Origin of the sequence: Evansella clarkii, from assembly GCF_002019695.1 — a bacterium.
GTDB lineage: Bacteria > Bacillota > Bacilli > Bacillales > Salisediminibacteriaceae > Evansella > Evansella clarkii.
In genome coordinates, this window is sequence record NZ_KV917376.1 from 4,656,072 (window position 1) to 4,711,430 (window position 55,359).

Annotated in this window: 69 protein-coding genes, 1 tRNA gene, 2 pseudogenes and 2 riboswitches (1 of these 74 cut by a window edge); of the genes and pseudogenes, 6 read left to right on the forward strand and 66 right to left on the reverse strand. The window is 41.2% G+C overall.

The window, feature by feature from the left end:
- Positions 1 to 695: 695 nt before the first annotated feature.
- From efp to BK582_RS21970, 3 genes are all read right to left on the reverse strand, one after another.
- Complete coding sequence (gene efp, locus BK582_RS21960; RefSeq protein WP_078597083.1) at positions 696 to 1,253, reverse strand: elongation factor P; 558 nt, start codon at positions 1,251 to 1,253, stop codon at positions 696 to 698.
- A gap of 33 nt (positions 1,254 to 1,286) precedes the next feature.
- Positions 1,287 to 2,357: a M24 family metallopeptidase gene (locus tag BK582_RS21965; protein ID WP_078597084.1), complete on the reverse strand. Its 1,071-nt coding sequence runs from the start codon at positions 2,355 to 2,357 to the stop codon at positions 1,287 to 1,289.
- Positions 2,358 to 2,454: 97 nt separating this feature from the next.
- Complete coding sequence (locus tag BK582_RS21970) at positions 2,455 to 2,958, reverse strand: YqhR family membrane protein (RefSeq protein WP_078597085.1); 504 nt, start codon at positions 2,956 to 2,958, stop codon at positions 2,455 to 2,457.
- Between the two features lie 434 nt (positions 2,959 to 3,392).
- Between BK582_RS21970 and BK582_RS21975 the strand changes: the two genes are divergently transcribed.
- A complete protein-coding gene (locus BK582_RS21975) occupies positions 3,393 to 3,770 on the forward strand; it encodes an SA1362 family protein (RefSeq protein ID WP_078597086.1) in 378 nt (125 codons plus the stop codon).
- A 68-nt stretch (positions 3,771 to 3,838) separates the two neighbouring features.
- Complete coding sequence (locus BK582_RS21980; protein ID WP_078597087.1) at positions 3,839 to 4,633, forward strand: hypothetical protein; 795 nt, start codon at positions 3,839 to 3,841, stop codon at positions 4,631 to 4,633.
- A 37-nt stretch (positions 4,634 to 4,670) separates the two neighbouring features.
- On the opposite strand, the gene BK582_RS21985 is transcribed toward BK582_RS21980, so the two are convergent.
- From BK582_RS21985 to BK582_RS22000, 4 genes are all read right to left on the reverse strand, one after another.
- Positions 4,671 to 5,564, reverse strand: a complete 894-nt coding sequence (locus BK582_RS21985) for a patatin-like phospholipase family protein (RefSeq protein ID WP_078597088.1) — start codon at positions 5,562 to 5,564, stop codon at positions 4,671 to 4,673.
- Between the two features lie 177 nt (positions 5,565 to 5,741).
- Positions 5,742 to 6,158 carry a transcriptional regulator MntR gene (gene mntR, locus BK582_RS21990; RefSeq protein WP_078597089.1) on the reverse strand — a complete coding sequence of 139 codons (417 nt, stop codon included), beginning with the start codon at positions 6,156 to 6,158 and terminating at the stop codon, positions 5,742 to 5,744.
- Positions 6,159 to 6,480: 322 nt separating this feature from the next.
- A complete protein-coding gene (locus tag BK582_RS21995) occupies positions 6,481 to 9,036 on the reverse strand; it encodes a vitamin B12-dependent ribonucleotide reductase (protein ID WP_078598225.1) in 2,556 nt (851 codons plus the stop codon).
- Between the two features lie 787 nt (positions 9,037 to 9,823).
- Positions 9,824 to 10,654: a lipoate--protein ligase family protein gene (locus tag BK582_RS22000; RefSeq protein ID WP_078597090.1), complete on the reverse strand. Its 831-nt coding sequence runs from the start codon at positions 10,652 to 10,654 to the stop codon at positions 9,824 to 9,826.
- A 181-nt stretch (positions 10,655 to 10,835) separates the two neighbouring features.
- On the opposite strand from BK582_RS22000, the gene BK582_RS22005 reads away from it, so the two are divergent.
- Entirely contained in the window at positions 10,836 to 11,210 is a 375-nt protein-coding gene (locus tag BK582_RS22005; RefSeq protein ID WP_078597091.1) for a rhodanese-like domain-containing protein, read from the forward strand.
- Positions 11,211 to 11,509: 299 nt separating this feature from the next.
- Here BK582_RS22005 and gcvPB read toward each other — a convergent pair whose 3' ends face one another.
- Genes gcvPB through gcvT form a run of 3 tightly spaced genes read right to left on the reverse strand, consistent with a single transcriptional unit; the run spans position 11,510 to position 15,429 of the window.
- A complete protein-coding gene (gene gcvPB, locus BK582_RS22010) occupies positions 11,510 to 12,973 on the reverse strand; it encodes an aminomethyl-transferring glycine dehydrogenase subunit GcvPB (RefSeq protein ID WP_078597092.1) in 1,464 nt (487 codons plus the stop codon).
- Positions 12,970 to 14,313: an aminomethyl-transferring glycine dehydrogenase subunit GcvPA gene (gcvPA, locus tag BK582_RS22015; RefSeq protein WP_088035728.1), complete on the reverse strand. Its 1,344-nt coding sequence runs from the start codon at positions 14,311 to 14,313 to the stop codon at positions 12,970 to 12,972. Before gcvPA ends, gcvPB begins: the two co-directional genes overlap by 4 nt.
- A 24-nt stretch (positions 14,314 to 14,337) precedes the next feature.
- Positions 14,338 to 15,429 (reverse strand): glycine cleavage system aminomethyltransferase GcvT, encoded by a 1,092-nt coding sequence (gene gcvT / locus BK582_RS22020; protein WP_078597094.1) that lies wholly within the window; start codon positions 15,427 to 15,429, stop codon positions 14,338 to 14,340.
- Between the two features lie 143 nt (positions 15,430 to 15,572).
- A riboswitch (glycine riboswitch) is annotated at positions 15,573 to 15,692 on the reverse strand.
- A 3-nt stretch (positions 15,693 to 15,695) separates the two neighbouring features.
- Positions 15,696 to 15,815, reverse strand: a riboswitch (glycine riboswitch).
- A gap of 246 nt (positions 15,816 to 16,061) precedes the next feature.
- Between gcvT and BK582_RS22025 the strand changes: the two genes are divergently transcribed.
- Positions 16,062 to 17,720 (forward strand): DEAD/DEAH box helicase, encoded by a 1,659-nt coding sequence (locus BK582_RS22025; protein WP_139368282.1) that lies wholly within the window; start codon positions 16,062 to 16,064, stop codon positions 17,718 to 17,720.
- Complete coding sequence (locus BK582_RS22030) at positions 17,717 to 18,532, forward strand: YqhG family protein (RefSeq protein WP_078597095.1); 816 nt, start codon at positions 17,717 to 17,719, stop codon at positions 18,530 to 18,532. The genes BK582_RS22025 and BK582_RS22030 overlap by 4 nt, the downstream gene beginning before the upstream one ends.
- A 107-nt stretch (positions 18,533 to 18,639) precedes the next feature.
- Here BK582_RS22030 and BK582_RS22035 read toward each other — a convergent pair whose 3' ends face one another.
- The 8 genes from BK582_RS22035 to BK582_RS22070 form a co-directional block, all read right to left on the reverse strand.
- Positions 18,640 to 18,843 carry a YqzE family protein gene (locus BK582_RS22035; RefSeq protein WP_078597096.1) on the reverse strand — a complete coding sequence of 68 codons (204 nt, stop codon included), beginning with the start codon at positions 18,841 to 18,843 and terminating at the stop codon, positions 18,640 to 18,642.
- A 418-nt stretch (positions 18,844 to 19,261) separates the two neighbouring features.
- A complete protein-coding gene (comGG, locus tag BK582_RS22040) occupies positions 19,262 to 19,654 on the reverse strand; it encodes a competence type IV pilus minor pilin ComGG (protein ID WP_078597097.1) in 393 nt (130 codons plus the stop codon).
- Positions 19,644 to 20,075, reverse strand: a complete 432-nt coding sequence (locus tag BK582_RS22045; protein WP_169911199.1) for a ComGF family competence protein — start codon at positions 20,073 to 20,075, stop codon at positions 19,644 to 19,646. The genes comGG and BK582_RS22045 overlap by 11 nt, the downstream gene beginning before the upstream one ends.
- Positions 19,981 to 20,433 (reverse strand): prepilin-type N-terminal cleavage/methylation domain-containing protein, encoded by a 453-nt coding sequence (locus tag BK582_RS22050; protein WP_169911201.1) that lies wholly within the window; start codon positions 20,431 to 20,433, stop codon positions 19,981 to 19,983. The genes BK582_RS22045 and BK582_RS22050 overlap by 95 nt, the downstream gene beginning before the upstream one ends.
- A complete protein-coding gene (comGD, locus tag BK582_RS22055) occupies positions 20,420 to 20,875 on the reverse strand; it encodes a competence type IV pilus minor pilin ComGD (protein ID WP_078597100.1) in 456 nt (151 codons plus the stop codon). The genes BK582_RS22050 and comGD overlap by 14 nt, the downstream gene beginning before the upstream one ends.
- Positions 20,872 to 21,147, reverse strand: a complete 276-nt coding sequence (comGC, locus tag BK582_RS22060) for a competence type IV pilus major pilin ComGC (protein WP_078597101.1) — start codon at positions 21,145 to 21,147, stop codon at positions 20,872 to 20,874. Before comGC ends, comGD begins: the two co-directional genes overlap by 4 nt.
- A 70-nt stretch (positions 21,148 to 21,217) precedes the next feature.
- Complete coding sequence (locus BK582_RS22065; RefSeq protein WP_218190751.1) at positions 21,218 to 21,778, reverse strand: hypothetical protein; 561 nt, start codon at positions 21,776 to 21,778, stop codon at positions 21,218 to 21,220.
- Positions 21,775 to 22,365, reverse strand: coding sequence for a Panacea domain-containing protein (locus tag BK582_RS22070; RefSeq protein ID WP_078597103.1), 591 nt, complete (start codon positions 22,363 to 22,365; stop codon positions 21,775 to 21,777). Before BK582_RS22070 ends, BK582_RS22065 begins: the two co-directional genes overlap by 4 nt.
- Positions 22,366 to 22,473: 108 nt before the next feature.
- Between BK582_RS22070 and BK582_RS22075 the strand changes: the two genes are divergently transcribed.
- Entirely contained in the window at positions 22,474 to 22,815 is a 342-nt protein-coding gene (locus BK582_RS22075; RefSeq protein WP_078597104.1) for a YolD-like family protein, read from the forward strand.
- Positions 22,816 to 22,987: 172 nt separating this feature from the next.
- Here BK582_RS22075 and BK582_RS27930 read toward each other — a convergent pair whose 3' ends face one another.
- The 48 genes and pseudogenes from BK582_RS27930 to BK582_RS22300 all read right to left on the reverse strand — a co-directional run.
- The gene (locus BK582_RS27930; RefSeq protein WP_139368283.1) at positions 22,988 to 23,995 is read right to left on the reverse strand and encodes a peptidoglycan-binding domain-containing protein; all 1,008 of its coding nucleotides are present in this window, start codon (positions 23,993 to 23,995) and stop codon (positions 22,988 to 22,990) included.
- Positions 23,992 to 24,222 (reverse strand): hypothetical protein, encoded by a 231-nt coding sequence (locus BK582_RS22085; RefSeq protein WP_078597105.1) that lies wholly within the window; start codon positions 24,220 to 24,222, stop codon positions 23,992 to 23,994. The genes BK582_RS27930 and BK582_RS22085 overlap by 4 nt, the downstream gene beginning before the upstream one ends.
- A 14-nt stretch (positions 24,223 to 24,236) precedes the next feature.
- Positions 24,237 to 24,590, reverse strand: a complete 354-nt coding sequence (locus tag BK582_RS22090; RefSeq protein WP_078597106.1) for a hypothetical protein — start codon at positions 24,588 to 24,590, stop codon at positions 24,237 to 24,239.
- Between the two features lie 36 nt (positions 24,591 to 24,626).
- A complete protein-coding gene (locus BK582_RS22095) occupies positions 24,627 to 24,863 on the reverse strand; it encodes a hypothetical protein (protein ID WP_078597107.1) in 237 nt (78 codons plus the stop codon).
- Positions 24,860 to 25,054, reverse strand: a complete 195-nt coding sequence (locus BK582_RS22100) for a hypothetical protein (protein ID WP_078597108.1) — start codon at positions 25,052 to 25,054, stop codon at positions 24,860 to 24,862. The genes BK582_RS22095 and BK582_RS22100 overlap by 4 nt, the downstream gene beginning before the upstream one ends.
- Positions 25,051 to 29,148, reverse strand: a complete 4,098-nt coding sequence (locus BK582_RS22105; protein WP_078597109.1) for a Gp37-like protein — start codon at positions 29,146 to 29,148, stop codon at positions 25,051 to 25,053. Before BK582_RS22105 ends, BK582_RS22100 begins: the two co-directional genes overlap by 4 nt.
- A complete protein-coding gene (locus BK582_RS22110; protein WP_078597110.1) occupies positions 29,148 to 30,296 on the reverse strand; it encodes a hypothetical protein in 1,149 nt (382 codons plus the stop codon). Before BK582_RS22110 ends, BK582_RS22105 begins: the two co-directional genes overlap by 1 nt.
- Before the next feature lie 15 nt (positions 30,297 to 30,311).
- The gene (locus BK582_RS22115; RefSeq protein ID WP_078597111.1) at positions 30,312 to 31,163 is read right to left on the reverse strand and encodes a phage distal tail protein; all 852 of its coding nucleotides are present in this window, start codon (positions 31,161 to 31,163) and stop codon (positions 30,312 to 30,314) included.
- 15 nt (positions 31,164 to 31,178) lie between these two features.
- Positions 31,179 to 35,144 carry a peptidoglycan DD-metalloendopeptidase family protein gene (locus BK582_RS22120; RefSeq protein ID WP_078597112.1) on the reverse strand — a complete coding sequence of 1,322 codons (3,966 nt, stop codon included), beginning with the start codon at positions 35,142 to 35,144 and terminating at the stop codon, positions 31,179 to 31,181.
- 37 nt (positions 35,145 to 35,181) lie between these two features.
- On the reverse strand, positions 35,182 to 35,325 hold the full coding sequence (gpGT, locus tag BK582_RS27330; protein WP_169910676.1) for a phage tail assembly chaperone GT: 144 nt from the start codon (positions 35,323 to 35,325) through the stop codon (positions 35,182 to 35,184).
- Between the two features lie 47 nt (positions 35,326 to 35,372).
- Positions 35,373 to 35,735: a phage tail assembly chaperone G gene (gpG, locus tag BK582_RS22125; RefSeq protein ID WP_078597113.1), complete on the reverse strand. Its 363-nt coding sequence runs from the start codon at positions 35,733 to 35,735 to the stop codon at positions 35,373 to 35,375.
- Positions 35,736 to 35,782: 47 nt separating this feature from the next.
- Complete coding sequence (locus BK582_RS22130; RefSeq protein WP_078597114.1) at positions 35,783 to 35,980, reverse strand: hypothetical protein; 198 nt, start codon at positions 35,978 to 35,980, stop codon at positions 35,783 to 35,785.
- Positions 35,981 to 35,983: 3 nt separating this feature from the next.
- Positions 35,984 to 36,595 carry a major tail protein gene (locus tag BK582_RS22135; RefSeq protein WP_078597115.1) on the reverse strand — a complete coding sequence of 204 codons (612 nt, stop codon included), beginning with the start codon at positions 36,593 to 36,595 and terminating at the stop codon, positions 35,984 to 35,986.
- Between the two features lie 16 nt (positions 36,596 to 36,611).
- Complete coding sequence (locus tag BK582_RS22140) at positions 36,612 to 36,986, reverse strand: hypothetical protein (protein ID WP_078597116.1); 375 nt, start codon at positions 36,984 to 36,986, stop codon at positions 36,612 to 36,614.
- Between the two features lie 6 nt (positions 36,987 to 36,992).
- Entirely contained in the window at positions 36,993 to 37,382 is a 390-nt protein-coding gene (locus BK582_RS22145; protein WP_244895456.1) for a hypothetical protein, read from the reverse strand.
- Positions 37,379 to 37,744, reverse strand: coding sequence for a head-tail adaptor protein (locus tag BK582_RS22150; RefSeq protein WP_078597117.1), 366 nt, complete (start codon positions 37,742 to 37,744; stop codon positions 37,379 to 37,381). The genes BK582_RS22145 and BK582_RS22150 overlap by 4 nt, the downstream gene beginning before the upstream one ends.
- On the reverse strand, positions 37,737 to 38,033 hold the full coding sequence (locus BK582_RS22155; RefSeq protein WP_078597118.1) for a hypothetical protein: 297 nt from the start codon (positions 38,031 to 38,033) through the stop codon (positions 37,737 to 37,739). Before BK582_RS22155 ends, BK582_RS22150 begins: the two co-directional genes overlap by 8 nt.
- A 16-nt stretch (positions 38,034 to 38,049) precedes the next feature.
- The gene (locus BK582_RS22160; RefSeq protein ID WP_078597119.1) at positions 38,050 to 39,213 is read right to left on the reverse strand and encodes a phage major capsid protein; all 1,164 of its coding nucleotides are present in this window, start codon (positions 39,211 to 39,213) and stop codon (positions 38,050 to 38,052) included.
- Positions 39,214 to 39,219: 6 nt separating this feature from the next.
- Complete coding sequence (locus tag BK582_RS22165; RefSeq protein ID WP_078597120.1) at positions 39,220 to 40,011, reverse strand: head maturation protease, ClpP-related; 792 nt, start codon at positions 40,009 to 40,011, stop codon at positions 39,220 to 39,222.
- Positions 40,008 to 41,147 carry a phage portal protein gene (locus BK582_RS22170; RefSeq protein ID WP_078597121.1) on the reverse strand — a complete coding sequence of 380 codons (1,140 nt, stop codon included), beginning with the start codon at positions 41,145 to 41,147 and terminating at the stop codon, positions 40,008 to 40,010. The genes BK582_RS22165 and BK582_RS22170 overlap by 4 nt, the downstream gene beginning before the upstream one ends.
- 21 nt (positions 41,148 to 41,168) lie before the next feature.
- Positions 41,169 to 42,851: a terminase TerL endonuclease subunit gene (locus tag BK582_RS22175; RefSeq protein ID WP_078597122.1), complete on the reverse strand. Its 1,683-nt coding sequence runs from the start codon at positions 42,849 to 42,851 to the stop codon at positions 41,169 to 41,171.
- A gap of 3 nt (positions 42,852 to 42,854) precedes the next feature.
- Positions 42,855 to 43,181: a hypothetical protein gene (locus tag BK582_RS28265; RefSeq protein ID WP_338066853.1), complete on the reverse strand. Its 327-nt coding sequence runs from the start codon at positions 43,179 to 43,181 to the stop codon at positions 42,855 to 42,857.
- A 27-nt stretch (positions 43,182 to 43,208) separates the two neighbouring features.
- A pseudogene (locus BK582_RS28270) lies at positions 43,209 to 43,367 on the reverse strand (helix-turn-helix domain-containing protein); the annotation flags it as partial.
- A 167-nt stretch (positions 43,368 to 43,534) separates the two neighbouring features.
- A complete protein-coding gene (locus tag BK582_RS22185; RefSeq protein WP_078597123.1) occupies positions 43,535 to 43,762 on the reverse strand; it encodes a hypothetical protein in 228 nt (75 codons plus the stop codon).
- Between the two features lie 27 nt (positions 43,763 to 43,789).
- Positions 43,790 to 44,110, reverse strand: coding sequence for a hypothetical protein (locus BK582_RS22190; RefSeq protein WP_078597124.1), 321 nt, complete (start codon positions 44,108 to 44,110; stop codon positions 43,790 to 43,792).
- A gap of 179 nt (positions 44,111 to 44,289) precedes the next feature.
- Positions 44,290 to 44,616, reverse strand: a complete 327-nt coding sequence (locus BK582_RS22195) for an HNH endonuclease (protein WP_078598235.1) — start codon at positions 44,614 to 44,616, stop codon at positions 44,290 to 44,292.
- A 17-nt stretch (positions 44,617 to 44,633) separates the two neighbouring features.
- The gene (locus BK582_RS22200) at positions 44,634 to 44,945 is read right to left on the reverse strand and encodes a hypothetical protein (protein WP_218190752.1); all 312 of its coding nucleotides are present in this window, start codon (positions 44,943 to 44,945) and stop codon (positions 44,634 to 44,636) included.
- A gap of 201 nt (positions 44,946 to 45,146) precedes the next feature.
- Positions 45,147 to 45,350, reverse strand: a complete 204-nt coding sequence (locus BK582_RS22210) for a hypothetical protein (RefSeq protein ID WP_078597127.1) — start codon at positions 45,348 to 45,350, stop codon at positions 45,147 to 45,149.
- A 140-nt stretch (positions 45,351 to 45,490) separates the two neighbouring features.
- Positions 45,491 to 45,715, reverse strand: coding sequence for a hypothetical protein (locus BK582_RS22215; RefSeq protein ID WP_078597128.1), 225 nt, complete (start codon positions 45,713 to 45,715; stop codon positions 45,491 to 45,493).
- A 25-nt stretch (positions 45,716 to 45,740) separates the two neighbouring features.
- Positions 45,741 to 45,815 (reverse strand) — tRNA-Arg (locus BK582_RS22220).
- 436 nt (positions 45,816 to 46,251) lie between these two features.
- Positions 46,252 to 46,793: pseudogene (locus BK582_RS22225) on the reverse strand (site-specific integrase).
- Positions 46,790 to 47,245 (reverse strand): ArpU family phage packaging/lysis transcriptional regulator, encoded by a 456-nt coding sequence (locus BK582_RS22230; protein ID WP_244895459.1) that lies wholly within the window; start codon positions 47,243 to 47,245, stop codon positions 46,790 to 46,792. Before BK582_RS22230 ends, BK582_RS22225 begins: the two are co-directional and overlap by 4 nt.
- 11 nt (positions 47,246 to 47,256) lie before the next feature.
- Positions 47,257 to 47,418: a hypothetical protein gene (locus BK582_RS27335; protein ID WP_169911205.1), complete on the reverse strand. Its 162-nt coding sequence runs from the start codon at positions 47,416 to 47,418 to the stop codon at positions 47,257 to 47,259.
- 112 nt (positions 47,419 to 47,530) lie between these two features.
- On the reverse strand, positions 47,531 to 48,241 hold the full coding sequence (locus tag BK582_RS22235; RefSeq protein WP_078597129.1) for a hypothetical protein: 711 nt from the start codon (positions 48,239 to 48,241) through the stop codon (positions 47,531 to 47,533).
- 44 nt (positions 48,242 to 48,285) lie between these two features.
- A complete protein-coding gene (locus tag BK582_RS22240) occupies positions 48,286 to 48,462 on the reverse strand; it encodes a DUF3954 domain-containing protein (RefSeq protein WP_169911207.1) in 177 nt (58 codons plus the stop codon).
- A 65-nt stretch (positions 48,463 to 48,527) separates the two neighbouring features.
- Complete coding sequence (locus tag BK582_RS27340; RefSeq protein ID WP_169911209.1) at positions 48,528 to 48,692, reverse strand: hypothetical protein; 165 nt, start codon at positions 48,690 to 48,692, stop codon at positions 48,528 to 48,530.
- 505 nt (positions 48,693 to 49,197) lie between these two features.
- Entirely contained in the window at positions 49,198 to 49,776 is a 579-nt protein-coding gene (locus tag BK582_RS22250) for a dUTP diphosphatase (RefSeq protein ID WP_078597132.1), read from the reverse strand.
- Entirely contained in the window at positions 49,773 to 50,090 is a 318-nt protein-coding gene (locus BK582_RS22255) for a hypothetical protein (protein ID WP_078597133.1), read from the reverse strand. The genes BK582_RS22250 and BK582_RS22255 overlap by 4 nt, the downstream gene beginning before the upstream one ends.
- Positions 50,068 to 50,310 carry a hypothetical protein gene (locus tag BK582_RS22260; RefSeq protein ID WP_078597134.1) on the reverse strand — a complete coding sequence of 81 codons (243 nt, stop codon included), beginning with the start codon at positions 50,308 to 50,310 and terminating at the stop codon, positions 50,068 to 50,070. The genes BK582_RS22255 and BK582_RS22260 overlap by 23 nt, the downstream gene beginning before the upstream one ends.
- Positions 50,310 to 50,720, reverse strand: a complete 411-nt coding sequence (locus tag BK582_RS22265; RefSeq protein WP_078597135.1) for a YopX family protein — start codon at positions 50,718 to 50,720, stop codon at positions 50,310 to 50,312. The genes BK582_RS22260 and BK582_RS22265 overlap by 1 nt, the downstream gene beginning before the upstream one ends.
- Positions 50,717 to 50,854, reverse strand: a complete 138-nt coding sequence (locus tag BK582_RS27350; protein ID WP_169911212.1) for a hypothetical protein — start codon at positions 50,852 to 50,854, stop codon at positions 50,717 to 50,719. Before BK582_RS27350 ends, BK582_RS22265 begins: the two co-directional genes overlap by 4 nt.
- Before the next feature lie 43 nt (positions 50,855 to 50,897).
- Complete coding sequence (locus tag BK582_RS22270; protein ID WP_244895460.1) at positions 50,898 to 52,175, reverse strand: 5'-3' exonuclease; 1,278 nt, start codon at positions 52,173 to 52,175, stop codon at positions 50,898 to 50,900.
- A gap of 11 nt (positions 52,176 to 52,186) precedes the next feature.
- Positions 52,187 to 52,411, reverse strand: coding sequence for a hypothetical protein (locus BK582_RS22275; protein ID WP_244895461.1), 225 nt, complete (start codon positions 52,409 to 52,411; stop codon positions 52,187 to 52,189).
- Positions 52,386 to 52,727, reverse strand: coding sequence for a hypothetical protein (locus tag BK582_RS22280; RefSeq protein ID WP_078597137.1), 342 nt, complete (start codon positions 52,725 to 52,727; stop codon positions 52,386 to 52,388). The genes BK582_RS22275 and BK582_RS22280 overlap by 26 nt, the downstream gene beginning before the upstream one ends.
- Position 52,728: 1 nt before the next feature.
- Positions 52,729 to 52,878, reverse strand: coding sequence for a Fur-regulated basic protein FbpA (gene fbpA / locus BK582_RS22285; protein ID WP_078597138.1), 150 nt, complete (start codon positions 52,876 to 52,878; stop codon positions 52,729 to 52,731).
- A 173-nt stretch (positions 52,879 to 53,051) separates the two neighbouring features.
- On the reverse strand, positions 53,052 to 53,879 hold the full coding sequence (locus BK582_RS22290; RefSeq protein WP_218190753.1) for a DnaA ATPase domain-containing protein: 828 nt from the start codon (positions 53,877 to 53,879) through the stop codon (positions 53,052 to 53,054).
- Positions 53,860 to 54,792, reverse strand: a complete 933-nt coding sequence (locus tag BK582_RS22295) for a DnaD domain protein (protein WP_078597140.1) — start codon at positions 54,790 to 54,792, stop codon at positions 53,860 to 53,862. Before BK582_RS22295 ends, BK582_RS22290 begins: the two co-directional genes overlap by 20 nt.
- Before the next feature lie 17 nt (positions 54,793 to 54,809).
- A protein-coding gene (locus BK582_RS22300; protein WP_169911217.1) for a Rha family transcriptional regulator crosses the window boundary here: on the reverse strand, positions 54,810 to 55,359 show its 3' portion. The gene runs 74 nt beyond the window's last position; only the last 550 of its 624 coding nucleotides appear in the window; its start codon lies off the right edge, out of view; the stop codon is at positions 54,810 to 54,812.

A 55,359-nucleotide genomic window follows, 5' to 3' on the forward strand; every position in this document is an offset into this window, starting at 1 on the left:
GATTTCAGTTCCGCAGTGGTAATGCCGTCAACGCCCTGGCTCCCTTTATTTTGGACTACCTTGAGATATGCTTTATTCAAATTGTCTCGGTGTAATATCTCTTCCAACATCACATTAACCTCCACGTGGCTCTTCCTTTCCATTGTGTGGTATCATTCTCCACGCTTCCTAAGCCCTGGAGGGATTCACCTCTGCTTCCTAGGCAAGCTGGTATGTTCTGTGTCATCGAATGATACGTACGCAGGTGGATGAGCACTCTTTTCATGATTCAGCCCTTCCCACAAAATCTAGAAATCTGTGGTACTATGGCTTCGGCTGACTTCTGACAGTTCAGTGATTCCTCCTGGAATCAGTTACCGCATTTGTACGGCGTTCCTGTCAGACCTCCCCGGGTAAGTGCATAAACTTCCTCTCCATATACCCGCCTCATTTACTGCCGGATCCTTCGGTCGTTAGGACTTTGACTTGTTTTGCAGCCTCATCCAGACCAGACAGCCTTGTATGAGATTCGTGTTCCTCGGGTCGGAGATTTGCCTCCGGCTTCCTTCAGATTCCGAGTCGCCCCGGACACCCTTGCCTTTAGCTAGCAGTTACAACGACCTTCACTGTTCGGGACTTGAACCCTAAAGCGTATGCACATGCCGGGCACACAAAAAAACACACAAACCTCTTTCGGTTTGCGTGTCCTGACATCTTTATGCCCGGGATACATACTGGGCGTTTCGGGTATCGATAATCAGTACATCCCCTTCATTAACAAAGAAAGGTACCTGCACAGAAAGTCCTGTTTCGAGCACCGCTGCTTTCGTGCCTCCTGAAGCAGTATCTCCTTTTATGCCTGGTTCTGTTTCTGTTACTTTCAGCTCTACGGTATTCGGTACATCAATACCAAGTATTTCACCCTGATACTGCAGAACCTGCACTTCCATATTTTCCTTCAGGTATTTCAGCTGTTCTGTCAGCTGTGCTGCCGGAAGTTCAAGCTGCTCATAAGATTGATTATCCATGAACGTATGTGTATCACCGCTTGCATACAAATACTGCATCTTACGGTTTTCAATATGAGCTTTTCCAACTTTCTCCCCGGCACGGAAGGTTTTCTCCTGAATACCTCCTCCTCTTAAGCTTTTCAGCTTTGTTCTTACGAAGGCGGCACCTTTCCCTGGCTTCACATGCTGAAATTCCATTACCTGCCAGATGTCATTATCTACTTCAATTGTCAAACCTGTTCTTAAATCGTTCACGGAAATCATAAATTCAGTCCTCCTGTTAAATAATCGGTCATCTTATTCTTCCCCTAAAATAATAAGCTCCTTTGAGGATTTAGAAAGAATTTCATTACCGTTTTCTGTAATAACAATATCGTCTTCAATTCGTGTTCCGCCCAGACCGGCGATATAAATTCCAGGTTCCACTGTCACGACCATGCCCGGCTCGAGTACTGTATCTGATTTGTATGACAGTCCAGGACCCTCATGGACTTCCATACCGAGCCCGTGACCGGTAGAATGGCCAAAATACTGGCCGTAACCTTTATCAGTAATATGATCCCGGGTGAGAGCATCCGCTTCTTTACCTGTCATACCCGGTTTAATTCCTTCCACACCTTTAATTTGTGCTTCAAGAACTGTATTATATATCTTTTTAAGTTCGTCTGACGGATTTCCAACTGCCAGCGTTCTTGTAATGTCGGAACAGTACCCTTTATAATACGCTCCAAAATCAAGGGTTACCAGCTCCCCGGTTTCGATAGTCTTATCGCTTGCCACACCATGAGGCAAAGCGGATCTGCTTCCGGACGCAACAATAATATCAAACGCTGATGAAACAGCACCTTGTTTTCTCATGAAAAACTCAAGTTCATTTGATACATCGATTTCCTTAACACCAGGTTTGATAAACCCCAGAATATGATCAAAGGCTGAGTCGGCAATAGCGACCGCTTCTCTTATTGTATTCAGTTCCTGTTCATCTTTAATGAGTCGCATTTTTTCAATAAGACCACTGACAGGGACTAAATTTGCACCTAGATTCTCCCGGTAAACTTCATATGTACTGTATGTAACATGATCTTTCTCAAAACCAAGATTTTTAATGCCCATCTCAGAAATTTGCGCTGCAATTTCTTCGTAAATCGGCCCTTTATGCTGGACAATTTCATAACCTTCCGCCTGATTCTCCGCTTGCTCTGTATACCGGAAGTCTGTAATGAATTTTGCCTCGCCTCCGGAAATAAGGGCAACTCCCGCTGTTCCTGTAAAACCAGTCATATAACGACGGTTATAGCCGCTTGTTAAAAGTATTCCGTCGATTTCGTAATCGCTGAAACTCTGGCGTATCTTTTCTACACGACTCATATCTTCCTCTCCTCCCGCATATTTTGCAAACTTTGTTTCCCCTGTTAACGAATAAAAAGAGAATAGAATGTTCCAAGGAACATTCTATCACAGGACTTCAGCTTTGAATAGTTTCACCCTCATGCACCGTTCTTTCATGGTATTCATAAGAAATGGAATAACCAATAAATAAACCGTACACTGCAAACAGGCAAAGATTTGTTACGAGTGTGTTAATATCCAGACTCGTTATTGGTTTAAGCCCTGGAAAAACTGGATTTAAAATAATAAAAATAAATCCCCACAGTCCTACGCCGTAAAGGAGCCCTGGCCAAGGTTTGTTTATTTTCACAAATATCAGCCTGTAACCAAAAGCAATTCCGATGGAGAGTACAGAGATTATTCCTATACTGACCAGCTGCCCGATCCAAGTATTTTTCCAGTCGCCCAGAGCCCAGGGCATTAATACGAGTGCTGGTCCCACACGGGAAAAATTCAGATAAAATGCAAGATAACTGATGAGACTCCAGAATAACCCTCCAAAAAATCCTGTAATTGCAATTACAACATTAAATGGCATCTCTTTCTCTGTCTGGTTTTGTTCTAATTGATTGCTGCTCACTTAAAATCACCTCATCAGTAGTGTGTCCATTTTTCAAATAGTTTTTCATAATATAGATGTTAACTACGTGTGTAGTCTTCCTAAAAGGAGGGAATAGTATATTAAACATAATCTGCCGGGAAAACTTTTTTTCATGGAGGGAATCAGCAGAGCCATGTAGAATATAATAATTATAATAACTTTTATTAGAACTCCTATTTTTGAAGAGTGTTCAGAATTGCTACACTGCAGGCTTTGCACAGTTTATTGATACAATGCAGGGTTTCAAATACTGCTGACAGGTAATAAAAAAAGTATCGTACAAACATAAGGTTTATAATGCCCAAAGTAATTCGTCCATTACATTTTAAAAAAAGAAAACAGTTGATCAGGATATATTAATCGTTTAATAAAAATACAGATTCTAATAAAACTCATTCAGGAGGTGTGCAGAAATGCTGCGTCACTCATTACACCCACTCGTGTTAACCATTCTCGGTCTGGCTGTTCTGGGGTTAGCTGTCCGATTATTCACTTCTCCAGGGTCACTGCTTATGCAAATTCTGGTTACTGTTGGGATAGTAGCTATTTTGCTGTTTGTATTCAGAAGATTTGTTATGCCAAAGATTATGGGGGAGCAAGCCGCTTATTCTCCTCAGCAAAGTGCCCAGGTCCACAAAGCAAATGCACGAAAAAAATATGCTGGCGCTAAAAGCCAGAAACCAGATAAAAAGAAACGTGTATCCAGGCCACTTGTCAAACGGCAGTCAAATGTAAAGCTTACGGTCATTGAAGGAAAAAAGAACAAGAAAAAGAACCGAGCTTTATTCTAATGCTTGGTTCTTTTGTTATTATTTTCGTTTAATCCGGCTTTTCTGTCAGGGAAGGAGATGATGGGACAATGGAAACTGCTAATATATTTATACCTGTACCTTCGGAATGGCTGCTCATCGTCTTTTTGATTTTTATGGGAGGGATCTTCTGGTCAGTTAATAAAGCCACAGGATTTCAGGTGCTTTTTCTGACCGTATTCTCCATGAGCATTGCCCATATAATAACTCTGCACATCCCTTATTTCCACGCAGGGGATGAATTGCTTCCTTTTACCCATCCGAACATACAGGCAGTAACAACTTTTTTTGCTTTTTTTATTCCTTTAGCAAGAAATAAAACTGATGTGGTGCTATGTATGATTCCGCCAGCACTATTCAGCATCATGCTCCTGATTTTAACAGATACAACAGCCTTCTCTATTGCTGGAGGAGTATTAATCGGCGGATTTATTGTTTATACTTTTTACCGGTCACTGGACTGGATTGGGGGAATGCCTGAACTTTATTTAATAATCTTTTCCATTCTCCTTCCTTTGTTTCTTGCAGCAATTCTGTACCCTGTAAATGAATTATTAATTTATCCTGGAATTTTGCTGGGTACCGGGATCGGAGTAACTCTTGAATCCATAAAAATTAAAATGGACATAAGCAGGAACAGCCCTCGCAAGCGATTTATCGCCTTTTTTATCGGGAGCGCCGGTATACTTCTCTTCTACGGAACAGACCTGCTGTTTAATGCGTGGGTGCCACTTCCCGAAATGACACTTGGAATAGCTCTTGGTTTATGGATTACCATTCTCGTTCCGGTACTTCTTATATTACTGAAAGTCTATAAACCTCAGACTGAAGCAAGGGAATTATGATTAGTATAAGCACCTAAAGCAAAAGCCTGGTTTGTTTTTAGTACGACCAGGCTTTTAGAAATTTTCCTGTGCTTTTTGCTCCAGCTGCGATAAGCCGCTCCTTCATTTCCACATCCAGGGAAAACTGGGTAACCGGTATATCCTCTGTTGGAATAAAGATAATATTTCTTTCAAATTTCGTGGCTATATGCCTCTGGTCATGAGCCTGACGCATCGTTTCAAACAAAGAATGGAGCATGTTAAATGCATTTTTAATTTCCATAGGCGATGTATAATCCGCCGCTGGGGAGAGACGTAACCCGAGCACTGGACGTACAGGGTTTTTCATTTCTTCCGAGAAAAACAGCCAGATAGGAAAATTGCTCAGCACTCCCCCGTCAACGACGAGTGCCCTTTGCCCCTCATTACTGACCAGTTTAACAGGCTCGAAGAAAAATGGCAGGCTGCAGCTCATTCTCACAGCCCTTGCAATTGAGAATTGCTCGGGAATCAATCCATAATGAACAAGGTCGTCAGGAAGAACGACAAGACGGCCATGAGTCAGATCTGATGCTATCATTTTCAGAGAGCCCGGTTCTAAGTCTCCAAAAGTTATGATTCCTTTCTGTTTAAGTACAGTAAAAACCCAGTCTTCAAACCGGCGTCCTTTATACAGGCCCATTGATTTATAAACTCTGAGCCATCTGTAAAATGATGAAAGGATAGGAAGCCTGGATGGTTCCAGCAATTGTTCAGCATCCATTTCTTCAAACAAGTATTCCATTTCGGTACTCGTATATCCAGCCTTAATCAGAGCTGCAACTAACGCCCCTGCACTTGTACCTGCCGCCCTTTCAAAGCCTATTCCTTTTTTATGCAGTTCCCGGATTGCACCTACAAAAGCAAAAGCTTTAAGTCCGCCGCCTGTAAAAACCCCATCAACCTTTTTCATATCCCTCCCCCTTAGTTTATTTTAGCTGTTACCTGGGGAAAAATGATTATTTTCTATATGGTTTAGGAAAGGGGAAAGGTAACCAATTAACTTGTCAGGCAGACGGAGAGATGGGCAGCTTCCGAAAATGCATAAAAAAACAAGCCTTGCTGATTTCAGCCAAAGCTTGTTACTGTTTTATCCATTATTTTTCTGAACTTCTCTGAGTTCTTCCACCCGCCCAGGGTTTTCCTCGAAATACTGCACCAGGTCGCCAATTCTGTCAATCGCGTCCCAGCTAAGGTGATGTTCTATTCCTTCTACATCACGATAAATATTCTCCTTGTTTACCCCGATAAGTTTCATGAACTCTTCCAGTAAATCATGGCGGTATACGAGCCGCTTACCGATCTTCTTACCTTTAGGCGTAAGAACGAGACCGCGGTATTTTTCATATATAAGGTATTCGCTCTTATCTAATTTCTGTACCATTTTTGTAACCGATGATGGGTGTACCACTAATGCTTCCGCTATGTCGGAAACTCTGGCATAACCCTTTTCTTCAATAAGTAAGTAAATCCTCTCCAAATAATCTTCCATGCTCGGTGTTGGCATGTGTTCCCCTCCAAACTGCAGTCATTCCTTTTTTCGTTTCCTGTGCGTCTGAATAAAGTATACTATAAATCGTGGACAGAAACTACCGGCGTCTGCCGTGATATGGGAAAACAAAGCTGCTGTGTTAGTTCGAAGGTGACGACGGTGTCTCAATTAATTTGCGGGATAAATCGGGCTTTGTTATACAAAATTTGTACTTTAATTTCCTTTGCAGAACATATTCATCCCCAAGTCATGATATATGACCTGCTATCTAAATAAAAAAGAGGGTACCCCAACATCATCGATACATGGGCACCCTCTTCTTTATATATTTACATTTTTACAAGCCGCATTTTAACTGGGCGCTGCAATTTGTGCATGTGTTGCATCCGCCGATATCTTCCACTGTACCTTTACGGCATACAGGGCATGTGTCTCCTACTTCGCTGCCGTAAGTTACTGAAGTGCTTCGCAAATCAGCGATTGTATCTACAAGTACTACTTTCTTTTTCGGCTCTTCATTATCAGGTTCTCCAGCTAGTTCCACCGCGTACATATCGTTTTCCTCTGCTTTGAGAGTCAATACCTGGGAGTCGCGGCTTCCGTCTACATAGACAGTACCGCCTTTTGCTCCACCATTGTAAAGACGCTCATATACGCTTTTAACCTGATCCACTGTGTAGCCTTTCGGAGCGTTAACAGTTTTACTCAATGAACTGTCTACCCAGCGCTGGATGACACACTGAACATCCGCATGGGCTTCAGGTGAAAGGTCCATACTTGAGATGAACCACTCCGGCAGATTTTCTGGATCTGTGTCCGGGTTTTCATCCAGATACTCCTGCAGTATTTCCGCTTTAACCTCGATAAATTTACCAAGACGTCCGCTGCGGAAATAAGAGAAGGAAAAGTAAGGCTCAAGGCCTGTACTTACGCCAACCATTGTCCCAGTGCTTCCAGTTGGAGCAACAGTCAGCAGATGTGAATTACGAATCCCGTATTCCAGAACTCCCTGACGCACATCTTCCGGCATTTTCTTCATGTAACCGGTGTTGATATATTTCATTCGCAGATGCTTTGTTTCCTGCTCGTTGCTGCCGACAAGGAACGGGAAGCTTCCCTTTTCCTTCGCAAGCTCGATGCTTGTCCTGTATGCAGTAACTGCAATAGTTTCAAAGATTTTATCTACGAGGTCATTACCTTCTTCTGAGCCGTATACTGTCTCTGTATAAATGAGCAGGTCGTGCAGCCCCATCACACCAAGGCCCACCCGGCGTTCGCCTTTTGCCTGTTTTGTGTTTTCTTCAAGGAAGTATGGAGTTGCATCGATAACATTATCCTGCATTCTCACACCAGTCGCGACAGTCTGCTTCAGCTTTTCGAAGTCTACTTGTTTATTATCTTTATCTGCCATTTCAGCAAGGTTCACTGCTGCAAGATTACAGACAGAGTATGGTGCAAGTGGCTGTTCACCACACGGGTTAGTCGCTACTACTTTCTGTCCGTACGCTTTTGCGTTCGTCATTTCATTTGCATTGTCGATAAAGAAGATTCCTGGTTCAGCGGAGTAAGTCGCGCAGATATTAATGAGATTCCACAGCTCTTTCGCTTTGATCTTCCGGTAAGTTCTAATGCCAAAGCCAAGCTTTTCCCATTCGCGCACGTCTCCGTACTCCTGCCATTCCCGGTTATATGCTTCCATTTCCTCTACTGTATAGTTTTCCACGTCAGGGAAACGAAGAGCATAATCTTCATCATTTTCGACAGCTTTCATAAAATCATCTGTAATACATACAGAAATATTCGCTCCGGTTAAAAACTCAGAGTTGTTCACCGAATACGTGCCGCCAGTCCGCAGCTTTTCTTCCGCTTCCTGGATAACTTTCGGATCGAACCCGCCAGTTCCCGGAATATGTTTATAGTTTATAATTCCCTGGTACATAGACTCTTCTATTTCTGTTAAAGGAGTAAATTTGAGTTTTTCCTTAATGAGTCTCTGAATATGTGAATCTTCGGTATTTTCAAGGAGATATCTTAATATTCTTGGATTTTGCATTTTAGAAATGATGAACTCTAAAATGTCCGGATGCCAGTCCGACAGCATAATCATTTGAGCGCCACGTCTTGACCCGCCCTGCTCCACTAAATGTGTAAGCTTGGCGATATCATCGAGCCATGACACAGAGCCTGACGATTTACCGTTTACTCCTCTTGCCAGTGTGTTGCGCGGCCGTAAAGTGGAACCGTTCGTTCCAACACCGCCGCCCCGGCTCATAATTTCCATAACCTGTTTACGGTGCTCGGAAATACCTTCCCTTGAGTCAGCCACAAAAGGCATCACATAACAGTTGAAATATGTTACGTCTGTTTCAGCTCCTGCTCCGTACAGGACACGGCCGGCAGGCACAAAATTCATATTCATCAGTTCATGATAAAACTTTTCGAAAGATTCCTGTCTTTTTTCAGGGTTTGTTTCCACTTCAGCCAGGCCTCTCGCATTTCTTTTTGCGATCTGCTCGTAATATATTTCCAGAGGCTTGTCTATCGTATCAAGAGAACGGGATACAATTCCTGTCTGTTTCTCCTGCTGTTCCTCGAGGACACCGATGAATTCATCGTCGATTTTAATTTTAGCCCGGTTTTCCTCCCAGTCAATTTCCTGAACGATTCCATATCCCCTTGCCGGGAATTTAGGATCTTCTTTAACTGTGAGAACTACAAAATCTCCGGTTTTCAGAGTTTTCTTCTCGGTGTCTTTGAACGTATAGCGGTCCAGCATGACCAATCGTGATACTCCGCTTTTTTTTATCTTCATATCCGGAGTAATTGGAAAGACCTGGGGAAACTGCTCAATATCTTTATTCAGCTCCTCCACGTTGATCGTCTTTTCAGACATAAACGTCTTCACAGGCGTTCGCTCCCTTTCATTAAAAAATTGTCGTATTATTGCTTGTCAAAGATCGGTTCCTTGATCTTATGGCAACTAATGCCAATATTGTTTTATGCTTGTTTAAGCATAGCACAGATATAATACCCGATCAATATATAGTGTACACCTAAAATACAAAAATACTATATATAGAGTTCTGTTGAATATACATATGGTTTTGTCAACTTCGGAAAACGATAAAAAAGCAAGAGAACCGAAGAAAATACTGGATAATCACCAGCTATTTTTCATAAAAAGAAAAATTTATAGTTTGCTAAAAAAAGGTGGAATATGTCGATTTTAATCGACTGTTTTTTTATTCGACATATCTCACAGGCGAATTAAATTGATTTCATAATTCTAGATTTTCTACTTTAATGGGAACATTATCTTAAAATGTTACTTTGCTGATCGATTTACGCTTCAGACGGACGCTTTCTGCGGGCACTGCCTCAACTAATTTTTACGGTTGAACGCCGTCAAAAATGGATTTTCAGCTTCTCATGCTTTTCCCGCCGGAACGAGCATCTTTTTCATCGCAAATGCATCGGGTTGTCTCGACGGATATTCTACGGAGCTAAGCTGGCAGAGAAAGAGACAGTCGCTGTCTTACGCTGCAATCGAAAATTAATGTTCGACTTTTTTATTCAAAGCCTAAAGATTAAATTCATTCAATCTATAAAGAATAATCTCTGCAGAAGTTCTGCAAGGTCCAAAAAAAATAAAAACATGCCGAATGGCCGACATGTTCTTTTTAAGCTTTAAAATTCCACTCCGGTTTATCGTATTTTTGCTCCATCAGCTCATTCACTTCCTGTTCCATGTCTGCAGTAAGTGTTAATGGCTCCAGCTGGATATTCAGTGCTTTTTCAAAACCGTTTTTAAACGCATCCTTCATCATCGGAATTGTAATTGGCTTTTCGGTAAGTTCCTCAATAGCCACCGCTTTATTCCTGAATGCTTTCTGCATCCTCTCTCTTACTCTTTCATTGGGGTATTTGAAGACATCAAAAAGCTTATCTTCATCCAGCGAAAGAATAATTGACCCATGCTGAAGAATAACTCCCTTTTGCCTTGTCTGTGCGCTTCCGGCAATTTTTCTTCCTTCGACGACAAGTTCATACCATGATGGAGCATCAAAGCATACTGCGGAACGGGGTTGTTTTAACTTGTTTTTATCTTCCTCGGTTCTCGGTATCGAAAATTCTGCCTGAAGGCCGAGGTCACGAAAGCCTTCGAGGAGTCCTTCCGACAGGACACGGTATGCTTCGGTCACTGTTTCCGGCATAGCCGGATGTTCTTCAGATACAATCACACTGTATGTAAGCTCGTCTTCATGAAGCACCCCTCTGCCGCCTGTTGGCCGGCGTACGAAGCCAAGTCCGTGTTTTTTTACAGCTTCGAAATCAATTTCCTTTTCTGCTTTCTGAAAATAACCTACTGATAATGTGGCAGGATCCCAGCCATAGAAACGTACTACCGGGGGAATAAGCTTGGCCCGGTGCCAGTCCATGAGCTTTTCATCGAGGGCCATATTATATGCAGGGGACTTTTCTCCGGAATCTAAAAAATACCATGTTTCCATATATAGTTTACCTCGCATTATAAATTATTTACTTTATCTATCATACAGAAAAAATAGCATACGTCAAAATGGACTGCTTAAAAAATTTGCTTGCTGAACATTGCGCGCAACTCAGTTTCCGTATATCATTTATAATGGAATCTACAAACAGTGAATAGACAGAGAAAGGGAGCTGACCAATATGACACCATGGACTCTTATTATTTTAACCATTATTCTGATTGTCTTTATAGTGGTTCGTATGAAGAAACCTAAATACATGAAAACGCTGGAGCAGGAAGAATTCAAAAAAGACTACCGTAAGGCCCAGCTGATTGATGTTCGTGAGGAACGAGAATTCAAGACTGGTTATATTCTCGGTGCCAGGAATATTCCTTTGTCACAACTTCGCCAGCGGGCATCTGAGATCCGGCCGGACAAGCCTGTTTACCTATACTGCCAGAGCGGCAGCAGATGCGTACAGGCGGCGAAAATCCTCCGTAAAAAACGAGGTGTGGAAGAAGTTGTTTCCCTAAAGGGCGGATTCAGAAAATGGTCTGGTAAAATTAAAAAATAAAGAAAGAAAAGCGCAAGCGCCATGGAAGCCGCTCTTTGGCTTCCATGTGCTCCTGCGATTACTCGTCGCAAGGCAGCACAGATGCAAATTCAGGTAGTGGCCTGCCTGAAGTGACCTCGAGTAGCTGTCTCTTCCTCTTCCAGCAGAGCTTCGATGCGTATCCGTCGAGACAACTCGAAGCATACTCGTGATGTAAACGCTCGTCGCTGGAGCCAGACAATTATCTTGGGAATTTATACTTTCATATTTAGCATATAAAAAACCTCCTCCCGGGCAAAACCGGGCAGGAGGTTTTTTAATTAGTTTTCTTTCTGGTAGCGTAAAACCGGTTTTCTCGCAGCTGTAGTTTCATCCAGGCGGTCTATTACCGTGTTGTGAGGGGCTTCCTGTACGATTTCAGGATTTCCCTCTGCTTCCTTAGCGATTTGTATCATCGCATCGATGAACTCGTCCAGTGTTTCTTTTGACTCAGTTTCTGTCGGCTCGATCATCAGGCACTCTTCCACATTTAACGGGAAGTAGATTGTCGGCGGATGATAGCCAAAGTCAAGAAGGCGTTTTGCAATATCAAGAGTACGCACACCTAATTTTTTCTGCCTGCGGCCGGATAGAACAAATTCATGTTTACAGTGCTGTTTGTACGGAGCGTCAAAATACGGCTCCAGACGGCGGAACATATAGTTGGCGTTCAGCACAGCATACTCGGAAACTTTACGGAGTCCAACCGGCCCCATAGTACGGATGTATGTGTACGCCCGTACGTTAATACCGAAGTTTCCGTAATAAGGCTTCACTCTTCCTATAGATTCCGGCAGGTTATATTCGAAGTAGTAGTTGTCTCCATCCTTCATAATAACAGGCTTAGGCAGGTATGGAACAAGTTCCTTTTTAACACCTACAGGGCCGGATCCAGGACCGCCGCCTCCGTGAGGTGTTGTAAAGGTTTTATGAAGATTTAAGTGAACAACGTCAAATCCCATATCTCCTGGACGGGTAATCCCGAGAATCGCATTGGAGTTCGCTCCGTCATAATAGAGTTTACCTCCGGCTTCGTGCACGATCTTAGCCATTTCAACGATTTCCTCTTCAAACAGGCCAAGAGTGTTCGGGTTTGTCAGCATGAGGGCTGCTGTGTCTTCCCCAACAACCTCACGAAGGTGATCCAGGTCAACAATTCCTTTTTCATTTGAACGCACAGTGACGGATTCAAAACCTGCTACAGTTGCAGATGCAGGGTTCGTACCGTGCGCAGAGTCAGGCACGATTACTTTTGTACGGTGATAATCCCCGTTTGCTTCATGGAATGCACGGATCATCATCAAACCTGTCCATTCGCCATGTGCTCCTGCTGCCGGCTGCAGTGTAACCTGGTCCATCCCTGTGATCTCTTCAAGGGACGTCTGCAGTTTATACATAAGTTCAAGAGCTCCCTGGATCGTAGAAGGATCCTGGTAAGGGTGCAGGTGGGCAAAGCCCGGAAATCTGGCTACATCTTCATTAATTTTTGGATTATACTTCATTGTACAAGAGCCAAGGGGATAAAATCCTGAGTCCACTCCGTGGTTTCTTGTTGAGAGCGCCGTATAATGACGGACGATTTGCAGTTCAGAGACTTCAGGCAGATCAGGCTCTTCTTCGCGCTGGTACTCTGACGGGATCAGATCATTAATGTTAGTTGCCGGCACATCGAGTTCAGGCAGGCTGTATCCAATACGCCCTTCCTTGCTGATTTCAAAAATCAATTCCTGGTTTTCCCGATTCATTTTACTCCCCCCAATACTGATGCGAATTCTTCGATATCTTCTTTAGAACGGAGTTCCGTTACAGCTACAAGCATCATATTTTCTTTATCCGGGTAATCTCTCGAGAGATCATATCCGCCAATTATTTTATGCGCTAAAAGTTCTTCGTTCACTTCTTTTACCGGTTTATTCAAACGGACAACAAATTCATTAAAAGTCGGCTTGTCAAATGCGATTTCCAGACCATTTTTCTTAAGCTGTTCTTTCGCATAATGTGCTTTCTGAATGTTTTGCATTGCCATGTCTTTCACACCATGCTTACCAAGGGCACTCATAGCAATAGATGCTGCAAGAGCATTCAATGCCTGGTTGGAACAAATGTTACTTGTAGCTTTGTCCCTTCGAATATGCTGTTCTCTCGCCTGCAATGTCAGAACAAAACCACGGTTTCCATGATCGTCCGTTGTCTGTCCTACAAGACGTCCAGGCACCTTACGCATTAATTTCTTCGTGACTGCAAAATATCCGCAGTGAGGGCCGCCAAGCTGTGTCGAAATACCGAATGGCTGAACATCCCCAACCACTACATCTGCTCCGAACTTTCCAGGAGGCTGAAGCACACCAAGGCTTAATGGGTTAGAAGATACAACGAACAGCCCTTTTCCCTGATGGGCAATTTTTTCAATTGCTTTTAAATCTTCCACGTTACCAAGGAAGTTAGGGTACTGGACGACTACACATGCTGTATCATCGCTATATTCAGAAGAAAGATGGTCAAGGTCAGTTACTCCGTCCTTCTCATCAATTTCAACTACTGTTAAGTTCTGGCCTTTTGCATTTGTCTTAAGTACTTCTCTTGCTTCCGGGTGAACTGTCTTTGAAACAAGTATTGTTTTCTTACGTGTATGCCCGGCGCTCATCATAGCGGCTTCTGCCAGTGCAGTTGGACCGTCATACATGGAAGAGTTAGCAATTTCCATACCTGTAAGCTCGCAGACCATCGTCTGGAATTCAAAGATCGCCTGCAATTCCCCCTGAGAAATTTCAGGCTGGTACGGTGTATAAGCAGTATAAAATTCCGAACGAAGAAGCATATGGTTTACTACTGTCGGCACATAATGTTCGTAAACACCGGCGCCAAGAAAAGAATTATATTCTTTAATATTAATATTTTTGTTTGCCAGCCGGCCCATTTCCTTCAGAAGTGTTGTTTCATCAAGAGCTTCTTCAATTTTTAAATCTCCATCAAAGCGAATATCTTTCGGGATATCGGCGAACAATTCATCTATATTGTCTATACCGATCGTTTCCATCATATCTTTCTGGTCTTTATCCGTCATTGGCAAATAGCGAAATTTCACTTTAGGTCATCCCCCTTTGGACTATTAACGTTTATAAAACGGAGTTGCAACAACTTTTGCCTTTAAACGGCGTTTTCTTACCTGAACTTCCACTTCAGTGTCAAGATCTTTATACTTTGAATCGATAAGTGCCAGACCTACGTTTTTCTTCAAGGTAGGTGACTGTGTACCAGTTGTTACGAAGCCGATTTTTTCCCCGTCTTTAAATACTTCATAATCTGTACGGGGAATACCCTTATCAATCATCTCAAGACCAACAAGCTTCCTTGACGCTCCTTCTTCTTTCTGCTTTTTGAGTACTTCTTTTCCAAAAAAGTCTTCATCCTTATCAGGTTTCACGGCAAAACCAATTCCTGCTTCAACAGGTGTGATGTCCTTTGAAAGTTCCTGTCCATACAGAGGCAGGCGTGCTTCAAAACGAAGTGTATCTCTCGCTCCGAGTCCGCATGGCACAATGCCATCTTCTTTCCCTGCTGAAAGAACTGCTTTCCAGAGATCTGCAGCGTCTTCAGGGCGGCAGTAGATTTCAAAACCATCTTCTCCTGTGTAGCCTGTTCTTGAAATGAGTACCTCTTTACCGTCAAGACTTACTCCTTCCCTGAACTTGAAGAAAGTAATTTCAGAAAGGTCCGTTTCCGTAAGCTTTTGTGTTATCTGCTCTGCAAGTGGTCCTTGTACCGCAATTTGGGCGTATTCGTCAGATACATTGCTGATCTCCACTTCGCCTTCAGCATGCTGGGTGAGCCATTCATAATCTTTTTCAATATTAGAAGCGTTCACAACCAGCAGATAATCTTCTTCATTTCGCTTGTAAAGCACGAGGTCATCAACTGTTCCCCCGTTTTCATAACACATCGCATGGTACTGGCAAGCGTAGTCTTTCAGCTTCGCCACATTATTCGTCAGCATTTTCTGAAGATAAGGCAAGGCATCCTTTCCTTTCACTTCAATCTCTCCCATATGGGAAACATCGAACAGACCCGCCTTTGTCCTCACTGCTTCATGCTCTTCTTTAATCCCTGAAAACTGGACAGGAAGGTCCCAGCCGCCAAAATCAATTGTCTTTCCGTTGTAATCCTGATAAATCTCATATAATGGTGTTTTCTTGTTTGCCAAAGTAAGCCACCTCCGCTTTTTTTGTAATCGTTTTCAAACAGGGCATAATCCTGATGTGAAGACCCGGCTGTACATCTTTTGTGTCAGTTAAGCTGTAAAACACACAAAAAAAGACAGAGACGTGCCTCACATATTGAGCCAGTCTCTGTCGTTGTGACCTGAGAGTTTCCCTTCACAGCAGCAAGCCATTGTCTGTAAAACAATGAATATGTGAAGGTAGCCCCTTGGGTGCCCGGCCCTGAATGTCCGGGAACTTTCCAGAGGTGCGTCCAGCAAGAGTCTGTTTGCCTGAGAGATTCACGCTGTATCGCGCTTGCTCCTTCGGCGTCGCCCATTTGTGTGCAGTTTACTGCAATAAACTGGACGCCCTCTCCCCATGCTGTCATCCGCAAATATTAGTTTTTGTAAATCAAAATTCATGAATTAGTAAAAATAGGTTCATAATATGAATCAAACATCATTTCACTATGTACATAGTACCATTATCTTAATTTTACTTGCAACACAGAACTTTCTTATTTTTCAGGGTATCCAGGCCCTTTAGTTTTCCAATAATTATCCTCCGGCGTTCTTAAAACCTGCTGGTCAGGATAAGAATCAGCTATTTAAACAACTGGAAAGGAGCGGTCAAGTTGAAACCTGATATACATTTTGACGATGAGTGGGCAGATGAATTTATTAATTGCCTTGAAAACAACCGGGATCTTGGAACGTGGTCCAAATTCAAAATGGCTTACGAGGCAGGCAGACAGAGACTAGTATCTGACTTTTACGGTCTCGAAGCACCAAAACACCTGCCTGATTTAACGATCTATCCCCACCAGTACGAGACTGCCAGAACAGTGATTGAAAAAATGAATGGAAAAGCGGTTCTCGCTGATGAAGTCGGGCTTGGAAAAACGATTGAAGCAGGGCTTATTTTAAAAGAGTATATGATTCGGGGACTTGTAAAAAAAGTGCTTATCCTTGTTCCTGCTTCACTGGTAACCCAGTGGTGCCGGGAACTGAACGAAAAATTCTTTATACCGGCAGTTGAACAGCGGAAAAAACCTGCATGGGAAAATATAGATGTCACCGTCACCTCTATCGATACAGCGAAAAGGGAGCCCCACGCTTCCGTGATCCAGAATATTGATTATGATTTTATCATTGTGGACGAAGCGCACAAACTGAAAAATAAACAAACAAAAAATTATCAGTTTGTCAGAAGCCTGAAAAAGAAGTTCTGCCTTCTCCTGACAGCTACGCCGGTGCAAAATAAGCTGAGCGAAGTATTCCACTTAATAACTCTTCTTAAACCGGGGCATCTTGGAGCTGAAGCAGGGTTTGAGAAAAAATATAAAGAAGGGGCTGCACATGAGCAGCTGAATGAACTAATACAGAAAGTAATGATTCGAAACCGACGTTCAGACTCAGGGATGGACTGGCCGAAGCGAATTATTGAAACGGTAAAAATTCATTTCACCGAGGAAGAAAGAAGGCTGTATGATGCAGTTTGCAATATAAAACATAAATGGCGCGGCAGCATGGAAACACAAGGACTCTCCTTCACTGTGCTCACTCTGCAGCGGGAAGTTTGTTCGAGCCGGGAAGCTGCCTTTGTAACATTAAGAAATCTGGTGGAACAATACCAGGAAAACAAGGAAGTGACTGAAGAACTCAACAATATATTAAATGTACTGAATGAAGTTCAGCAAAATTCCAAAGCGGAAAAAGTCCTTTCTCTCATCAAAGGGTCAGACGAAAAAGTTATTATATTTACAGAATACAGGGCTACACAGCTTTATCTGCAGTGGTTCCTCGGACAGCACGGCATCCGCTCCGTCCCATTCCGGGGAGGATTTAAACGAAGTAAGAAAGATTGGATGAAACAGCTTTTCCAGAACAATGCACAAGTTTTAATCGCTACTGAAGCCGGAGGTGAAGGTATCAACCTGCAGTTCTGCCATAAGATGATAAACTATGACCTCCCATGGAATCCGATGAGGATAGAACAGAGGATTGGACGTATTCACAGGCTGGGACAGGAGCACGATGTGGAAATCTATAATTTTGCAGTAGACGGAACGATTGAAGATCATATATTAAATCTGCTTTATAAAAAAATCGGCTTATTTGAAGGTGTAATTGGAAAACTGGATGCCATCCTGGAGAATTTCTCAGAAAACCAGCTGGAAGACCATGTATCCAGGATATTGCTGAACTCCGATACTGATGGAGAAATACGCGTTAAAATGGATAATCTCTCCTCCATTATTGCTCCAGACAGTTCAGAAAGGATGTCACTATGAACCAGACAGAAATTCATTCGTATTTAAAAAGATTCTTTCAGGAGCATGAAAGCCCTCTTCTGGAGGAATCTCAAGGCCATCTTCATGTGCAGTTGTCAATAGACATGGACAAGGCATTGATGAACCGGCCATTTTACTGGCATTACCTTGAAAAAATAAACGGTATCCCTAACCCAATGAAGTTGACTCTTATAACTGATCCTGCTGCAGCCCCTGAAGACCTGAAAGGAGAAAAAGTTCACTTCGGTTCCCCAAGACTGCACCAGATTTTTAATACGGCTATGAAGAAGGGCAGCTATTCCCTGCTTTATGAGTCAGTAAAGCCTGAAACAGCGTCCCTCCCTTTAAAACCGTGGCTGAATATTAACGGGGCGGTTTCTTACTTGTGCGACCATAAAAAAGATCGTTTTTTTTCCATAGGACTCAGCCTTATTACAGGTGAAATAATTGAAGACATGTATGAGACCATATCCGGGAAGAATTTTCACGAGCAAATTCCGGATTACTGTTTTACTGTAGCACCAATCATTAAAGTAAGATCAGGAATAGAAAGAATTAAAACTTTCCTTTATTCCGGGCTTGAGAAGGAAGATCACTCCTGGGCTTCAGACGCAGTATGCCGCTGGAGAAAAGATGAACAGCTGCTGGAGGGGTTCTATCAAGAGGAGGAAGAAAAACCAGAAGTATATTATCTGGAAAAAGAAGCATTGAAAGCACAATATGAGCCGAAAATAGAAATCAATATTATTAACGGAGGTTTGTTTTACTTTTATAATCATCCGCTCCACCCGGGAAAGGAAAAACACTTGTGATGTCGTGTAAAGGCCAGTGAAAAGTTTACCGGAGCATACAGGAAGCACACCAGATATGTTGAAGCCAAAAAAATAAACCTGGCAGTTTCGCCTGCCAGGCCACCGTTTTAATGTCTTCTGCCTCGTTTGCTTCTTTTTATACTTTTGAGCGGCTGCATGATCGCATACGGCAGTAAGCCGAACCAGTGATAGATACCTGGCTGCCGGGCAGAACGCTTCTCTTCTCTTTTTGCAAGACGCTCTTCTTTAGGAAGATCTGCATAGCTGACAATCTGCTGTGTCATGTATTTAATGTAATCATTTGTTTTCATTTCTTACCACACTCTCTGTTCCGGTTGTTTTTTTACACTTGAATTTATTTCATACTTCAGGATTATTATTTTTAATACGAACCTTATCTAAAACATTACTTTGTTACTCGATTTGCGCATCAGACGGACGCTTTCTGCGGGCACGGCTTCAACTAATTTTTGACGGCTAAAGGCCGTCAAAAATGGATTTTCAGCTTCCCATGCTTTTACCCAAGAGTCGCCGTCTTACGCTTCAATCGGAAGTTATGTTCGTCTTTTTTTATACAATTATATGTGAAATTCAAAGTATAAATTTTTACGGCAAAGTTTTAATGCAACTACGCCTCTGTCTTCGCCCTTAGGCTCGCCAATCGGCAAGTTTTCTTTATCAGTTTTCCCGAAAAAGAGTTTTGTATACTTTAGAACAACAAGTCGGCGTTTAATTCAGTCTTCTTCCTTCCTCCCAGTTATTTATCTCCCCTGTACTGCTGTTATAATAAAACCTTGCCGTCTTTAACGAGCCAGCTACTGTTTCGGCCGTTACGGTGATTGATGCCTCACTTTCTCCTGTTGAAGTAACCCGATAATTCACCTCTCCATTCTCCAGCTTTATTTTCCCTGCTGAAAGTATGCTCTCATCTCCGCTCTCCATGAGATCCACAATACCGGCTGCCCCCGTCAGGAGAAGATTATCAAGTGTATTCCATTCTTTTTCCATTTTCAAAAACTGTTTTTCTGTTTCATAGAGTGAGAGGGAATGAAGAAGGAGGAGCGACAGGATAAAGACTAATGTAAGGCTGAGCATCAGCACAGTACCTTTTTCATTGTTCATCTTTCTCCTCCTGCTGAACAGAATTCCTTAAAAATTCCCCTGGATGAATAACAGTTCTTTCGAAAATTGTGCTATCCAGCGAAGTGACTGCAAGTGTAATCCCATAATCATTCTCTTCCACTCTGAATGCTCCAGTCTTCTGAAGGAATACTTCATGCCCTGTTCCATTTACCCTCCGACGGATTTTATCCTGATATAATTCATAACGAATTATACTGCCGTCCCCAGGTCTGTCAAAAAACAACACTGTTCCCTGAGCGTTAGTCCAGTATGTGCCGCTTTTCCGAAATTCAGACTGAAGCTGAACAAAAAACAGCACTTTTTCCTCATATGCTCCTCTTTCCGGCTTGTAAGTATTCAGCGCTGTAAAAACGGCAGGGATAAAAGAAGCAATAATAAGAAAAATAGTCAGACCTGCCATGACTTCCAGAATTGTTATTCCCTCTTGATTCAAACGGCGCTGACAAACATCTTTCATATTCTCTTTCGTTCACTCCCTCCCAATACATACATAATTGAAGAATGCCGTTTTTCTCACCAACAGACGCAATATACTCTTTATTCTTATACTGGACAGGTCCCGCCTGCACTTCATCTATCTCCATAATAATCCTGTGGAGAAAGTAATGAACCGCCTCTTCACCCGCTCTTTCCTCCCTGACAGCCATCCGCTCCATATAAATTAAATTAATTGCAGGCAGTAAAACGGCAGCCGACACTGCGAAAACAAGCAGTCCGGCCATTACTTCTGTTAAGGTAAAACCATCAGAGTTTTTCAATATAAAATCTCCCCCTGACGAACTGAAACATAAGCAAGTATGAATCTTTCCTGTGATTAAATATAAGACTGCCCGACTTTGAAACTGTACCTCCAGGCATATACCGAAGCTCATTATAATCTAGCGTCCCCGCAGCCACCGAGAGCCCTCCTGGGAAATAACGTGTTTTCACGGTCCTTACCCCGTGTCGTATTCTGTAGGTTCCGTTTTCCGGTGAGAAAATCACGTGTACTGTAATTCCCTCGCTCATCGCTGTCATCTGGCTTTCATACAAGTCCATTTCAAGCTGTTCAAAAAAGTATTCCAGACTCTTTGCTTCTGTAGACTTTCCGAATACAGGAAATGCAATCAAAAGCACAGTGCCGAGGAGCATCAGCACTAACAGCATCTCAATAAGCGTATAGCCTGCCTCATTCAGATTCCTCATATTCCAGGTAATCAAAGACCCAGATCGTTGAGAGTAACAGTGCTCCCGTCAGGGCATTTCAATGTGTCCACGTATTTTTGATCTTCCAGGACCGATAAACTTTCAGGTTTATTACCTGTATCAATTTCGTACGCAAAATACTGAGCTTTAATCAGATCCTTTGTGGCCTCACATCCTTTTTCTGAAGCCATGCTCTGATTTTTTGCAAGATTTGGCACGGCGATCAGCAGAAGTATAGAAATGATAACAAGGACAATCATCATTTCAATGACTAGGGGTATTAACATATATTTTTTCCTAAAATAGACAAAAGAGGAGCTGACCAAATGGTCAGCTCCGTTATAATTGCAGATAATATTATTCTCCATACTCGCAGTATGGACAAAAATCATATCGATTGTAATCAGCCTGATTATGATGCTCGCTTTCATGAATTAAATGGTGATAATCAACAAATACTGGTGTTAGACAGTTGTTAGTATAATCTCTTATAGCAATAAGGCGGATATTTTGAGTGATCCCAAATTGCCACAGAGATGGACCCGCAACTTTTCCATCGCTAAACTTATGGCCATGGATGTTTTCAATAATAGTGACTACTTCATCTAGCTTATCTTCTGCTATCGGATGACAATGCGGCCATGCACCCGTTCCGCCAGATTTGATAATACTCTTCCAGTTTTCTTGAATGACAGGTATTACCTTGTGAAACAATTCGAATATGTATGTTGCAAACATTGTTTCGTCTTTTAATTTGTTTGTATATCCCTTTTTTGATATACTTCTTAACCAATCTTTATTAGAAAGATCAAAAGTTAAGGGGGACTCTGATGTATTAGGATCAGTCCCCCTTTGAACATTTTTGCTTACATCTTTCTTGTTTTTGCCAATTCTCTTTCTACCACTTTTACCCATCAATCAATATACTCCACTTGCTGAATGTAATAATTAAAAATATCTATGTCTGATATTTTTTCATTGCACCTTTCAATTGGGTTGTAACCTTTCCTTGCATTTCTCCACGGGTCTTCTTTATGAGTAATGGTTTCTAATTCATTACCAGTAAATTCGCCATACTCTTCCCAAACCTGTTCCAGTATATCCTCTATTTCTTCAGGTAAATCAGGTGAAAAGTCTTTTTTGGGAATGTTCTGATACCCGTAATTACGATATTCAAAATATACATCAGGGATAACTGGTCCATGTACCCAGGCTTCGAAATCTTCTTCAAAAAGCCGATTTTCCAATTCCTCGGAATCTTCATTTTCTAAAGTTAATGTCCAGGAATAAGCATAATAAAGGAGTTTTTGCAGCTTTTTAGGTGACATGGAATCTTTGGATAAAAACCAATTGATCACATTTTGTAATTCTGGACTCAATGTGGTCACCCTCTTTCTTTGATAATTATTTTTAACATAAGGATATAGCAAAAATATGCAAAAAGATAGTATTTTGACAAAAAATCCATAATTCTTTAATATTTGTATTCCTTTTTTTGTGTTCATAGTAACTTATTTATGTCCTATTTTACTACTTTTTATTCAATTACCCAAACATATGTTCTTGTTTTTGGAGGTTTATTTTTGTATCCTACATATAAGGGGTGATCAACTATGAAGGAAATAGACATGTCAAAAAACAAAGATCGAGGAACAATAAAGTGGACAGCCATGATGCTTCCGGAACATATTGCTATGTTGCGTGATTGGCACCATGAGCAAAGTAAAGTTCCTAAGCCGCAACTAGAAGAGCAGCAGTACGAGGAATTTTCTTACATTATGGCTGAAGCTATGGAGTTTAACAGAGAATTAAAGATTACTTACTGGAAGAATGGATTTTATGAGGAATTTACTGGCCATGTTCATTACGCTGATCCAGTCACCAAGAGGTTACATATGAAGAAGAATGAGGACATTGAATATATACCGATTGACTGTATTGTTGCTATAAAGTGATTTGTCGAACAAAAATTGTATACTTTTGTAATTTTCTGATATATATTGGAATTAGGAGCAGAGGACTTAGCAAGGAGTCCTGGGAAAACTGTTCCGTAAAAGAGTGGGTATGGAGAAGTCCTGCTCTTTTTTTTGTATGTGAAAAGCCCGGAATTAACCGGGCTCTTTTTTATTATCCAAACATATGACCCCAAGTTGCTGGTCCAAGGATTCCGTCATTTGTTAATGAACTAAACCCTCGCTGATAACTTCTCACAGCTGCTGCAGTTTGTGGTCCATAAATACCGTCAACAGTTACCCCTATGACACGTTGCACAGCACGTATATCAGTGCCGCGAGGATAAGCTCCTCGATCATGACGGCGGACACCCACATATCTTACAATCATCCTTAATCTTTGAATTGTAGATGGGCCAGGGCGCCCGAAAAAGTTTCCGTTTCTGCTGGAGATATTATGCTTCAACTGGAATCGCTCTATCGCAGCTAAAGTTTCAGCACCAGGCTTTCCGTCTGCTCCAAACCTAGGCAGCTGCTCACCTGCACCGATCAACAATCGCTGTCCTTGTGTAACTGATAAACCAGCTTCTTTAAACGCTACTTCGATTTCTGAATACTTCTGTCTGGCTGACATTTTAGCAAAGGACGGAGTGGATCCAGTTGAGCTTGATTTTGTTTGCGTCGGCCTGTCCACTTTAACTTTTTCGCCCTCCCGGTAAGCTTTAAATTCCTGTCTTAGCCTATTCATATTCTGGCCAGGACATTGTGTATTTTGACCAGGAAACTCATTATGGCCCATGACATCATCTACAGTTAGATTAAGGTCATCAATCACTTTTTTAGTACGTTCAAACAAGACCCTTTTTTGACTTGGCGAAAACTCTTTGTTTGCAACTACGCACATATTATAAATGTAGCTGTTTTGACCTCCTACACCGTTAGTCACCATTTCGTAATCGTAACAGAGCTCTACATCGTTATTATCAGCATCTGATAAAATTATTTCAGCATATCCGCCAGTAGACCAAGGAGGACGATATTTGCTCCATGTGTTATTCCAAAATGACCAAAAACCTCCTCTTGCTGTACCTGACCAATGCCAAGCCACTTTCCTGATTTGGCTTTTAGATCGTCTGGTATTTCGTTTTGGTGTTTGCGATCTCAAATCAATAATTTTACTCATTTAAGCCCCTCCTCTTCTAATTTTTTTCGTTGTTTCTGTCCAGTGGGTGTAGCATATTTATTGTGGTAAACTGCATAACCCACAATTGCCAGTGGTCCCAAAGTGGCTAAAAAATCTAGCCACTCATTGGGGACTTCTACTCCAAAACTTGCTTTTAAAGCCAAAAAAAGAGCCGCCACTGCTGCCAGGACGTACTCCACAATATCTTTTAAAACTTGCTTATCCATATAAAAGCCTCCCTTTAAGGTGAATAGTATGAAATTAGTATCGGCGAAATAGCCAGTATCAGAGGTATAATAATCGCGACAATACCAATAAGATTCCTGGTTAACTGATCCCGTCGTTTGTCCTCCTGTTTTTTGTAAGTTTTAAACTGCTCCTTCAGCTGAAGAATATCTCTTTCATTGTCCTCAGCTAAACCAAGAGCTTCACGACTCCTTTCATTAGCTTCATGGGCGGCCTCAAACTTCTCCTCAAACTTCTCTTCAAGCTTTTCCATTCGCCCATCCAGTTTAGTTAGCGATTTAGACAACCCCCGCAGCTCGTCATATATTTCTTTAGGGCCTATTATGACCCCATTTTTCTCCTCACTCATTGTCCCCTCCCTGTTTGAGACATAAAAATAACACTACTACTCAGCAGTGCCCTCCTCTTTATCTTTATTTATTTCATTCAACAGATGATTTTTTGCTTTCTCTTCCAGCTTTTCAATTGATTCGTTACCAGCATACTCCTCAGCACTTAACTCCAGGTTTCCATTAACACTTATTGTCCTTTCTTCATTTTTTGCGGCATATGCTACCTGCACACTCTTCACATTATTGTTTTCGTCATACCGTGTATTTACTGAACGGATTTGAAAATTCATTTTCCTTCACTCTCCTTTTTTTCTGTCCCTTTTAATAACTCTAATTCCCCGACTTTTTCTTCCAACTTTTCTGCATAATTAATAATCGCTTGCTTTGCTGCCTGTTCATTCGCCAGCTGCACCTCTAAAGACGCAATCTTGTTCGCCAGCTTTGCTTGTACGTCATTTGAATTATACGTTACTTTTTTCATGCGGATTCTCCCTCTCTGGTTAATTTATCTTCTAATTCATCAATACGGCTCTTTAACTCTTTTACAATTGGTATAAGGAGTGTCCACGCCCTTTCCTGATAGTTTTCCACCTCCCCGTCCATATAGTCCACATACTCTGGCAATCCTACAGCTTCAAAGTCATCCGCAATTAATCCATAATACCTGCTTAATCCTTCTGTTGTACCCCCGTTTTCCTCAACCTCAGCTATGTCATACCAGCTTTTAGGGGTAAGATCTAAAAGTTTATATGGATCTACATTTACTTCTTGGATATCTGTTTTATACTTTTCAGCAGAGGTGGAACGATAAAAACGATATTCTCCACTACCATCATTTGCTATCCTCACATTAGCCTGGTTACTGGATGTATTATCCTGAGTAGCATTGTTATACATAGTCCCATCGTCTCTGATCCAAAAATCAGTTCTGAAGCTTCCTCCATTAACATGACTCCTGATTTCAAAGGGGATCATCCCAGAAGCTCTGTTTCCATAGTGTGTGTTATGAATGTTATTACGAGAGCCGATTTTGTGACCATTCGCAAACATAATTCCATTATTGTTTTGTGAATACCCCCCCGTGCCAGGAAGGTGCATACCGCCATTCACATATATGGTATCTCCGGTGAAATCAATCATATCCGCATAAACTCGGAAACCATCTAGATTAACACGATCACCAGATTTATTTACTTTATAAATCTCTAAAGCATCATTGAGGGTATTAAATTCTGCATGGCCAGTTTCTATAAATGGCCGGTTAACATCAGGCTGCCATTGCGCAACCTGCAAGCTTAAACCAACGCCTCCTTCTTGCTCAATATTGGGGTTGTCTACTACTAATTGGCTGGCCCTAACCTCCCCGGAAAAAGTACCAGTGGCTCCACGAAGCTCGCCACCAAACTTAAGATCGCCCCGGACTTCTAGTTCTTCTGCCGTCACAAAAGCATCTAATTCGATTCGGTCTGCCTTAGCACTAATTTCACTTTCCAAGCCGTCAATCGTCAGCCAGGCTTGCGAAACCTCCTCGCCCAGGTTATCAACTGTGCTGGCGTCCGCCTTCAATGTTATCTGGCTGTTGAGACCGTTTATGTCTACCTCCACACTGTTCAAACGCTGCCCATGCTCAGTGACTGTTTCACTGTCAGCTTTCAATTCAATCTGTCCCGCCATTGTGGATATCTGGCCTTCTGCTGTGGATACACGATCTTCAACTGCGTTTACTTCGGTTGTAGTTGCTCTTAGGTTGATTGCGTCTGCATTCTGTACAATTTCAGTTTCCGCGCTAACAAGCCTTCCAGCAACACTGTTTGCCGCACTAACATTAATAACAGTTTCCCTATAACCCGAAGGTACAGATGCATCTTCTTGAAAGTTTACTAATGTCCACCCACTAATCTGGATATTCTCGTACATATGAGCTGTTAATTGATAAGAGTCCCGGGTTGACGAACGTATATATACATCTAAATACTGCGTATCGTAAGTTGTATTCGTTAATATACGAATCTGTGAAATTGGAAAAGATCCATAGCTGGAGAATCTGGTTATAAATAGCTCTTCATTCCTGTTGTAATGAGTTTGCGCTGAAAATTCTACTACTCCATGATGCCCGGAAGTTGTATCCTTTATTAAGAACCTTGCACTCGCTCTGTTACCTGAGTTAGTTGCTATTCTGTACCAAGCTCCTTCGGCAGGAACACTTCTTCCTACTTTTTCTCCTTCAACAGCAAGAGTTTCCAAATCAGAGACAGCAGTATTTAATGTATTTTGAGTGACCCTTTGACTTATCATGTCAGCATGTTGCTCCTGTACACTCTCTACATTCTCAAAACGTGTAATTACGCCATCCTGATCCACTTGATATTCTGTTTTAGTCACCATATCCGCAATTAAATCTGCCTGCTGACGCTGCACAGACTCCAGTTCACTGACCTCACCTGTTAAGGTATTCACCGAGGATTGTTCAGCCTTTGATTCAATTGCCAATGCGTTTTGTTCAATACTAGTTTTAGCCTGGTTTAATTCACTTCCGATATCGCCAACCTCATCGGCAAGTTGATTAAAGGTAGTTTGCTCCACCTTCGAACCTAAACCTTGTTCGGTCTGGTAAATACGTGACTCGTGGCTTTCCAAATCAGTTATAATACCATCCTTGTCCGCTTCATAGACAGTTAAAGAAACAACGTTATCAAACATGCTATCTAATTCAGAAATTGTGTAAACAGAATCAGCATCAGCTTTGCTTACTAACTGACCATTGACCCAATCCGCATCCACTTTTGAAGACACCTCGGTCTGCAGCTCATTTACAATGGAGGTATCGGCCTTATACTGCAGCTGTCCGTCTACATATTCCAGGCCGGCTTTTTCAGCTATATCCTCCGTTAACTCCTGGACTTTTGCTTCGTATACCGCCTTATTAACGGCGTTAACGTCAGTATAGTTTTTTGCACTTCTTTCCGCTTGGTCTGCTACGGTATCAGCGTGTTCTCTTGCATTTTGTTCTGCTTCACCGGCTTTTTGATCTGCATGATTCTTAGCGTTACCCTCGGCTTGATTAGCCTTCTCGGAAGCATCCTGCTGCGCTCTGCCTTCATAAAAAATATCTTGATCATCCGCATGTTGTTTGGCATCCGCACGGGCATTACTTGACTTCTTAGAAGCGTCATCCCTGGCAATCTCTTCATATAGAATGTCCTGATAATCGGCGTGTCTTTTCGCTTCCTGCTCAGCTTGGTAAGCTTCCTCAGAAGCAAACTGCTTTGAAGCTTCCAGGTTCGCAAGTGCCTGTTCGATTCTTGCCTGCTCTTCTGCAGATAAACGCCGGTCTGAATGGTCAATAGCTTCACGCATACGCTCTACGGACAGCTTTGCAGGCAGTTCCTGTTTTTCGATACCATCAAGCTCGTTAAACTTATCTTTGATCTTGCTGATTAGGGTTGGCTGCGCCTCTCCGAATATTGCTTCTAAACTAAAGCCAGCAGGTTCATACACCTCTATAAATTCAGTAATAGGTGCTTTCATGGTGACATTCCATCTTTTATTAAATACATCTGTTAAATCCCCAAGACGGAAATCCTTCTCATATTCAAAAGGTGTGTTCATTGAAAAACCTTCCGAATGATGTTTAATGGAAGGTGTTAAGATTTGAGCCTCCAGATAAAAGGTAGTGGAGAACTCCCTCATCTTTTGCTCGCCGCGTACTATAAGCATCTGTTCGACTTCATCTTCTGTCAGCTCTTCCTCTTCTTCCTCCCCCTCTGAACCAACATCCCGGGCATCTATAAATGTCTCCAGACGGCTTATACCTTTTCCTTCTCCAATCATTACGATCTTTCGCTCTGCGCCTTCGCCCTGGCCGCCAACATATCCAACATTTTTATAATCACTGTCGGAGTCCACAAACTGCTGCGTCTCAATCGTATTAAAATCAGGACTAAAAAAAACAGGTGGATTACCTGCTTCATTGCCCTGGGTTAAATCACGTGGTTCAACCACATCAAATATCCACTTTTTTCGTTCAATATCGGCGTAAACTACCCAGCCAATATTAGTTTGCTTCGCAATGCTGCTTAATTCATCCGCTACATTCTTAAAACGGCTTTCCCACTCTATGCGGGGTCCACGATTCTGGTTAGGTGCAATTTCTATAAAATCAATTTTCCTGTCAGGATCATCTGGATTAACAAAGTGGCGGTCAATATAATGCTTCATAACTGTCTCTGCATCGCCGGACTTTCTGTCATGGCTGGTATGTTCCGGTGGTATCGTGACTCGCTGATCTGTAATGCCGTCCAGGGTGACTCCTGTTACCTTCCAGTTTTCTGTTGCCTTACCGTTCTGGTCTAAAGCCACTTCCCGATGACGGATTAACATGCTTTTGTCGCCGCGCTTATCTATGACAAGCTGATTACCTTTTTGAAAATACTCGGCACCTTCCACATACTGATTAATATGCAGCTCAAATTCACCGACTTCATAGAACCGAGGATTAAACTGCAGGGAAAGGTAATTATCCGTTTCATGAAGTAATTCCATATTGTCAGAATATATTCGAATGGGCTGTTGCATTAACGCCACCTACCTCGCGCGGTATAGCCTAAATAACCACTGGCTTGACTGTTTGTAGACATGATATAAACCTCAACTGAATCACTGGATACGTTTCTAAGCCCCGGCCATTGAACACCGGCTTGACGCCTTGATCTTGCCTCAACGCTAGGTCTTTCAACAAAAGGCTCCGGGAAGTTAAAGTTTTTATGGTTGTAGAAGATATTTGAGCCTTCATTTACTGTTGTCGCACTGGTATCATCAAATTTACATTCCATCATCCCATTGGAATACTTGATGAAAGAACCGTTTGCTTTCTGCCCTTCCTCTACTACTAGGACGTGTTCCTGAAATTTCCCCCAAGGAGATCCGCCTGTTAATGAGTTTGAAGCCCGTTTAAACTCTCCATATATTTCGTAGTTCCGGGAACTTGTCCAATCAAAAATAGTAAAAGTTTGTACTCCTGTATTACTTCGGTTAGCAATCGTATGGACATATGCTCTTAAGTTACTTAAGCTTCTCCCATATTGGCCAGGGCTAATCCCAATAGCATCTAACCATGCCTGCATGATTTCCGGATTAGCGCTTCCGGAAAGATAAAACTGCGCTATCCCTTCTGCATAGTCTCCTGGCGGTGCACTTGGATGCTTAATATCCACCGTATTAATTTGATCTCCTACCCTCCGTGCAACCTGGACACGTCCACACAGTTCATGGTCTCCACGCTCATCTGTTATCTGTGAGTCATCGATAAAAGATTTCCCCGTAGTTATTCGTACTTGAGCTAAAGAGAGCTCATATACATAATCATTTCTTGTTAATGAAGGTGGCTCCGGGCTTGAACCTGTGGTCCCTTTCTTCACATGTGCTTTAATATGCCTTGCATCTATGTCTCTATCCAAACGGAGGACAACCCGGTCTATTCGGTCATTATTTGGGTCTGCCGGGTCATGTGTAAGAGTAAGGCTGGAAGTATTGGTATACTCATGCCCTTCTATAAAACCTGCACCCGGTCCCAAGATCGTATTCATGGAATTATTAGCTGACACCCTTAATCCTTCAAAAAATCCATTGCCTAGGAAGTTTTTAAAGAACTGTGCAAAATCCTCAGCCTGATAAGTTCGCTCATCTCCTGTGACGGAGTTAAAGAACCGTGACAATTCTGCCATTAAGATCACTCCTTTCTATATCCCGACATACTTGTTATGCCAGCTGATAGCTGCAATTGCCTCAGCAATCCCTTCATCTGCTGTATATCTTAATTCATTATCGCCGTCTTTGAGCTGCCAGAAATCGCTTAGATGGTCCATGTATCCCATTGCTTTTATTATTTGATTGCCTCGGTGAATTTCTACCCGTTTTGCTTTTGGGTTCGTATCTATATATAAAACTTCCTCCGGAGAAATAGCTGCATTAATTCGAATAAATTCGCCTGTTGTTCGATTTTCAATCATTGGCCGCCGTAGTGGACCTTGAATTGTAATAACCACCGGCGCAGAAGTATCACCATCATTTTTAACGGTAGTTACATCTCCCTCAATGCCAAACTGAACAGGAAAGGTAAAAGGGAAAGTGAATTTTCCCTCATATGCCCTTAATGACCTGGACACCTTTACTGGATCTAACCAGTAAGGATCTGGTGCAATGAATTGAACTACAGAGCTTTGAATAAATTTAAATTGTTGTTCATCTGCTGTAGGAAGGTGATCCACATCTACATAGATAATGTAGGTATTGTTATCGTCCTCATATTTCAATTCACCCTGGCCAAGCTTAGGATTCATGATGGCAGCTAACCTCTTCCGATGAAATGCAATTTCTTCTAGTGTTTTTCCTTTATAAGAAAATTCAATCGCTATATCTCTTTCTTCTAAAAGGATATCTACTGGGGTTGCTCCGTCCTGTCCATAGGAACGCACGGTTTGCCGTTCTGAATCTGTATCTCCAAGACCTGAGACCTTATTCATAATATAAGGGGGATTAGGGCCAAATACGACCCGTTCCCCTTTGGAATTGGTAAAGGTTAATTTCCTCATGTTTTTCCACTTCCTTTACAATCCTTCACCCATACGCTGGTTTGCTTTTTTCCAAAGCCTTGTTGCTCCCCGATGTGTTATTGGCTCAGGGCTAGTATAGTGAACGTGTGTGTCTCCTTTTTTCTGTTTCAGTAATTCCATCATCATGGCCATTGCTTCTCCCATCCGTTCAATAGTTTCCTCCAGTTTATCCATACGATCACTGCCTCCAGGATTAGGCAACTGCCCTGGTCGTTTTGCCCCTCCTCGACTTTCAATATCTTTACCTGCAAGAGCAAGCAGCTTCATAGCTTCTGTGGCTCGTGACGGATCTGTTGGGATTACATACTCTGGATAACCGCCGTCAGCCAGAAGAGCAAACATCTTATCTTTAATCAGGCCTCCTGTTTTAAACCCTTTAGGATTTACAGGAGTACCGTTTTTCCTGATCTCGTAGTGAACGTGTGGGCCCGTACTCATACCAGTAGATCCTACTAAAGCAATTCTCTGCCCTTTCGTTACAACTTGTCCGGCACTTACAAGGTTTCTGCTGTTGTGTGCGTAATAGTGGTCAAAGATTCCAGACTTTACAATAACAACGTTACCAAAGCCACCTGACCACCCACTAAACGATACGTTACCTGCGCTTTGTGAGTGCAGAGGAGTTCCTGTAGGCGCAGCGTAGTCTATCCCGTTATGATGCCTTCTCTGACCCGTGACCGGGTGTGTTCTCCACCCGAAAGGGGAAGTCATCCGGAACTGTGCGCCGAATGAAGGAGATCCACTTGGCGCTACTTCGTCCTGTGTACCTTTTAACTTCTCGACTACGGCATCACGTAACCCAGAAAAACTACCTCTCATGATACCGCCAGCAAAATCTTCTGCTCTTGGCATGCTTACGCCAACAAACTCCATCGCCTTTTCAAACAGTTTACGTGGAGCCTCTAACAGCCACCCAACAGCGTCACTTGCAAGTCCTTTGATATTTTGCCATCCTTGCTGCGCTTTTCCTTTCACCCAGTCAAACGCTCTGCCGACTCCCGATTCATAGCCAGGCAAGCCCATGCCATCTTTCAGGAGCTTCTCTGTTTCTTTGTTAGGAAGGACGCTGGATCCTTTAGGAAGGTTAAGAAGTTCAGCTCCCTTTTCACCCAGAATCGTGTAACCCATGCCCGGAAGATGCGCGAGTTCCCTTCCTTTTTCTCCGACTATTGCCGGACCGCCTGGATGGTTTTTTGTTCCTAAAGCGTACTGAGGAACATTAATTTCTGGAATACGCAGACTAACCCCTATTTTCCCCAGTAGATTATTCATTCCTCCGACTACTTTATTAACTCCAGTTTCCAGAGTGGAACCCACTGTATTAGAGAAAGACTTTATTCCCGAGGTGGCTTTGCTCGCCATATTTTTAATTCCGTCACCAATTCGGCCAGGTAACTCCCGTGCAGCAGTAACCATATCGTCAAAACGATCTTTCAGGTTATCTCTTATATCACTAGCCAGGTCACGGAAACGGTCTTTCATGCCGCTAAATCTTCTGACTGCCTCATCTCGCATGGAAAGAACCCGGCCGATTGTATTATCCTTCATCCGCTGCATTCTCTCTGTCACGCCGTCACGTAACCGATTTCCTAAATCAAAGAAGCGATCTCTTAAATTGGTGAACCTTTCTACAGCCTGGTCACGCATATTAGAGATTCTTCCAATAGTGTTGTCTCTTAATGCCTGAATCAAATTGGTTACTCTGTCACGAAGAGCAGTTCCTATTGAAATGAAAGTGTCCTTTAAATTCGTAAATCTTTCGACCGTATTGTCGCGCATTCGCTTTATGCGATCCTGTACGTTGTCTCGCAAATTTTGAATACTGTTTAGGACTTTGTCTCTCAATTCTTTCGTTCTTTGGATTGCTCTGTCTTTCAGATCAACAAAGAAACCAATTACTCTGCTGACCATTTCAGATACAATTTCACGGGCTCGTCTTCCTAAATTCAGGAACCAGTCTACGATTGCATTAACCATATCCGGGACAATAGAGTTACCCACGAGATTCATATAGAGATCTCTGAAGAAATCAATGATATTTCGGATAAATGATAGTGCAAAATCAATAATGGCTTTAAATCCGCCTGAAAAGACGGTTTTAATTCCCTCCATCATTTTACTTATGTCGCCGGTCAGTAATCCTGCCAGAATTTGAATAATACCCATAACAGTATTTTTGGCAACTTCAAAAACTAAAACTATAGCATCCCAGGCAGTTTTAAATATTAATTCCACTGCTGGCCAGAAAGTTTTAAAGGCATCCCATAAAGCGCTTAGGAAAATCATTACTCCTGTCATGATATTGGAAATGGCGCCGGTTATGGATTCCTCGTTTTCTCGCCAAAACTGGGTGATACTCGATGCAAAATCTTTAAAGGTTTGCACCACGTTATCAATTACTGGTTTTATATATTCTATCGCTGCCTGGAAGGCTTTTTTAGCGCCGGCAAGAGCTATATCTACCCGTTCACGGAAAGTATCCGAAGAACGATAAGCTACCACAAATCCGGCTGTTAAAGCCCCAATTACAGCTACAGCAATTCCGATTGGTCCAGTGAGTGCTGCAAAGCCAACTTTTAATGCTGGCAGAATACCTCCCACTCTACCAACCCACATAAATAATCTTCCGAATAAAGAAACTATGGGGCCAGCTACTTTCAGGAATGTCCCGAACGCGAGTGCCATTGGGCCAATCGCAACTGCTACAGCTGCTGCAATCCCAATCCACCGCCTGGCTCCATCAGACAGTTCGCGCCACCAGTTGATAAGCTTCATCACATTCTCAGTTACGCCATCAATAGCATTCTGGAAGTAAGCTCGTATCTGTGGCATATTCGCAAGAACCCAATCGAGCATTCTTTGGAAGTGAGGCATAAGCTCTAAGCCTATTGAATTTACGACTCCGCCCATTGCTCGCTTTATGCTGTCCTGGGCATCCTGGAATTCTTCAGCTGCTTTTATCTGGTCTTCACTCATCACAATTCCAAGCTCTTCGGCTTTCTGTTTCGCCTCTTCTATGGTCATAGACCCATCACGTAAAGCAGGAAGTAGTTCCTGACCTAGTTTGTTACCAAACAATTCTCCTGCAAGTGCTGCCTGTTCTGATTCATCCGTCATCTCAGAAAGAGTCTGAATGGATGTAGCAAATGCGTCTTCTGTGGAAATTGTTCCGTCTCTTACGCCGTCCATGTCTACTCCAAGGCGTGTGAGTGCGTCAGCATATTTCTCATTTCCTTCAGCAGCCAATCCCATGCGCTGGTTTAACCTCTGCAACGCATTTTCCATGCTTTGGTGTGATAACCCATTCTGGCTGGCCCAGTAGTCCATTTCCTGATAAAAGTCAGTAGAGACGCCCATTCTGGCAGCGCCTTTAGCGACTGCATCAGCATTTTCGGTTACTTTGTTCGTTAGCGCAAACAAAGACACCCCAAGACCTGCAGCTGCAGCCCCTACACCGAGAACAGCTCCTGTCCAAACCTTACCAAAATTCTGTATGCCTTCCCCGGCTTTAGACATTTTCTTCCCGGTTTCGTCTAACATTTTTCCGGTCTTTGTCCATGGAGAATTGGCGATGCGCTGCTCTTCATTTAACTTTTTAAGCTCTTTTCGCACGCCTTCTGTGTAGTTTTGAAGGTTGTTTAACTCTGCTGACTGCTTGTTGAATTCCTGGGCAGCCTTTTCTGCTTCTTTGGATCCTTCACCATGCTGCTCGACCATTTCTTTATACTTCTTTTCTGCTTCGTCTGTAATTTTGGTTTGTACTTCAATTTTCTTGTTTAAGCCTTCCAGCCGTTTTTCGTACTTCTCTACAGAACGATCGCTCCGGTCAAAAGCAGACATGTTATTACGCATTTCAGAGTTAACCGTTTTAAGGCGGTCTTTTAATCCTGTTAACCCACGTTCAACCTGTGTGGTTTCTAAATCTAATCCAATGGATAACCCTTTTATCCTGTCTGTCATAGCTTCCCCTCCTTCCCTTTAGACATAAGAGAAACCCTTAACTCCCGAAGCTAAAGGCAGAAATTAAGGATTTTTCTTCTTGCGGTTGATTCTTTTCGCGAAGAATGGACACTACATAATAAAATGGCATATCCAGTAATTCATTTATGTCTTTTCCGTTCTTCATTAAATCCACAATCATTTTATCTATATACTCCAGTTGTTTTTCAGGACTGAAATCTTCCTCAGTTAGCCCTTCTTCGCCAGGAACTTTTTTGTTTCGTCTGACTGGTCCCCCTGGGCAACAAACATTAGCTGGTTTTGAAGTGCTTCGAGTGCGTCTGGAGCATGCAGCCTGTCGTATAACTCCTCCACAGTGAACTGATTATCATATATTTCTTTTGCTACGAACTCCGCCAGCATTTCCATCATCTGAAGTTCTGACGCTTCCTCATCCTTCGTCATATCTGCCTGAAGCTGTAAAGCCTGGCGCACTTTAGAGAAAGGGATAAATGGAGGCGTCCAATACTTTTGCAGTTCCGGCTCACCGCCGTTTGCCACCTCTTCAGGGTTTTTTAGTAATTCAATCATGTTTCGTTTTAAATTTGCCATAACAATTCTCCTTTATCTGTATTTTGTTAGTAGAAAAGAGCAGGGGATTATTCCTGCTCTTCGTTCTCTTCTTCGACTTCTTTAATCAGTGGCACGCCAATTTTATTTTTAGAAGTGGACAACTCGTCCAGCCTCTTCTTACTCACCTTTTTGTTTGCTGGGCGTGGATACGGCTTATCTTTCCGGTATACTTTGTCACCATCTTCAAGATCGGTAAAATCGTGCAACACGATGTATTTGGCCATCTATTACGCCCCCTCTGGTTGCGCGTCATCTAATTCCGGATATGGCTTTCCAAAAATCTTCAAGAACAAAGCATCTCGCTTTGCCGTTTCTCCTTTTGCATCCTTGCCAAACAGCACTGACTTATCATCAGAAAACCCGTCTACTTTTCGATCCATGAAAGCAGCAGAGATTTCTTCCGGATTAAATTCCACTCCGCCTTGCTTAGTAGATCCTGATTTGTTTGGACGAAGGAATAATCCTTTGGTAAGACCTACCCATTCCGTTGAACCGTCCTCGTATGTCTTAGCAAAAATAACAGCGACATATGGAGGGGTGTCATTGGAACCATGGGCGTAAATGCCTTCCTGTTCTTCAAGACCAAGCAAAACAGATTTATCTTCTTCAGGTATTTTGTGGAACTGCGAAGAAACAGTAATGTCACCTGCTGCCACAGCAATTTCAGCCACCTGGTTATCACCGTATGCTCGAACCGGCTCCTGCGGCATTTCAACAGTTATGTTCTGTAAAAATCGAACACGTTCTGGATTCGTCTCCGCTAAATCATTCTGCCCGAGCTTTGCGTAATAAAATTTATCCACACCTGTGGCCGCACGATAATTTTTTTCTTCCGGCATGTTTTATCACTCCATTTTATATAATTTCTGAATCATAAGCTTTTCCTTCATAGCGCCTGGCATCACGAAAGACTCCGGTATCTTTATCCCATTCATCCACACCAGCGCCTTGGCCAAAGCCTAAGGTCAACAATACTTTCCTTACTCTCTTTGCTACTTTTTCAGTAAGAAGGGAATCTTTACTCCACACTTCTATCTGATAAAGATAGCTGTCTGAAAGAGGCTTATTGTCTGCATAATCTTCTGGTATAGGTACATCTAAAGAGTCAATGACAATATAAACCCCGCTCATACTTTCCGTAGGCGGGTACTCATAAAACTTTATTGGATTTTTAACGTGTTCATCAATCACTGGATCGGCTTTTAATGCGTCATGTATTTCCCATTTCACACGTTATCACCTCCCCAGCTCTTCACGTATCACACGCTGGTAAGCAGCACGAGCAGCACGAGCAGCACGAGCAACAGCACCTTTTCCTTTAGGGTTTGGATTTTTAACTGTGCCGAACTCGTTTAAGTGAATGATACGGTAACGGCCTTCAGGACCTTTCCAGTGAACTCGAATGGTCCTTTTACCGCCATAATCCATAGGCTCGGAGAAAGTAATTTCGTCCCTTGAAGCTCCAGTTTTAGCAAAACGGTTAAACTCCCTGACCAATACTTCTTTAAATACTTCAGCACCTCTGCGTAAAGCCTGGTCTACTTTCTTTTGCAAGGCTTCTTTACCGTAACGATTATCAAGTTCTTTCAGGAGCTCGTCCATTCCGTCAACTCTTACTCCGCTCACCTTACCACCTCCGCTATGACATTTATAAAATCTTTATTCTGGAGGTCTGGCTGCGCTTGTTTGATGTTGTAAAGTAATCCCCTGTATTCTGGGGCATCCACTTCAACATAATGCAGATTAGTAGGAATGAACTCTTCCTGCGGATCCCTGATAATTACGGTTATATCAGAGAGGGTCCCATTTGCTTTTGCCCTTTCCACATCCCTAAGCCAAACGGTGTCAATTTTAGCCCAGGCAGTAAACACTTTCTGCTTTCCGCCTCCTGGCAAGGGTCCGTCATTAGCTGTGAACTCATAGAAATTAACCGGAGTTCTTAATTCGCCACTGTGCACCCGTGGAGGCTTGTATTCAAAGCTACGCATTCTCTTCACTCTCCTCTTCTTTGATCAGAGATAAAGCGAAGGAATTTATTTCTGCTATAAAGTTATCTTCAAAGTATTCGACTGCATCGTTATAAGCATAGCGCGTTCTTTCGAAAACCAGTTCTTTCCCCGATTCACTTGTCGCTATATCAAACTTGCCGCAAGATCTAACAATACGAGCATATGAAAAAGACAACAACCGTTTTAGATTGCTGTCTTCTGCACTATGGGTTATATGCATACGCTCTTTAAATTCCTTAACTATTTCAGGTGTAATTGATGTTTCCATCAACCGTCACCCCCTTTTAGGCTCCTGCTGGTTCAGATGTTGTGAAATTGATATCCAAATCATAAAGTAGAGCAGCTTTATTGTCACTTGGCTTACCATTTGCAAATTGCTTAATCGTGTAAAGCATCGCATCTTCAATAGCCAGTGTCTGGTCAAACTTGTTTGTTTTATATCCTCCGGCCACAGCTGCAAGATACTCGCCTTTAACGAAGAACAGAGCTTTTTTCTCTGGAATCTCCTCTGATTCAACCACTCGGATATTATAAGGTAAAGATGTCACCCATTGACCATTGGCAGTTTGAATCGTATTGCGAGCTTCTACACTTATAGCATCGACAGGATTAACGACCATAACAATTTTATTTAATACTTTGCGTGCCTTACCTTTTTCATTAGTTGAAAGAGATTTAATGACGTCATGAAGTTCTCCCGCAACAACCTCCCCTTTGTCAGAAGGAGCAAAGGTTAAAGTACCTGAAGAAGTCTTAGTTGTAACTGCGCCTGTTTCAGAATCTTTATTTTTCATTAGACCGATCGGCTCATTTTGGGCAGGTCCTCGACCATTCACTAATCCATATTCCAGACCGACTGAGTAAGATTCAACTAAGAGAGTACGAACGTAACGCTCCACATATTCCGGACCAAGCTCCAGCATGTCTTTTGGGATAACAGCAAAAGCTGTAAGCTTTAATTGTCCAATCTGCTCTTCACTAAACGCCGCACTCACTTGCCCTTTTATTTCACCAAACAGTTGCCCCCAGGCATAAGCCTTTGTTGGATCTGATTTTATGAACCTGGTTACTGCTCCTAAATCTTTCAGTCCAATTGCATCAAGGAGTGGGTGTTCTTCTACCAGATCCTCAAAAATTCTATCTTGCGTAGTAACCGGAAGGATGGAGTCCTCATCAAAACCACCAAACTCGATTGCTTCGTTGAAGAATTTCCTTTCAACAGAAGTAAGAACATTCTGTCCGCGTGCTGCTAAAATTTGAGCATCGTGAACTTCATTACGAGCTGCATTAGTAATTTGTTCCGTTAAATCAGTTTGTAGTGCAGTAAACATTTCTGTGAAGGCTGACTCCAATTGCTCCGGAGTTGAGTTCTCATCTTTCATAACGTTCATATAAGCTGCTTTTTTCGTTTCAAAATTTTCCATCTTACCTTTTAACTTCATCACCATAGTTTGTTACCTCCATTTTTTAAGAAAATTAAAAGAACCTGCATCCTTTTTCGCGCCTGGTGCGATACTTGGAGAAGGTTCTTTTTGTGTTTTATTTAGAATGCCTTTTAATTCGTTCATGATTTGTTGCTTACTTGCGTCATTTAGAACAAGTTCATCATCTTCTTCATTTTCCTCTTCCTCTGACGTGCCTTCCAGTGCATCCGCAAAACCAATCTCTAAAGCCTTTTTAGCACTGAACCAGGTCTCAGCATCAACCTTTTCTCGAATTTCTTCGCGGCTAACATTTGCTTTAGTCATGTAAATGTCAATAATACCTTCTTCTAATTCGTCAAGGATGTCTGCTTCTTTCCGCATTTCCGTTTTTGTTCCCCAAACGATATTACTCGCTTCATGAATCATCATCATTGAACCAAGACCCATGTACAATTCGTCAGCTGCCATTGCGATAACTGATGCTGCAGAACAAGCCCATCCGTCCACATAAACTGTGACTTTTCCATCGTGACGTTTTAATCGGTTGTAGATAGCAATTCCCATGAATGCATCTCCGCCAGGGCTGTTTAAGTGAATTTTGATATCATGGCCTGATGCTTGATTCAAAGCCTCATCCATGTCGCTTGCTGAGAAACTATCACTCCACCAAGAGTTTCCGATAACGCCGTATATGGTAATGTCGCTCGTTTTAGTTTCCTCGTTATGGACAACATTAAATTTTTGAGGGATATCCATTAGCTGTTGAATATAGCTCTGATTTTTAAATTGTTTTAAGAAATCTTTTCTGCTCATTTTTGTCATTCATTCTCACCCCCTTCAACTGCATCAGCTGTTTGATAGTTTTTTGTTATAACAAATTTGTCTAACTCTGGATCGTCCGAACGTTCTTTACCAAACAATTCCCTCACCTCGTTTCGAGTGAAAGCACCAGAAGAAATTAGCTTGTCTACTGCCTCTGAATTTTGAATTAAATCCCTTTCTGTCAATCCGAATACATCAATTCGTTCGCCATTTAAAAAATCATCTTTTGAAATTAATTTTGCGTTTAATTCGTCCTCAATCTTTAACACGAACGGGCCATTACAGAACTTAACAAATGCTTTGATACTCGTTTCATAATCCGAAAGTTCTCCATGAATTAGTGCTTTTGGGATTCCAAGTATGTTGGCCACATCATCAACAAGAGATTTTTTGAGTTTAGTAATTTCTTCAACAGACTGGCCTTTTCCTTCACCCTTTGCAACCTCGTTATAATCAAATCCTTTTAATTTCGGAACAAGCGCCACAGTGTTTTTCTTAAAAGAAGAAAATAATCGATCGATGAAATTTTGTAGATTCTTTTGTGTTTCTTCGTCTAAAGATTGACTAGACCCAACACCGACTGTTCCTCGAATTTGATTGTTCCTCATACTAATATCGATCATACGACTGAATAAATCACCAAAATCATTAAACATACCTTCCATAAATTTTGTCAGCTTTTCATTGTTGTACTCGATGTATAGAACTTCATCCATTCTAAAGTTACGTCTAAATGTGTAGTCTTTAACTGTTACTTCCCGGAACACATCTGGATACAAAGCGTATTCATCACGAGTGAATGTATCAGCAATTAATAGATCGTTTGTATCGGTCAACACAACAAGAACTTCATTGTCATAAATTAATTTATAGACAAACCTTTGCCAAAAACTAGCTGCACTTTGATCTGTATTAGGGCGTACATTTAATAAATAATGCCATTCATTAAATTGTCTTTTATCACCTATCATATACCTAAAATCAGACTGACTTATACTTCTGCCAATAAAGTTGATACACGTTTCTAATGCAATCCTTTTTAGATAGGCTCGGTGATTCGTTTCATAAGTAAGATCCAGGTCAAACATTGATTTAAGCTCTTTGTTACGTCCAAGTATTTTATCTAACCATCCCACTTTTTATCTCCTCACCTCCTTCTAAAAATTAAGAGACCCAAGAACAGTTAATGTGTCTTCAATACTCTCATCTTCCAGTTCATTGGCACGGTACAGCGCGTGGATAAATGCCTGGAAACCATCTGTTTTTCGCTTCACTTCTTCCTTTTTTAAGAACTGTTTGCCATGTTGCGTTTCTTTCACATAGACATTATTGGTAAACCACCGCATTAATGGGTTATCTCCAAAAATGAATTTATGGTTTGCGAATCCGTCCTCCACACGTGGAGCAAGAAGAGGATGGATGCTGGATGGACGGCGTATAGCTTCCACTTCAAAGCCTTGCTCTTCTAATAGAGGCCTTAATATATCAAGCTTGTAATTATCCGCAATTATTTTTTCCACTCCGTGTTCTTCCCGCATTTCTATAAACCAGTTAACTACATGCATAGGGTTTAAGGACGGCTCGTCCACAACTTTCATTAACCCTTGTTGTTCCCATTTTTTAATCGGTGCTTTTTTCCCTGTTCCGAAATCATTGGCGCTGTTTGAGTAACCGTAGTGAACATCACAAAAATGTTTAATGGCGAAGGTGAACGATTTAAAAGCGAATTCGTCTCCCTTTTTAAACAACAGTCCACAGGTGGCGAAATCTCTTACGCTACCGAAGTCTAAAGAGCCTATTGGCTTTGAATTCAATTCGAAAAATGGACGGTTAGTGGCGTCCAGCTCTTCTGGAGTCGCTACTGAGTTTTCCAGGTTATCCATGATGAAGTTCATTCGCTTAGTGACGAACGCTGCATAGCCGGAAGGGTTATTAGTTAACCTCTTGTACTCCTTCATCACTTTACTGAATAATCTTTTCCCGCGTTTATTTAAAGGCTCCTGGAGAGCCGGGTTTGCCTTTGCCCATTTAGAGGGGTCGTCCATTTCGTCCAGATCATCTAATTCACAGATGTACGGGAATATCCCACCGAATTCAGTTACTCCGTTAAGGATGTCCTCACATTCTCGGTACTTGATATCGAAATAACCTTCTCGTACATAACCCTTTGTTCCGATAAAAAATTGCCTTCCACAGTCTACCTTTCCAAGGCCTCCGGAAAACACGTCAACAATATCAGAGGATTCCATTTCGTGGTACTCATCGTATATAACCGCACCTTCACGCCCGCCATCTTGTGAGCTGGCGTTACTTGTCTTATATTCAAAAACGGATTGCGTCTCTAATCCGGTAATGCTGCTTTTAAAAGCATCGAATTCTTCTTTCAGATCCTCGTTACCTTGTTTATTTATGGTGCGAAAACACTCCAAGAAACTTCTCTTTGCCTGCTTTTCAGAGTTAGCAACAATGGACACATCGTAATAATCAATCCCATGCAAAGAGCTGATAAAGTAATTCGCGAGCGTAGAAATATAACCATTCTTCCCGCCGCCTCGCCCCATGTTAATGACAAACTCATCAAACACAGGCTCGTCATCATCTTTACGGAACAAAAAAATGAATGGGGTTATAAACGTCTCCCATTCATCTAATTCAAAATACCATGCTTCACTGAATTCTATATAATTTTCGATTTGCTCATCGTCAAAATAGTAAATGTCATCCCTGGGTAAAATGTATCCTTCAATCAAAGCAATTAACTGGATTCTTTTTTTGTTAAGTAAAAGATCGCCGCGTTTCCATTTTTTTATATATTCGTCAACATATTTATTGTGCAACATACGCTATCGACCTAAAAGTTTGGATTTCCTATCCGGTTTCCTTTGGGGAGATAGATCAGTTAATTGTTTTATGATTGCCTGATAAGTTTTATCGCGATTGTCGTAGTTTTCCACAATGGGCCTCTTACGATCATATGGAACTTGATTTTCACTTTGAGAAAATTTCTCATACTCCCCATTTTCTAAAATATCTTTCCAGTTGTCGTCCAGTAAAATCCTAAGACGTGCAGCTTGAGTGATTAATCCTTCCACAACTTTCAGCTGGTTTTTCGGAATGTTTTCCAAAAGATTTTGCAATCTCTCCACTTCTTCCTCAACACGGTTCTCCATATCCTCAATTCTATCGTTTAATAAATAAAGTACAGATACATCCAATGCCTTCGCAATTTTTGATAAGGTATCTAAACTGGGAGAATTTTTACCTTGTTCCAGGCTGGCATAATAGTTGGTCGAAATTCCGGCCATCTTAGCAAAATCAACCTGCGTTAACTTTTTCTCTTTTCGTTTTTCACGCATTCGAAAACCAACTTTTTGTCTATCCAAACTAATCACCTTCTTTCTGCACGCCCCTGGGAGGAGGGAGGGGGTATTTTTTTCTGTCACAACCGGCGAGTTGACCCCCCGCACCGTTCCCTAGAGAAATTTTTTTGTCGAAACTTTTCGGGCGGGGGGTATTATTATTTTCAAATACTTTCCTTCTTTGCTTCTCTTCTTTTGATTAATACAGGTTTACCTTCCTTTTTAGTGATTGCATGGGTTATAGCAATAGCATCTAATGTTACTTCGTATTCATCGTTTTCAAAATCACTGTATTCTTTCTCAACATAATTAAAAATACTTTCCTCTTTTAATCTTGCAATAACCTTCTTCATCTTTTCATACTCATGAATTGGCATTGTCACTGTTACCATTTGTTTACCCCCTAACATTAGAATCTTTTATTTGTAACTCCTTAAAGTTGATCTCAGTTCTTTCATCTTTGCTTTATGGTTCTCTCTTGATATTTCCCTGTCTTTCTCACGCTCTTTTCTCTTTACTTCTCTTTCATCATCAAATTGTTTTAGAGATCCATAAACAAATAAAGACCAAGCTGCAAGAATCAAAATGTATAGTGTAAAGATAATAGCAGCTGGAACCCAGTAAGGAACATATACAGGAGAAAAATTATTAACTAACCAAGCAGCTCCAATAGCAACCACCTGCAAAGCTAATTGATATATGAAAGATCCAAGTAGAATGCCTGCAATAGTATATTTCACTTGTTTGTCACCACCTTTTATACTTTCTGCCTTACAAAGTTTCTGAATGTCTTAGTATTGTCCTGCATAATATCTGGTGGTTTCGAAAGGTGATGTTGCATAATATCTCTTTCGAGTTTTCTGTTTAATGCTTGTGTCCACAATCGGCATAGATAACATTGAAGACAATTACATTCCATCTAATCCCACCTTTCATCATCTGCCCATTTATTCTTTTTCCTCTTAAACATAAACCGATTATGCTTCTTGTTATGGCACCTAACACATAGCACTTCCAGGTTATCCAACTCCATAGCCAGCTCCGGATGAGTCTCAATTTCTTTTATGTGGTCAACGTCCAACCGTTTATGTTTTTCTGGATCATGGTGATCTGTATACACTCTGCCTTGGCGCTTACACTCCTGGCATTCGTAGTTATCACGATCTAAAACTTCAAGACGAATAGCTTCCCAGTCTTTACTTTTGTAAAAGGCTTTCTTCTGTTTCTCAGTTTTGTATTCGTTCAAGACACTCACCCTGGTCATTAGAAAATTAAAGGTCTCACCTTGTATGCACCTGCACATCCAAACACTTCTGCTGATTTAATTAACTTATCCAAATAACAATGAATATTCCTTAAATCAGTTAATGTCTTGTAGAAAGTTATAAACGCATTGGCTTTATAATCAATGTCTGGAGAATTAAACATTCTTTCATAGTGCTCGTTTCCTGCACATGCCTGGATGTATTTTGAATAAAATTTGAGAAAAATTTCATGAATGTCTTCTTCTGTTACTCCATGCATTAATGCCATCCCATTTAATGTACTTAACTCAAGTTCACTAAGGCCTGTCATTTCCGATAATGTAGCAATGATCATCAACCCCTTTTATAGTTAAGTGTAGTTGTTACAGTGAATTGAATTAAAATAAGCGCGTTCAATATTGTTATAAGAGTTCCAGGGTTCATTACTAAATTGAAAATACAAATTGGAATCATAATAGGTGGAATCGTCTTTTTGATAACATCACAAGTAACCTTTGATAAACTCGTCCCTTCAGTTTTGTATTCCGGCATTAGGCTCACCTAAATCCTCAATGATATTTTCATAAGTCTCGATTATCCTTGCAGCGACTTGAATTTTATGTTCCACTTTTTCTTTTATACGCTTAGACTTCGTGCGCCGATGTATGAAAATTAATCGCCTATGTTGATTTTTGAAATACATTTTTCTCTGTTCCAGAAACTCTTTTACGGTCATATCTAACCACCTCCACCTGTTAACTTTTTAAACTAGAAAAGACAGCCGATAAACACACAGCTGTCCAAGTGATAAATATTAATGTCCACCAAGGGTGACTGTAAATTATCTCCATTGCCTCACCTCAATCATTTCGCCCATTAAGTCTCACTCCAAGGTCCAAGGATTTTGCTACTAATCACTTGGCCATCAGCTTCAAGCTTCTCTACTGTTGTTTCCGAAACATCTACTTCTGCAATTTCATATTCGAAATTCCCGTCTAACAAGACTACTCCGTTATTTGCACTATGGACTATATTATTTAGCACTGACTTATGCTGTTTCTCAGTTAGGACTGACTTTGTTTTTAAAATCAAGAACTTCATAACCATCAGCTCCAAGTTTATAATTTGGTACGCCTACCAGGAATCGAACCTGGACTGTGAAGGTAGAAACATCATGTGCTATCCGTTACACCATAGGCGCATAAAAAGCGCTGCCCTTTTATGGACAACGCTTTAATGTGTGATTTCAAATTATTTTCAATTGGGTCTTCTTATGAAACTTCCTATTTGGCCTACTTCATAGTAGATCCCTCCCTTTCACCTGACATGCAGCATAAATCAAACTGACTCATTGAACCTTTTAAAAGGATGCAATACTACGACAATTACATATTACTACGGATTATCCAAAATATTCTTTTTAAATTCTCCCCAAATTCTCCGCACTAATATTTTCCAGTTCGTGAAGTCCTGTCCTTGAATTACCCATATCTTATATTGTGTTACATTCCCTAAACCTCCAAATCCCTTGATAGACATAAAACAGTCTTGATTCCTAAATATGAATGACACATTTATTTTTTAAAGTTCATTGTATAAATACAGATAAAAAAATAAGCCCTCCTGTATGGATGAGCTTATATCTTAAATTTCTTCATTGCTTTGTCCATGCTGTCTTGGTTGATACCGATATACCTTAATGTAACCTTTGGATCAGAGTGGTTGAATATCTCCTGGAGAAGGGCCACATCCTTTGTCTGCTGATAAAAATGAAGCCGAATGTCTTCCTTAATGTATGGGTCCCTATGTCGTCCAGGTTAACGTGTGCAGCTGCCTCACGTAATATCTTATAAGCCATACTCCTGCCAATCGGTTTATTAATCCCTTTCCTACTGGCAAATAGATATTCATGGTCCTCCTTGTCTTGGATGTACTCATTAAGTTCTTTCCTTAATGCTGCTGTCATATCAATTCGTTTTTGCTTATTCGTTTTCGTTTCTCTCAAATTAAAATACGGCTTCTTAGCGTCCTGCACTCTCAGTGGGAGGATATCCGATATTCTCAATCCACTATTTATCCCTACCAAGAAGAGAATATAATTACGATGGCTCTTTTCTTTCAAGAATCGTTTTATCTCTCTAATAACTTCAGGATCCCGAATCGGCTGAACAAAGTTCATGCCCTCTCCCTCCTTCGTTCATCGTACACTTCAACCTTAAGCATTATAGCAAGCCTTAAAAAGGCTCGACCCTTCAACTTATAATACTTAGTCTCCGAGATGCCTAAATCATTGTATATCTCATAATTGTAGGCATAGGAGCTTTCCATGTATTCTTTAACAATGACGCTTCGTTCTTCTTCCGGAAGCCTGTTAATAGCTTCTACCATTTGTTCAATAAATGCTATTTTCTCTATTTCAGCATCAGCATTTTTAATGGCCACATCCTCCGTCGAAGAATGAAATTGATTGCTGGGTTTAACAGGCACTAACTGTAACGAAGCTGTTACTTTTGGCTGATGAGTTATCGGCAAGGTTAATAGGGCATACTGAAGGGTCTGCAGTTCATCCTCAACTGCTTTGCGTGTCGCTTTCCTATTAATTCTTGGTAGTCGGAAATTGATATTGTTCATAATAGCCTCCTTTATTTTTGCCTGATTGCTCCTCCGCGGCGTTCGTAAGTTCTGCGGTTAATTCCCATTAAATCTTTTAGATCTCTGTCGCTAAGTTTATCCTTGTCTTCTTTAGGCTTATTTTTCTGCTTCTGATTTTTCCAGCGCTTCATTTCTGTTTTTAAATTCCTCATATTTTCCCTCCCACAAATAAAAGAGGGCACCACTCCCCAATTTTGGAGAATGGTGCCCTGCGTTCTTCGCTCAGGCTAAGTATTTTGTTTTGGTTTATCATCGTTCTGCGACTCAATCGTATTCAGGGTTAGTAATCTCTAGCTCACATTTATCTTCATCGATGATTAATTTTGCACCACTTGTATAAATTTTGAATAACGTTTCTTCGAGTCCGTGCAAACCATTTAAAACTGCTTTCACATCAAATTCATTGATATTTTTACGACTGTATCTTTCTTCATTGTTAATCATTACAGAACACAACTCACCTTGACTATTTACAAGCAATCTATATTTACATTGGTATTCACTTATATCATTTCTCGAATCTAAACCGATCCAGTGTGAACTATACGAATCATCTATGTGAAGAGTCATTTCGTGATATTCGTCATATCCTAATTCATTTAAATCCTCGATTTCTTCAATCAATTCTTTAACTAACTCAGACAATTTGTATTCACGTTTTGAATCTGTCAGTAATCCTTCAATCTGATTTTTTATTTGCGCTACACCTTGGTTTGTGATTTCGTCATCCAATTTATCTTTTATCGCTTGAAGAATTAAGTGATTATAAGATGATAAGTTGAGATCTTTAAAGTTAATCTGTAGAGCGTCTCTAGCTGTGTTTTTAAGATCCTTAGAAAAGTCACTCCAATTTCCAAATAAGTCTTTTGCAACATCATTAACAGTTGATTCAACGTGTTTTTCAACAATTTCTTGCACTTTCCCTTCAGACTCCATTTTCTCTAAACTCTCAATTACCATTCTGTTTAAATCCATTTATATAACCCCGTTTCATTTTTTAATTTGCTGCACAGTATGCTTCAAATACGAATCCTCTCTTTCTTCACAACATCCATCATTCTGTGATCTTTCCATGTAACTGTATAATCGCCGTGCCCTGAATCAGGACATTTTATTTTAGTCAACGTGCCATTTTTTACGACATAAATGCAGTTTTCAGTAATATCTATTTCAACAATCCTTTTCTTTTGTTCCAAATTGACCCCTCCCAGTGTATAATCAAGATAGCGACTTACTTGACCGTCCTGGAAGGGGCGGTTTTTTAAAATAATTTTTTGAGTTTTTTTCCTACTTTCTTCTTAGCTACTCTTCCAGCGATTTGCTTCGCACCACCACTTTTACTTTCCCTCACTGAACGAACATCCGTAGCAATCGTAGTTGCAGTATCAATTTTCTTCATTGCAGCACCAAATTTAAAGAATCCCATTATCAATCTCTCCTTTTACATTATTATTTTCTTGCACGAGGCCAGCGATAATCGCCTTTTCTTGGCTGTTTCTTTTGATACCCTATAAAACCTTTCTTGTGCTTCGTCTTATCAATTCTGTTTATATCTTCCTGAGTGACTTTTCTAGTTACTATTTCATTCACAATCAATTACCTACTTCCCATCGCCTTGGAACTAACCTTGGTACCCCAATGTTTTTTTCTTTCAGACTATATCGGCCGTTTCTGTAGTATCGTTGGATTGTTGCTTGTCCAGATGTGAACATAAAGCAGGAATGATCATATTTCCTAATTTCCTTATGTCCTATAAGGTTATTTGCGATTTGTTGCCGACAGTAAAACTTCCTCTGGAAATACGGATGATCGACAGCAAATATATGCTTGCACTCGGCGCACAGCTTCCCAGGCTGTCCTTTATATTTTTTCCTCCGTGATACTTCAGAAATATCAAACAAATGAAGATATTCAATGTCCATAAAATCACCTCAGTAACCATTTTTCTGTCGCTGGTGATTAACTTTGTTTTTCTCATAGTAAGCCTGTTTCACTGTCTCTTCATTAAAACCAAACATGTAGCCGAGCTTGATTAAATAATTGAAGAGGATTTCAATGTTTTTGTGTTTGTCCTCTTTTCTCACATACGGTAAGGTTGCTATTAATTGAGCAATTCCTAAAACCAGGTTGTTTAGATCGTAGCTGCCTGGATCTTTGTATTCGTGCTCATGATATCCGTAGTCATTAGCATTGGATAAAGTAAAGTGTATGGAGTCGATGTACTCCTCTAAGAGTGGGTTTCTCCAATTAGATTCATCTATCTTTTCTAATTCTTCCTCACTTGTTGGGCATCCAAGTTCATGCCAGGTTTCTGAATCTAATACTTTTGTCTTTGGTGATTGATCCTCACTCCAAAACTTGAAAAATCTAGCCTCATTCACACATTCAAATAGTTCGGTTAATAGTGATACAGCTTTCTTCTTCGATAAATCTTTACCTTGCAATTTATGTTCCTGGATAATATGTTCATCCAATTTCTTTTGTTCTGGAAATAACTCATTTAAATTCAAACTGCATCCCCCTTAATTTGACTAATACGAATAGCAATTCCTTCACCTTTCCTGCCATCGTTGTAAAAAGTGAGGTGAAACAAAGCGAGAAATACTTCGTTCTCATCCCTTTTCAGCTTCTTTGCGATAATAGGTAGACTAACACCCTGCATCCATAATCTTTTAATCTCAGCTAATTCTGAGCGAGAAAACAACAAGTCGAAACGGTCTAAGATGATGACAGATTCCCCTGGCTCGTTTTTCATGTAGTTTTCAAGTCCGGCAATTGTTTGACTTTCAGACCACATCTGCTTATCTAGTTGTTGCTGATTCATGTTGACCCTCCGCCTTCTTCAGCCGTTCCAGAAGATAGCGTTCCTGAAGCTTCTGTTGTTCTGAATATCTGTTTAATTCTTCAATCTCATATTTCTGGTCCTCAACTGTTTTCTCAAGCTCAATGATTCGTTGGTAAATATACTGATCCTTAAACTCCTCACTATCTTTCAGAAGGTCTTTAATAGTCTGGTTCATTTCAGGGTAAGTGGTTATAGTCATTATCTGCACTCCTCCAGCAGTTCAGGGTTTTCGTATATGTTGCCGATGACTTCTATCTGGTGCAGCTCATTCCATACTGGAACTGCAGCTGTACCATTATCAATCCACCAGCACCCTTCAAACATTTTTACTTCCCCAATAAATGTCCTTGGTTCTCCAAATGCAAAGACCTGGCGTTTAACAAAATCACCCTCATAAATCTCCTTGCAGTTCTTGTCTTTTATTCCGATAAATTCGCGAAGGGTTATTTCTCCATTTTCATCATAGAATCCACTTACCTGACTTTCTCTTCTCCACCAATGAGCTAAATCGTAACAACCTGTGCAAGCATTAGCATCAAAGTCAATCTCCATTACAACAAGCATCTTTTTTTCTTCTTTGTGCCAACCTTGGTATTTAATTTCCCTCACGCCTCCACAACCTCCTTCTCTTCCTCGCCTAATCTATCAATTGCATAATCAAACATTTCCTGATGACACTTATCGCATAACGGCACCTGGCGCGGGGAAACAAGAGTCACTTTACACTCAACACATTTATTCATTTTCAGTCCTCCCAGGGTTTATTTGTATAACCTTATCCAGACCTTAAATATTATTGAAATTCAGCCATTTAAAAGCTCTATCCGTTCCTTGCCGGTTAATATTTAATATGAAGCTACTAAAATCATTGGGGAGCTCAGGGATGTCACGGACAATAGTTACAAGTTTTTTACTGAGTTCAACGTCCGACCGGCCATCCTCCAGTTTCTTGCTGTACCGTTTGAATTTCTTATCAAAGTTTTCAAGGTTCTCGTATATACCGTCCAAACCCTTATACTGTTGCACTAATGGTAGAGCAGCCTTTTCACCTACTCCTTTACAGCCTGGTATGTTGTCTGAGCTTTTCCCTGTTTCACCAAGTAAGGCCTTAACGTCAATCCACTGAGAAGGTTTTATTCCATATTCAGTCTCGAATGAGTCGGCCGAGAAACGAATGTCTTCCTTGTTTTTACTAAGGACCTGTATGATTCGTTTGTTTTCATCCAGTAGCTGAAAGAGGTCTTTATCTGATGAATATATATAGCAGCTTCCCTTGTCTGTAATGTTTGTCCACTTCTTAGAAAGAGCCCCGATCAGGTCATCAGCTTCATAAGGAAGCATCTTCAACTGTGGAATATTCATCATTTTTAGGGCTTCTTCCGTTGTTTCGAATTGTTGTTTTAGTTCTGGCTCCGTTTCGCCACGTAAACCCTTGTATTCCGGATATATCTTACGTCGGAACGTTTCAGATCTGCCCACGTCCCAGCAAACAACTACATGATTAGTGTTAAATTGCTTAATCAGCCTTAACAATTTTTTAATAAATACATAGACTCCGTTTGTATAAAGTCCTTCCTGATTTTGAAGCAACTTTCCCCGGAAGCTTGTGGCAAAGTACCCTCTTGAAAGTAAATTGGCTCCATCGATAAGTAAGAGATTGTCATTGGTAGTCGTTGTCTTCTTTTCTGCTTCCATCACTTTCTTAAGGCTAAGGATTAAACTGCCATCTATAACGTTGGCTGAGAGTAACGATTTCCTTTGCTGTTTATAGGCTTTAACTTTCATAGAGTTTAGTAACTCTATCAGACTGTTAACATCCAATCCTATAAGTTTAGAGCTCTTAAGCTGTACAATGTCGCCTTGCGAAGTGGATGTTATATGTGTATCGCTATTCCTTGCTATATCGGTAGATAACGTGACTATCAGGCGGTGGTTTTTTATTTCAACATTCGCAACAGAGTAATTCTTATCTTGTCTCGATAAAACCCTGGATAAGGAATTGATTTCAGCTTCAAATGTTTTGGGAGAAGCCTTATGTGAGGCCATTTGTACAAAGTGTTGCATCACATCCTCCTTTAAAACAGAGCTAATTGTTCAAATTTCACCTCAGTTTCAGGTGTGTCCTCTTCTTCCTCCTGGATCACTTCAAAGTGTTTTGCCCGGTAGCATCCGAAGTGGCTTCTTTTGCTGTTGAACCTTGATGCATAGAAGTGATTTGCACCGTTCGGGAAAAGAAAGTATTTCTTCCCTTCCTGGAGGGTTAATGTGTCGCCTTTATCGATGCAGATACCTTGCATCATGGATTCCTCCTTCGATAATCTTCGCTTTCTGCCTTAACCGTTTTATTTCTAAGTCTCCTGGAAGTTTAGCCTGAAGGTGTAATTTATAATGGTGAGGGCACATATCGGCATGATGACCAACATTTTTACTACAATCAGGGCAAATGGGTAAGTCGCAAGTTTCATTGTGCCCTGTTGCATTCGCTTCCTGAAATTGCTTCCAGCTCCTCGCAAATATAATTCCGTTGCTATATTTGATTACGTAATCACAGAGTAGGGTTGCTTTTTTCACCCCGCATATGGAGCAAGGGTTTTCAAATACACCTGGTTCATTCACTTCAAGATCTCACCTCTTTTAACTCTGGCAACCTGACATACTCAACTTCCAGTTCCTGCAGAGTAAGTTTCCTTAGTGGTCGTCCGTCTCTAGCTTCGAAGAATCCCTGCCGTTCAAGTTCCTGGATAAGTATTGCTCGTCTTAAGAGCATCAGATTGCCTCCTTCGCCTTTTCTGTTAATCTCTCATACCATTCCTCAAATCGTTTCCTTCTTGCTGCACGTTCTTCAGGCGGGCAATCGTAGCAATGGTGAAACTTACTAACAGAACCATCTGTTATGTGGATAACTCCTTTTCCTCCGCACGTATTACACATGCAGCTCACCTACTTTCCCTGGAACAATAAATGCTCCAGATCCTCATTTTCCTTTTTAGCTTTATCCGCCCTTATACACTCTTCAGGCATTTCAATTTCAACTGCCATTTCTTCCACCCGGCTTTGGATCCGTCCTTGCCTGTAGATACTGTCTAATTCGCTTATCCGGTAGTTAGAAGAAAAAATGGTAATTTTCTTGGACTCCATCCGGCTGTTTATAAGAGTTGTCATCGTTCTTTCAATCCAGCCACTTTTGTCTTCCAGCATTTCCACTCCTAAGTCATCCAAAATTAGCAGGTCAGCATCCATGTACATTTCCATTACGTCATGGCTGGTAACTGAGGTGTTCTTATTCCCCCAGGTCCGTTGCATGGATTTAAGGAGTAAGTCCGTCTGGATGTAAATAGACTTCACTTCAGAATGCCTGGAATTAATAGCATTACTGATACTTGATATAAGTCTTGTCTTTCCACTGCCTTTCGTTCGGCTATAGAAATATAATCCCTTGCCTTGTTTCTGCATTTCGCTGAAGAACCAGACAAAGTTTTTAGCTGCGGTTTTAGCAAGCTTTGCTATCTCCTGCGACTCTTGTTTCTTGTAAATGCTCACGTCAAAGTTGTTAATAGTCGCATCCCTGAAGTTTTCCGGTACATGGGAATAATGTATCTTTGACTGTACTTCCTTCTGCTTCAGGCATTTACAAGGCTCTTTCCATTCGTCCATGACCGGTTCATGCCTAAGTCTCCAATCCTTCCACCAGATCCAACCGGAGCCATCACACTCGTTAAACTGACAATTATCATTTGGTGCAGTGATTTTAGTTTTTCCTGCCTTCAAGGATTCGCTTCCGGCGTTCAAGCGCTTCGCTAGGGCGGGGCTTTTCTTCGCCAGGTCCTGCAATATTTGGTTGAGTGTTTCCATGAGCTCCACCCTTCTTTCGGTTCTTATACTCCTTAATCAGTGCCTCCGCCTGTTGCTTATTTTTAGCACCACTTTGGCACCAATCCTTAAGTATCTGGCTAACGTAGTTAAAGTTTCGCACATTGTTTTCCAGTGCTATCTGCATCGCCAGTACAATCACTTCTTCTGGTTCATCAAAGCATTCTTCGTCCAACCACATGGAAATTTTCTCTGACATATAGCTGCTTAACATTCCAAAGTTTTGTTGGTAAAAATCAAATGGATTCGCACGCGCTTTTTCTTCTTCTTTTTCTAAGTACTTAATCTCTGTAATAATCTTTGTATTTGTCTTACGTTCTAATGTAGGTGGGTCCCCCTCTCCAATGTAGGAGGGTGGTACATTGGAATGTAAGAGGGTGTCATCTGGTAAATTGTACGTCAGATATTCAATCCCATCCGGCACTGGTGCAACAAACATAACGTTATTTAGTACTTTTCCTTTAACTGTAATTGTCCTGAAATCCCGGATAATGAATCCGCCTTCCTCAAGATAATCACATGCGTGTTTTGCTTGCCTTTTAGTTAAACCAAATTGTTCAGCAAAAGAGCCATAATCGCGCTGTAGCATATCACTTGCAAACTTCTTTTTTACCTTAGTAATCACCCCTGATGCTTCGTCACGTTCGATAGTTGGCCGGTACCAGTAAACAATATCAGCTAAGATAAAAATGGCTGCTGTATAAGGCTTACCACTATCAAACGTAAGATGCTTAAACCATGGGAACGGGATAACTGTTCCGGAAATGTGAAACTTCCCTATTGAATCAACAACTGCATTCCCTGTATTCATGATGTGCTTGTCCCCCTTTAGGACTCTCCAAATTTACGACAGTCCCATTCTCTTATAAATTTCAGTGCGTCTTCGAAGTCTATTAATCTAATATCCCGATACGAATTCACTTCAAAAATATCTTTGATATCTTTGTATAACTTGGAATAGTACTTCCTTCTTCCAGAATCTCTAACAGACGTGAAGAGGGTATGAATTCGATTCTTAACCTCACTCTGTATTTCTTTTTGCTGGTGAGATTTAATAGTAATACGGTCCTCATATTCCTCTAATAAGATACCTGTATTTGAAAAGTTCTGGATAGCTTCCTGTGCTCTTTTTTGACTCTCCAAATTTTCGCGCATCCTATTAAATTCATTGATATACCGTTCTTTAAATTTCATTGCTTGCTCTCCGGTATATCCCATAGCAAGCATGTAAAATCCGTCCTCCGAAACAATGTAAAGGGGCATTTTCCTGCTCTGCTTATTAACATAGGAGGACTCTCCATAATTGCGTGTGTGGAATTCTTCAGAGCATTTGAGATTCCGAATATCCCTTAACACTTTGTCATGACGTTTTTCAAAA

What these genes read in the sequence shown, in the direction of transcription:
- BK582_RS21965 (WP_078597084.1), bottom strand. Translation starts at nt 2,357, where the DNA reads ATGAGTCGTGTAGAAAAGATACGCCAGAGTTTCAGCGATTACGAAATC.
- BK582_RS22000 (WP_078597090.1), bottom strand. Translation starts at nt 10,654, where the DNA reads ATGGAAACATGGTATTTTTTAGATTCCGGAGAAAAGTCCCCTGCATAT.
- gpGT (WP_169910676.1), bottom strand. Translation starts at nt 35,325, where the DNA reads ATGATTGTGGATTTAATGAAGAACGGAAAAGACATAAATGAATTACTG.
- BK582_RS21975 (WP_078597086.1), top strand. Translation starts at nt 3,393, where the DNA reads ATGCTGCGTCACTCATTACACCCACTCGTGTTAACCATTCTCGGTCTG.
- BK582_RS22235 (WP_078597129.1), bottom strand. Translation starts at nt 48,241, where the DNA reads ATGGATTTAAACAGAATGGTAATTGAGAGTTTAGAGAAAATGGAGTCT.
- BK582_RS22085 (WP_078597105.1), bottom strand. Translation starts at nt 24,222, where the DNA reads ATGGATAAGCAAGTTTTAAAAGATATTGTGGAGTACGTCCTGGCAGCA.
- BK582_RS22255 (WP_078597133.1), bottom strand. Translation starts at nt 50,090, where the DNA reads ATGAATCAGCAACAACTAGATAAGCAGATGTGGTCTGAAAGTCAAACA.
- BK582_RS22270 (WP_244895460.1), bottom strand. Translation starts at nt 52,175, where the DNA reads ATGCAACACTTTGTACAAATGGCCTCACATAAGGCTTCTCCCAAAACA.
- BK582_RS22275 (WP_244895461.1), bottom strand. Translation starts at nt 52,411, where the DNA reads ATGATGCAAGGTATCTGCATCGATAAAGGCGACACATTAACCCTCCAG.
- BK582_RS22160 (WP_078597119.1), bottom strand. Translation starts at nt 39,213, where the DNA reads ATGGTGATGAAGTTAAAAGGTAAGATGGAAAATTTTGAAACGAAAAAA.
- BK582_RS22135 (WP_078597115.1), bottom strand. Translation starts at nt 36,595, where the DNA reads ATGCCGGAAGAAAAAAATTATCGTGCGGCCACAGGTGTGGATAAATTT.
- BK582_RS22175 (WP_078597122.1), bottom strand. Translation starts at nt 42,851, where the DNA reads ATGTTGCACAATAAATATGTTGACGAATATATAAAAAAATGGAAACGC.
- comGC (WP_078597101.1), bottom strand. Translation starts at nt 21,147, where the DNA reads ATGTTAATACCCCTAGTCATTGAAATGATGATTGTCCTTGTTATCATT.
- BK582_RS27350 (WP_169911212.1), bottom strand. Translation starts at nt 50,854, where the DNA reads ATGAATAAATGTGTTGAGTGTAAAGTGACTCTTGTTTCCCCGCGCCAG.
- BK582_RS22150 (WP_078597117.1), bottom strand. Translation starts at nt 37,744, where the DNA reads ATGCGTAGCTTTGAATACAAGCCTCCACGGGTGCACAGTGGCGAATTA.
- BK582_RS21980 (WP_078597087.1), top strand. Translation starts at nt 3,839, where the DNA reads ATGGAAACTGCTAATATATTTATACCTGTACCTTCGGAATGGCTGCTC.
- BK582_RS22115 (WP_078597111.1), bottom strand. Translation starts at nt 31,163, where the DNA reads ATGAGGAAATTAACCTTTACCAATTCCAAAGGGGAACGGGTCGTATTT.
- BK582_RS22075 (WP_078597104.1), top strand. Translation starts at nt 22,474, where the DNA reads ATGAAGGAAATAGACATGTCAAAAAACAAAGATCGAGGAACAATAAAG.
- BK582_RS22185 (WP_078597123.1), bottom strand. Translation starts at nt 43,762, where the DNA reads ATGGTAACAGTGACAATGCCAATTCATGAGTATGAAAAGATGAAGAAG.
- BK582_RS22045 (WP_169911199.1), bottom strand. Translation starts at nt 20,075, where the DNA reads ATGGCAGGTCTGACTATTTTTCTTATTATTGCTTCTTTTATCCCTGCC.
- BK582_RS22210 (WP_078597127.1), bottom strand. Translation starts at nt 45,350, where the DNA reads ATGACCGTAAAAGAGTTTCTGGAACAGAGAAAAATGTATTTCAAAAAT.
- BK582_RS22005 (WP_078597091.1), top strand. Translation starts at nt 10,836, where the DNA reads ATGACACCATGGACTCTTATTATTTTAACCATTATTCTGATTGTCTTT.
- BK582_RS27340 (WP_169911209.1), bottom strand. Translation starts at nt 48,692, where the DNA reads ATGGGATTCTTTAAATTTGGTGCTGCAATGAAGAAAATTGATACTGCA.
- BK582_RS22030 (WP_078597095.1), top strand. Translation starts at nt 17,717, where the DNA reads ATGAACCAGACAGAAATTCATTCGTATTTAAAAAGATTCTTTCAGGAG.
- comGG (WP_078597097.1), bottom strand. Translation starts at nt 19,654, where the DNA reads ATGAACAATGAAAAAGGTACTGTGCTGATGCTCAGCCTTACATTAGTC.
- fbpA (WP_078597138.1), bottom strand. Translation starts at nt 52,878, where the DNA reads ATGCTCTTAAGACGAGCAATACTTATCCAGGAACTTGAACGGCAGGGA.
- BK582_RS22105 (WP_078597109.1), bottom strand. Translation starts at nt 29,148, where the DNA reads ATGCAACAGCCCATTCGAATATATTCTGACAATATGGAATTACTTCAT.
- BK582_RS22070 (WP_078597103.1), bottom strand. Translation starts at nt 22,365, where the DNA reads ATGAACACAAAAAAAGGAATACAAATATTAAAGAATTATGGATTTTTT.
- BK582_RS22100 (WP_078597108.1), bottom strand. Translation starts at nt 25,054, where the DNA reads ATGAAAAAAGTAACGTATAATTCAAATGACGTACAAGCAAAGCTGGCG.
- BK582_RS22130 (WP_078597114.1), bottom strand. Translation starts at nt 35,980, where the DNA reads ATGGCCAAATACATCGTGTTGCACGATTTTACCGATCTTGAAGATGGT.
- BK582_RS22165 (WP_078597120.1), bottom strand. Translation starts at nt 40,011, where the DNA reads ATGACAAAAATGAGCAGAAAAGATTTCTTAAAACAATTTAAAAATCAG.
- gcvPB (WP_078597092.1), bottom strand. Translation starts at nt 12,973, where the DNA reads ATGAATCGGGAAAACCAGGAATTGATTTTTGAAATCAGCAAGGAAGGG.
- BK582_RS21985 (WP_078597088.1), bottom strand. Translation starts at nt 5,564, where the DNA reads ATGAAAAAGGTTGATGGGGTTTTTACAGGCGGCGGACTTAAAGCTTTT.
- BK582_RS28265 (WP_338066853.1), bottom strand. Translation starts at nt 43,181, where the DNA reads ATGGAGAACCGTGTTGAGGAAGAAGTGGAGAGATTGCAAAATCTTTTG.
- BK582_RS22035 (WP_078597096.1), bottom strand. Translation starts at nt 18,843, where the DNA reads ATGAAAACAAATGATTACATTAAATACATGACACAGCAGATTGTCAGC.
- BK582_RS22120 (WP_078597112.1), bottom strand. Translation starts at nt 35,144, where the DNA reads ATGACAGACAGGATAAAAGGGTTATCCATTGGATTAGATTTAGAAACC.
- BK582_RS22200 (WP_218190752.1), bottom strand. Translation starts at nt 44,945, where the DNA reads ATGACAGGCCTTAGTGAACTTGAGTTAAGTACATTAAATGGGATGGCA.
- BK582_RS27930 (WP_139368283.1), bottom strand. Translation starts at nt 23,995, where the DNA reads ATGAGTAAAATTATTGATTTGAGATCGCAAACACCAAAACGAAATACC.
- mntR (WP_078597089.1), bottom strand. Translation starts at nt 6,158, where the DNA reads ATGCCAACACCGAGCATGGAAGATTATTTGGAGAGGATTTACTTACTT.
- BK582_RS22110 (WP_078597110.1), bottom strand. Translation starts at nt 30,296, where the DNA reads ATGGCAGAATTGTCACGGTTCTTTAACTCCGTCACAGGAGATGAGCGA.
- BK582_RS22155 (WP_078597118.1), bottom strand. Translation starts at nt 38,033, where the DNA reads ATGGAAACATCAATTACACCTGAAATAGTTAAGGAATTTAAAGAGCGT.
- BK582_RS22090 (WP_078597106.1), bottom strand. Translation starts at nt 24,590, where the DNA reads ATGAGTGAGGAGAAAAATGGGGTCATAATAGGCCCTAAAGAAATATAT.
- efp (WP_078597083.1), bottom strand. Translation starts at nt 1,253, where the DNA reads ATGATTTCCGTGAACGATTTAAGAACAGGTTTGACAATTGAAGTAGAT.
- BK582_RS21995 (WP_078598225.1), bottom strand. Translation starts at nt 9,036, where the DNA reads ATGTCTGAAAAGACGATCAACGTGGAGGAGCTGAATAAAGATATTGAG.
- BK582_RS22215 (WP_078597128.1), bottom strand. Translation starts at nt 45,715, where the DNA reads ATGAAGTTCTTGATTTTAAAAACAAAGTCAGTCCTAACTGAGAAACAG.
- gpG (WP_078597113.1), bottom strand. Translation starts at nt 35,735, where the DNA reads ATGGCAAATTTAAAACGAAACATGATTGAATTACTAAAAAACCCTGAA.
- BK582_RS22260 (WP_078597134.1), bottom strand. Translation starts at nt 50,310, where the DNA reads ATGACTATAACCACTTACCCTGAAATGAACCAGACTATTAAAGACCTT.
- BK582_RS22295 (WP_078597140.1), bottom strand. Translation starts at nt 54,792, where the DNA reads ATGAATACAGGGAATGCAGTTGTTGATTCAATAGGGAAGTTTCACATT.
- BK582_RS22230 (WP_244895459.1), bottom strand. Translation starts at nt 47,245, where the DNA reads ATGAACAATATCAATTTCCGACTACCAAGAATTAATAGGAAAGCGACA.
- BK582_RS22095 (WP_078597107.1), bottom strand. Translation starts at nt 24,863, where the DNA reads ATGAATTTTCAAATCCGTTCAGTAAATACACGGTATGACGAAAACAAT.
- BK582_RS27335 (WP_169911205.1), bottom strand. Translation starts at nt 47,418, where the DNA reads ATGAGGAATTTAAAAACAGAAATGAAGCGCTGGAAAAATCAGAAGCAG.